This is a genomic window from Paenibacillus sp. Paensp111, assembly GCF_059492195.1.
Genome location: NZ_CP168527.1, coordinates 395686 through 453356 on the forward strand (window position 1 = coordinate 395686; position 57671 = coordinate 453356).

General features: G+C 52.7%; 41 protein-coding genes (2 of these 41 only partly in view). 27 read left to right on the top strand and 14 right to left on the bottom strand.

Going from position 1 to position 57671, the window contains the following annotated elements; all coding sequences use genetic code 11:
- The 3 genes from ACEN86_RS02000 to ACEN86_RS02010 form a co-directional block, all read right to left on the bottom strand.
- Window positions 1-1212, bottom strand: the 5' portion of a protein-coding gene (locus ACEN86_RS02000; protein ID WP_495632713.1) for a hypothetical protein. It extends 231 nt beyond the left edge of the window; only the first 1212 of its 1443 coding nucleotides appear in the window; it begins with the start codon at window positions 1210-1212; its stop codon lies off the left edge, out of view.
- Window positions 1213-1479: 267 nt separating this feature from the next.
- Window positions 1480-2289 (bottom strand): TPM domain-containing protein, encoded by an 810-nt coding sequence (locus tag ACEN86_RS02005; RefSeq protein WP_495632714.1) that lies wholly within the window; start codon window positions 2287-2289, stop codon window positions 1480-1482.
- Entirely contained in the window at window positions 2286-2933 is a 648-nt protein-coding gene (locus tag ACEN86_RS02010; protein WP_495632715.1) for a LemA family protein, read from the bottom strand. Before ACEN86_RS02010 ends, ACEN86_RS02005 begins: the two co-directional genes overlap by 4 nt.
- A gap of 211 nt (window positions 2934-3144) precedes the next feature.
- On the opposite strand from ACEN86_RS02010, the gene ACEN86_RS02015 reads away from it, so the two are divergent.
- Together ACEN86_RS02015 and ACEN86_RS02020 are read left to right on the top strand one after the other, a co-directional pair.
- Window positions 3145-4176: a phosphotransferase family protein gene (locus ACEN86_RS02015; RefSeq protein ID WP_495632716.1), complete on the top strand. Its 1032-nt coding sequence runs from the start codon at window positions 3145-3147 to the stop codon at window positions 4174-4176.
- Entirely contained in the window at window positions 4173-5174 is a 1002-nt protein-coding gene (locus ACEN86_RS02020; RefSeq protein WP_495632717.1) for a glycosyltransferase, read from the top strand. Before ACEN86_RS02015 ends, ACEN86_RS02020 begins: the two co-directional genes overlap by 4 nt.
- A 358-nt stretch (window positions 5175-5532) precedes the next feature.
- Here the strand turns inward: ACEN86_RS02020 and ACEN86_RS02025 are convergent, their stop codons facing one another.
- Window positions 5533-5679 carry a hypothetical protein gene (locus ACEN86_RS02025; RefSeq protein WP_495632718.1) on the bottom strand — a complete coding sequence of 49 codons (147 nt, stop codon included), beginning with the start codon at window positions 5677-5679 and terminating at the stop codon, window positions 5533-5535.
- 220 nt (window positions 5680-5899) lie between these two features.
- On the opposite strand from ACEN86_RS02025, the gene ACEN86_RS02030 reads away from it, so the two are divergent.
- The 13 genes from ACEN86_RS02030 (at window position 5900) to ACEN86_RS02090 (ending at window position 25176) form a co-directional block, all read left to right on the top strand.
- Entirely contained in the window at window positions 5900-6694 is a 795-nt protein-coding gene (locus ACEN86_RS02030) for a formate/nitrite transporter family protein (RefSeq protein WP_495632719.1), read from the top strand.
- Window positions 6695-6841: 147 nt separating this feature from the next.
- Window positions 6842-7303 carry a pyridoxamine 5'-phosphate oxidase family protein gene (locus tag ACEN86_RS02035; RefSeq protein WP_495632720.1) on the top strand — a complete coding sequence of 154 codons (462 nt, stop codon included), beginning with the start codon at window positions 6842-6844 and terminating at the stop codon, window positions 7301-7303.
- A gap of 746 nt (window positions 7304-8049) precedes the next feature.
- Window positions 8050-8871: a transporter substrate-binding domain-containing protein gene (locus tag ACEN86_RS02040; RefSeq protein ID WP_495632721.1), complete on the top strand. Its 822-nt coding sequence runs from the start codon at window positions 8050-8052 to the stop codon at window positions 8869-8871.
- Between the two features lie 292 nt (window positions 8872-9163).
- Complete coding sequence (locus ACEN86_RS02045; protein ID WP_495632722.1) at window positions 9164-9946, top strand: amino acid ABC transporter permease; 783 nt, start codon at window positions 9164-9166, stop codon at window positions 9944-9946.
- Complete coding sequence (locus ACEN86_RS02050; RefSeq protein ID WP_495634190.1) at window positions 9919-10629, top strand: amino acid ABC transporter permease; 711 nt, start codon at window positions 9919-9921, stop codon at window positions 10627-10629. Before ACEN86_RS02045 ends, ACEN86_RS02050 begins: the two co-directional genes overlap by 28 nt.
- Entirely contained in the window at window positions 10626-11378 is a 753-nt protein-coding gene (locus tag ACEN86_RS02055; protein WP_495632723.1) for an amino acid ABC transporter ATP-binding protein, read from the top strand. Before ACEN86_RS02050 ends, ACEN86_RS02055 begins: the two co-directional genes overlap by 4 nt.
- 20 nt (window positions 11379-11398) lie before the next feature.
- The gene (locus tag ACEN86_RS02060) at window positions 11399-12442 is read left to right on the top strand and encodes an LLM class flavin-dependent oxidoreductase (protein ID WP_495632724.1); all 1044 of its coding nucleotides are present in this window, start codon (window positions 11399-11401) and stop codon (window positions 12440-12442) included.
- 2 nt (window positions 12443-12444) lie between these two features.
- Window positions 12445-13599 carry an amidohydrolase gene (locus tag ACEN86_RS02065; protein ID WP_495632725.1) on the top strand — a complete coding sequence of 385 codons (1155 nt, stop codon included), beginning with the start codon at window positions 12445-12447 and terminating at the stop codon, window positions 13597-13599.
- A 332-nt stretch (window positions 13600-13931) separates the two neighbouring features.
- Window positions 13932-16112: a putative bifunctional diguanylate cyclase/phosphodiesterase gene (locus ACEN86_RS02070; protein ID WP_495632726.1), complete on the top strand. Its 2181-nt coding sequence runs from the start codon at window positions 13932-13934 to the stop codon at window positions 16110-16112.
- Window positions 16113-16455: 343 nt separating this feature from the next.
- Complete coding sequence (locus ACEN86_RS02075) at window positions 16456-17775, top strand: glycoside hydrolase family 125 protein (protein ID WP_495632727.1); 1320 nt, start codon at window positions 16456-16458, stop codon at window positions 17773-17775.
- Window positions 17772-21002 carry a beta-galactosidase gene (locus ACEN86_RS02080; RefSeq protein ID WP_495632728.1) on the top strand — a complete coding sequence of 1077 codons (3231 nt, stop codon included), beginning with the start codon at window positions 17772-17774 and terminating at the stop codon, window positions 21000-21002. The genes ACEN86_RS02075 and ACEN86_RS02080 overlap by 4 nt, the downstream gene beginning before the upstream one ends.
- Before the next feature lie 629 nt (window positions 21003-21631).
- Window positions 21632-24379: an alpha-mannosidase gene (locus ACEN86_RS02085; protein ID WP_495632729.1), complete on the top strand. Its 2748-nt coding sequence runs from the start codon at window positions 21632-21634 to the stop codon at window positions 24377-24379.
- Between the two features lie 179 nt (window positions 24380-24558).
- A complete protein-coding gene (locus ACEN86_RS02090) occupies window positions 24559-25176 on the top strand; it encodes a hypothetical protein (protein ID WP_495632730.1) in 618 nt (205 codons plus the stop codon).
- Window positions 25177-25180: 4 nt separating this feature from the next.
- Here the strand turns inward: ACEN86_RS02090 and ACEN86_RS02095 are convergent, their stop codons facing one another.
- The 6 genes from ACEN86_RS02095 to ACEN86_RS02120 form a co-directional block, all read right to left on the bottom strand.
- On the bottom strand, window positions 25181-26137 hold the full coding sequence (locus ACEN86_RS02095; RefSeq protein WP_495632731.1) for a copper amine oxidase N-terminal domain-containing protein: 957 nt from the start codon (window positions 26135-26137) through the stop codon (window positions 25181-25183).
- A gap of 66 nt (window positions 26138-26203) precedes the next feature.
- Window positions 26204-26797, bottom strand: coding sequence for a hypothetical protein (locus ACEN86_RS02100; protein ID WP_495632732.1), 594 nt, complete (start codon window positions 26795-26797; stop codon window positions 26204-26206).
- 49 nt (window positions 26798-26846) lie between these two features.
- Entirely contained in the window at window positions 26847-27515 is a 669-nt protein-coding gene (locus tag ACEN86_RS02105) for a hypothetical protein (RefSeq protein WP_495632733.1), read from the bottom strand.
- Window positions 27516-27611: 96 nt separating this feature from the next.
- Window positions 27612-28469 carry a sugar phosphate isomerase/epimerase family protein gene (locus ACEN86_RS02110; RefSeq protein ID WP_495632734.1) on the bottom strand — a complete coding sequence of 286 codons (858 nt, stop codon included), beginning with the start codon at window positions 28467-28469 and terminating at the stop codon, window positions 27612-27614.
- Window positions 28466-29353: a sugar phosphate isomerase/epimerase family protein gene (locus ACEN86_RS02115; RefSeq protein WP_495632735.1), complete on the bottom strand. Its 888-nt coding sequence runs from the start codon at window positions 29351-29353 to the stop codon at window positions 28466-28468. The genes ACEN86_RS02110 and ACEN86_RS02115 overlap by 4 nt, the downstream gene beginning before the upstream one ends.
- A gap of 19 nt (window positions 29354-29372) precedes the next feature.
- Window positions 29373-30434 carry a Gfo/Idh/MocA family protein gene (locus tag ACEN86_RS02120; RefSeq protein WP_495632736.1) on the bottom strand — a complete coding sequence of 354 codons (1062 nt, stop codon included), beginning with the start codon at window positions 30432-30434 and terminating at the stop codon, window positions 29373-29375.
- A 128-nt stretch (window positions 30435-30562) separates the two neighbouring features.
- Between ACEN86_RS02120 and ACEN86_RS02125 the strand changes: the two genes are divergently transcribed.
- The gene (locus tag ACEN86_RS02125) at window positions 30563-31423 is read left to right on the top strand and encodes a helix-turn-helix domain-containing protein (protein WP_495632737.1); all 861 of its coding nucleotides are present in this window, start codon (window positions 30563-30565) and stop codon (window positions 31421-31423) included.
- A 131-nt stretch (window positions 31424-31554) separates the two neighbouring features.
- On the top strand, window positions 31555-32676 hold the full coding sequence (locus tag ACEN86_RS02130; RefSeq protein ID WP_495632738.1) for a hypothetical protein: 1122 nt from the start codon (window positions 31555-31557) through the stop codon (window positions 32674-32676).
- Window positions 32677-32947: 271 nt separating this feature from the next.
- On the opposite strand, the gene ACEN86_RS02135 is transcribed toward ACEN86_RS02130, so the two are convergent.
- Window positions 32948-34330, bottom strand: coding sequence for an esterase-like activity of phytase family protein (locus tag ACEN86_RS02135; protein ID WP_495632739.1), 1383 nt, complete (start codon window positions 34328-34330; stop codon window positions 32948-32950).
- 255 nt (window positions 34331-34585) lie between these two features.
- On the opposite strand from ACEN86_RS02135, the gene ACEN86_RS02140 reads away from it, so the two are divergent.
- On the top strand, window positions 34586-34987 hold the full coding sequence (locus ACEN86_RS02140; protein ID WP_495632740.1) for a VOC family protein: 402 nt from the start codon (window positions 34586-34588) through the stop codon (window positions 34985-34987).
- A gap of 689 nt (window positions 34988-35676) precedes the next feature.
- Entirely contained in the window at window positions 35677-36273 is a 597-nt protein-coding gene (locus ACEN86_RS02145) for a nitroreductase family protein (protein WP_495632741.1), read from the top strand.
- Window positions 36274-36459: 186 nt separating this feature from the next.
- Here the strand turns inward: ACEN86_RS02145 and ACEN86_RS02150 are convergent, their stop codons facing one another.
- From ACEN86_RS02150 to ACEN86_RS02160, 3 genes are all read right to left on the bottom strand, one after another.
- The gene (locus ACEN86_RS02150) at window positions 36460-37335 is read right to left on the bottom strand and encodes a hypothetical protein (protein ID WP_495632742.1); all 876 of its coding nucleotides are present in this window, start codon (window positions 37333-37335) and stop codon (window positions 36460-36462) included.
- 399 nt (window positions 37336-37734) lie between these two features.
- Window positions 37735-39492, bottom strand: a complete 1758-nt coding sequence (locus ACEN86_RS02155; protein WP_495632743.1) for a hypothetical protein — start codon at window positions 39490-39492, stop codon at window positions 37735-37737.
- 11 nt (window positions 39493-39503) lie between these two features.
- Window positions 39504-40457: a hypothetical protein gene (locus tag ACEN86_RS02160; RefSeq protein WP_495632744.1), complete on the bottom strand. Its 954-nt coding sequence runs from the start codon at window positions 40455-40457 to the stop codon at window positions 39504-39506.
- Between the two features lie 436 nt (window positions 40458-40893).
- Here ACEN86_RS02160 and ACEN86_RS02165 point away from each other — a divergent pair, with 436 nt between their 5' ends.
- The 8 genes from ACEN86_RS02165 to ACEN86_RS02200 all read left to right on the top strand — a co-directional run.
- Entirely contained in the window at window positions 40894-42678 is a 1785-nt protein-coding gene (locus ACEN86_RS02165; RefSeq protein ID WP_495632745.1) for a vWA domain-containing protein, read from the top strand.
- Window positions 42679-43785: 1107 nt separating this feature from the next.
- Entirely contained in the window at window positions 43786-47175 is a 3390-nt protein-coding gene (locus ACEN86_RS02170) for a tubulin-like doman-containing protein (RefSeq protein WP_495632746.1), read from the top strand.
- 3 nt (window positions 47176-47178) lie between these two features.
- The gene (locus ACEN86_RS02175; protein ID WP_495632747.1) at window positions 47179-49767 is read left to right on the top strand and encodes a transcription initiation factor TFIID; all 2589 of its coding nucleotides are present in this window, start codon (window positions 47179-47181) and stop codon (window positions 49765-49767) included.
- Between the two features lie 533 nt (window positions 49768-50300).
- Entirely contained in the window at window positions 50301-51578 is a 1278-nt protein-coding gene (locus ACEN86_RS02180) for a vWA domain-containing protein (protein WP_495632748.1), read from the top strand.
- 100 nt (window positions 51579-51678) lie between these two features.
- Window positions 51679-52326 carry a beta-mannanase gene (locus ACEN86_RS02185; protein WP_495632749.1) on the top strand — a complete coding sequence of 216 codons (648 nt, stop codon included), beginning with the start codon at window positions 51679-51681 and terminating at the stop codon, window positions 52324-52326.
- Window positions 52327-52350: 24 nt separating this feature from the next.
- Entirely contained in the window at window positions 52351-53610 is a 1260-nt protein-coding gene (locus ACEN86_RS02190) for a TRAFAC clade GTPase domain-containing protein (protein ID WP_433945179.1), read from the top strand.
- Complete coding sequence (locus ACEN86_RS02195) at window positions 53610-56846, top strand: GAP1-N2 domain-containing protein (RefSeq protein ID WP_495632750.1); 3237 nt, start codon at window positions 53610-53612, stop codon at window positions 56844-56846. Before ACEN86_RS02190 ends, ACEN86_RS02195 begins: the two co-directional genes overlap by 1 nt.
- A gap of 304 nt (window positions 56847-57150) precedes the next feature.
- Window positions 57151-57671, top strand: the 5' portion of a protein-coding gene (locus ACEN86_RS02200; protein ID WP_495632751.1) for an S-layer homology domain-containing protein. 2863 nt of this gene lie beyond the right edge of the window; only the first 521 of its 3384 coding nucleotides appear in the window; it begins with the start codon at window positions 57151-57153; its stop codon lies beyond the right edge, outside the window.

Consider the following 57671-nt stretch of genomic DNA (forward strand, 5'->3'; position numbering starts at 1 on the left):
GGCAAGTGAAATGCCGGAGAAGCCGGAGCCATCGAGACCTGTAATGGCGCCCGTAACGGTGAGGGTGACGGAGCCGACCACACCGTTCAGCGGTACGGATCCGGCCAAGGCAACGCCAAGGTCATTGACAATACCGTGGGACGCCCCCGGCAGGACTTTGCCGAACAGCTCGGTAAATGCCGCATCGCCCAGATAGAAGAAGGCCGCGATAGGAATAACCGGCCCGAATACTTTGAATCCGAATACGAAGCCGTCTATAAGATAAGAGGTTACTTGCTCGAGGCCTTGATTACGATGGGCAAGCATAGTAACTGCAATCAGAATGAACACCGCTGTGCCGCCCACCAGCGCCGTGGCATCTCCGCCCTGCAGCTTGAGCTGGAACATCACCACAACGTCCACGATGAAGAAGAGCGGAATGAGGATGGCCAGAGCTTTTCTAAGCATGGGGGAGAGCTTGATGGATTCTTTATCCGTATCGTGTGCCGCTGGACCGACCTGCTCCTCATTTCCGGCAGTTAGATCTGCGGCGCTGCCTGCCCCGGATACAAGTCCGTCCCTCCAGGTACCGTTCCGCAGATCCCTGCGCATCATCCAGAAAGCCGACGCCGTCGTCACAACTCCCATAACAATAACCAGTGGAACGCTGGCCTCCATGACACTTGATACGGGGAGGCCCGCAGCGTCTGCGGTCAGCTTTGGTGCTCCTTGAATAATATAATCCCCTGACAAGGCAATGCCGTGCCCGAACAAATTCATCGCCATGGCTGCTCCAAGGGCCGGCAATCCTACGCGGAGCGCAGCAGGCAGCAGTACTGCTCCGATCAATGCCACAGCGGGCGAGGGCCAGAAGAAGAACGAGGTCACTAGCATAATGAGGCCGATTCCCCAGTATGCCATGGCCGGGGTCCGCAGGAAGCGGGTCAGGGGAGCTACCATGGTCTCATTTATACCGGTACGAATGAGCACCCGGCTCATCGCAACAATGATGGAGATAATCATGATCGTACCCATAAGCTCTTTGGTCGCATAGATGAAGGAGCCGAATATCCCCGACACCGAACCATGAAGCGTCTCGGTAGCAAGCAGTCCCAGCGCGAAGATCCCAGCCACACAGATCATCGTCGTATCGCGCCGACGGATTAGAAGTACCATAATAAACACGATAAAAGCCAGATACACCCAGTGAATTGCAGTTAACTGAATGCCCATTCAAGCCACGCACCCTTTCTTCACCTCTAATAACAGGTGCTATAAGGTATGCTGGGGCCTGGGCAAGTGTTCACCTGTGGGTCCGGAAAAAGGGGCCGGGCCGCTTCATGATTGGGACTACACTGAGTGCACAGGACCTTATAAACGCGGCAGATTCGGTGTAGGCGTGGAACAGGTTTCGACTACAACACAAAGACACCCCCTCCGGGGTGTCCTTGTTCCATCAAAGTTCAATCTATCTTGGTTAGAGGGGGGGAGATTACGCTACTAGAACCTCCGGCTCGCACCGCCGCCTCCGGAGGAACCGCCTCCGCCGCCGCGGAAGCCGCCCCCGCCACCAGATCCACCGCCACCCCATCCGCCCCCGCCCCCGCGTCCCATCATGGAGAGCAGGGTCAAGGTGATGGCGCCGCGGAAGAAGATGAAATCCACGGCGAGCAGGCCGATGATGACGATGATCCAAATGATGGATATTCCGCCACCGGTATCCTGGTTCGCGGCCGTGCCTGATTCCGGCAGAACGACGGATTCGGGATTCAGCTTGTCCTGAACTCCATATTCTGCCGCGACTTCGTTATATAAGGCTTTGTAGGTTTGCACAATGGCCTGGTCCGGCTTATTCTCCTTCAGATACGGGATAGCGGTCGAGTCAAGGATCCGCCCGGCCTTGCCGTCCGGGATGGCTCCTTCGAGTCCATAGCCGACCTCGATCCGGGCCTGTCGCTCGCCCATGGAGAGCAGGAGCAGCACACCGTTGTTCAGCTCTTTGTTCCCAAGAGCATACTTGCGCAAAGCCTGGTTCCCGTACTGTTCAATATCGGCTCCGCCGAAAGTGGGTACGGTAAGCACGGCGACCTGAGCCTTCGTCGCATCCTCGAGCGTGCGGCCCAGCTTATTCAGCTCCGCCTTCTGCTCAGCAGACAGCAGCCCCTCGAAGTCCTGGACATAGATATCGCCGACCGGCGCAGGGATGTCCAGGGCTGCCGAGACGGGCGCTGCGCTTCCAAGCAGCAGAAGCAGCAGGAGCAGCGAAGTGGTCAGCGCCGTAGGCAAGCGGAAGCGGCCCCGCCCATTCATGCCCGCGTACCCGCCGCAGCCACGCTATATCGGCTGCCGCCAAAGAGGAATGAGGTTGATCCATCCGTATTGAAGTCCACCTGCGGGTTCTGCCGTGATTCCGTTGTCGTCTTGAAGTATTCCTTCGCATCAAAGCCCATAATTCCGGCGATCAGACGGCCGGGGAATCGCTTGATCATCGTATTGTACTGCGCGACAGAGTCGTTGTAGTCTCCTCGTGCCACAGCAATCCGGTTCTCGGTTCCGGCCAGCTCGTCCATCAGCTGGGTGAAGTGAGCATCAGATTTGAGATTCGGATAATTCTCCACTACAACCAGCAGGCGGCTTAAAGCGCCCTGAAGCTGATCGTTCGCAGCGGCCTTCTCCTCCGTCGTACGGGCTCCGCCAAGTGCGGCACGGGCATCCGTAACCTGCTTGATTACATCCTTCTCATGCTGGGCGAATCCTTTGACCGTATTCACCAGGTTCGGGATGAGATCGTATCTGCGCTGGAGGTCTGTCTCAATCCGGCTCCATTTCTGGTCCACGTTCTCTTCGGCAGTTACATATTTATTGTAATTGCTGATCATAAAGATCACGATAATCACAAGTACCGCAGCGACTCCGATCACCGGAATCAGACAGCCTTTTCCTTTTAAATTCATTCTGTAACCTCCTTGATCTAGTTCACCTATTCGTGGGGTAAGTTCTTATGAATTCTTATACCCCATCATCTTCGCCGAGAATCTTGTACGGGGTGAGTGTACAAGCGCAGCAAGCTTTGAGATAATAATGTATTAATGGATAAGCTTAAGTTAACTTATATAACAAAATTCCCGGTATTCACGAAATAGCCGGGTAATATAGAGGGATCTTATGGATAATATTCTGAAAGCGGTCACGCCTGACGGAAGGCTGGATCACACGCAGATCTATGCACGCGAAATTTTATACAAAGGCATGAACGGCAGATTCGTAGAACGGTTCTATTTATCTCCGGATCACAGCTTTATCTTCAAGCCGGTCACTCATGCCGGTCAGGCAGGCCGCGAAGGCTGGGTCTATGAGCATATTCTGCCTTTAATTCCGGGCATTTATCCGAGGATGCTGGCGAGGTCCTGTTCAAGCGACGAGACAAGCTGGGCGATATTCGAAGATCTGGGCAAGCTGCAACATGCTTTTGAAGGGGATACGATTCTCGAAGTGACAAGAGCCATGGCGCGGTGGCACGCCCTTCCTGTGGACCAGCTGCCTGCAGAGACACCGGCTGCCGGACATAAGCCGCGGATTGAGCTTGCGGCGGCCGAGATTGTCCTGCGGGAAGAGGAGGCGGCTTCCCTGTTCGCGGAGCTGCATATTCCGGCCCAATCCGGATCACGGCTGGTTACGGCTATCCGGGATCTGGCGGCCATGGGCAATCACTCTCCTTATGCCGCTTCCCAGGTTCTCTCGCATGGCGACCTGCACTTAGGGAACTACGCCATGGCTGGCGAGAAGCTCTACGTCCTGGATTGGGAGCATGCTCATCTTGGTACGATCCACTGGGATCTGTATCACCTATTAGACATGTCCCATCCTCTGTTCCCCAAGCAGGTTACCTCTTCCCTCCGGGACCAGGTGCTTAGCGTATATGCGGCGGAATCCGCTAATCACGGTAGAGTTCTGGACAGGGTCCTGCTCGGAGAACAGTACGCGCTCTTCGCCGCCGTCTACTCCGTCTGGATGCTGCTGCTGATCCGCCGGGATCTTGATCAGAAGGAGCCCATATGGCCGCGCGAACAATTGCAGACACAGTGGAGAGAGACGGCGGACAGTCTGATGCAGTGCATGGGCATGCTAGGATTCATAGATGGCTTGAGCGATACGGGTATCGGCAAGCATCATATAGAGAAGGCGGTGGGAGAATGAAGAAGGTCGGACTTGTTATGCGCAAAATCCAGTTCACTGAAGCCCAGGGCCCGCGCGTATTTGCGGACCGGCTACAGAGAATTGGCAGAGAACTCGGGGTAGATATTGTCTTCATCTCCCCGGAACGTCATGTCAGCGGGCATGACTGGCTTCCAGGTTATGAACACGAGAAGGGGGATCTGGTCAACTATGATATCGTTCTGGATCAGATCTATGAACAGAAGATTGACCATGTGATCTACACGGTGTCAGGCTTTACTTTTCTGAAAATGTTCCTGAAGAACAGCGTCCTGTTCCCGCACAGCTTCCCGGACCCGGCCTTGACCGGCTATGAAATGATGAAGCCGTTCTACTCTATTGTAGACAAGGCCATCGTCCAGACGGAATTTCTGAAGCGGGAGATGGCGCGCAGCTTCGGAGTTAACGATGTGACGGTGATTCCGATTGGCTTCAGTGAAGCCTTGGCGCAGAAGCACTACGACCCTTCCTTGGTGGTCAATAACCGGATCATGTGGATTGGCCGGGATGAGGAGAACCGGCGGCCGGATCTTGTAGTTGAATACGCACGGCAGAATCCGGATAAGGAAGTATTTATGGTGTTCGGCGGGGAGCGGTACCGGGAGAGTATGAAGAAATATAACCTTCCCTCCAACATCAAGCTTCAGTTCGCCTTGTCCCAGGATGAGGTGTTCTCGCTTATGAATACCTCCAAGGTATATTGGAGCAGCTCCAAATTCGACACGTTCGCGATGCCGCTGACCGAAGCTATGGCCATGGGCAAAATCGTCGTCAAGCCGGAGCATCCCTGCTACGGCCATATCAGCGCCCGCCATGCTTTTGCCGGGAATGAGGAGAACTGGTTCGAGCTCGTTAATATGGCAGCGGCCGCGCCTTATCAGGTGTCTGAGGAGAACCGGAGCTACGCCTTCGAGAAGTTCTCGAGCCGGGTAATGAAGCAGGGGTATCAGGAGTTCTTCGACAAGTGGCTCAGCAGCTGAATTTTGTTCTGCTTGGACCATACAGCCTATAGCTGAGCATTGATCTGTACGTAAGGCTACGTGTGGAATATACATCTACAAGAACAGCCCGGAGCACCTTCCAAAATGAAGATGTTCCGGGCTGTTTGTGCATGCAGCGTTTTCGTTGTGTATTAGACATGCTCTTTATAAAGACAGATTGATTCCGTGCATAACCGACAGCATTAACCTATGAGCTGGTCACAACTACCAGCATGAAAAAAACCGCCCCCGGGCAGAATACCCCGGAAGCGGTGTGCAGGTAAGTGACTATGAACTGCTGAGCTTGCTATATTTGGACGTCATCCCAAGGAGGGGTGACGATCAGGACGTATAGGAGTTATTGTTCACTCTTGGATTCGTACATATATGAAAGCTTGCGGATAATTTCCTTCTGCCATTTCTGATCCCCGAGGCTAACTGCCAGGTTAAGAAGATCCAAATACTCGTCAATCCGCTGGGTGTTCTGTGCTGCCGCTGTTCTCATGGACTTTACCCCTTTGTATGAAAATAGTTCAGTAGCTAATAATGAGAATCATTATCACAAAGTTCTTATACTTATATTATGCATGATCATCGCAAAAATGCAATATGAAAAAGCGTCTTTTTTCGAGAAAATGTGACGGTTTCAAAATCAAAAACATGTGTTATAGTACGGGAGACAGATGAATTGGAATAAGTATCCTTAAGTATGGAGGGAGATCATTTTGGAAACGGAATCCTTATTAAAAGTGGAAGAGCTGGCGCTCAAAAAGTACAAGATTTTCAAGCAAAGCTGGATCCGCTATATCGCTAGGGCGATGCTGGCAAGTATGTTCATCGGATTCGGCGTTATTGTTGCGTTCAAGACAGGCAACTTCTTCTACATGGAGAAGTCCCCGCTGACTTACCCGATGGCGGCCATTACGTTCCCCGCGGCGATTATCCTGATCGCTTATGGAGGCGGGGACTTGTTCACGGGCAACACGTTCTATTATACCTATGGAGCGCTGCGCAAAAAGCTGCGCTGGACCCAGGTGCTCAAGCTTTGGGGATCCAGCTACCTGGGCAATATATTCGGAGCCTGTGCTTTTGCCCTGCTGATCCATCTTACAGGCCTCTTCGACAGCTCTTCGGTGAACGGATTTCTTCTGAGCGTGGTTGAGCATAAAATGCAGGCGCCAACGATGGAGCTGTTCTTCCGGGCCATTCTGTGTAACTGGCTGGTGTGCCTGGCGTTCTTCATTCCGATGTCGCTCAACAGTGATGGAGCCAAGATGTTCGCGATGGTGCTGTTTGTATTCTGCTTCTTTATCTCAGGCTATGAGCATAGCATTGCCAATATGTGTACGTTCGCGATCGCGCTGGTGTTGAATCACCCGGGAACTATTTCCTTTGCGGGAGTGATTAACAACCTGATTCCGGTGACGCTCGGTAATCTGGTCGGCGGGGTGCTGCTGATGGGCTTTATGTATTACTTTGTGAACAAGCCGTTCATCGAAGATGGCAACGGAACACATTAATATCAAGAAGACATGCCTAAGGAAACTTGAGCATGTCTTCTTTTTCGGATACTTGCTCACATTCATCGCCCATTACGGACTGTGTTTGAATTAGGATTTTTAACAGTTTGTGAATTAATAAATAACCGTAGATTGAGGGGAAGGACAATGACGAACCACGGGCTTGCACCGGAATTGTACGAGCTGCTGAATGGACAGGACTTAAACAGCAAGCAGCAGGAGGCCATGGTGCTGATGACGGTTAGTGAAGACGGCTGGCCGCATACTGCTATGATCAGCGTGGGTGAGATTGCTGCAATATCGCAGGATTCGCTCAGACTTGGTTTATGGCCGGGAACGGTCACAACCGGCAATATCCTGCGAACCGGCAAGGCTACATTGGCTGCCTTCTACGCAGGCAAGGCCTTCTACACCCGGCTGCAGCTCCGTCCGCTGGCGGAGCTAACCGGGGCGAAGCATCCCCGCCAGCGATTTGAGGCGCAGGTTGTCTCCTGCAAGGCGGATACTGCCAAATACGCCGATATTGCAAGCGGCGTTCAGATTGTCCTCCATGATCCGGAAGCGGTGGTTACCCGCTGGGAGGAGACGGTGGAGGAGCTGCTGAGATAGCCGGTAAAGTAGCCGCGGAGTTACACGCACAGGGACGGACACAGCAGAGACAGGTCTCTGGGGAAAGCTCGGCACGAGATGTGATGTGCATCTGCCAGAGTTGATGATACATAACATGCTGGGTATACCCAGTGATGTATAACTTGCCAGTCATATACCAGGCATGAACAAATTCATAGGCACAAGGTAATCACAAGGGCTGGCTCAGGCATTGAGCCAGCCTTTTCTGCTTGCTTCCCCCTGAACAAGCCCGTCCGGATATGCTCTGGGAGGGGCTCGTTTGGGGTGAATAGGGCTTATTGGAATTCGGGCTAACTAATTGCCGAAGTCTGCTACTGCCTTTGGGAGATTATTGTATTCATCTAGATAAGTTGAATTTAAGAATTACCAAAGGGCAAGAGTGTGGAATGATTCTGGAGAAGCGAAGCGTTCGCCTACAAGCTTTCTGAAAGAAAGCTACATCGGAAGCATATGCTTTGTGACTGAATTTCTACCTTATAAATTTAATCAGGAAATCTGGGAACAACAGCGATCGGAGGAACATTTCATACGGCTGCCTCACAGGTAAGTCAAGTTATCATCTTTAATAGGCCGGTTTTGTTTCTTCTATTTCCTTATAGAAAAACCCTATAATCCGAAGCATTGACGATCTTTCCCGGGGAGTGTAAAGTAATCCTCAACATAAATCACACTAACTTAATAGGAATTGTGTGAATAAATAAAACAATATATTTGGAGGGTGAACCATGAAGAAGAAACTAGCTTTATTGACGGCGGTAGGATTATTGATTGCTGTGATTGCAGGCTGCGGGAATGCCAAGGAGGACACGACGAGCGGAACAGCTAAAGCTGCGAACGGCACTGCCGTGAAGAAGATTATTGTGGGAACCGGAACGCAGTTCCCTAACGTGTGCTTCATTGACGAGAACGGGAAACTGACCGGATACGATGTGGAGCTGGTCAAAGAGCTGGATAAGCGTCTTCCGGATTATGAATTTGAGTTCCAGACCATGGATTTCTCCAGTCTGCTGCTAAGTCTTGATACGAAGAAGATTGATTTTGTTGCCCATCAAATGGAGAAGAATCCAGAGCGTGAGGCGAAATACTTGTTCAATAAGGAGCCTTACAGCATTTTCCTCAATAAAGTCGTTGTTCCTAAGACCAATACAGATATCAATTCGATTGATGATCTGAAAGGGAAGAAAGTGATTACGTCAGCAACAAGCAATGAAGCCTATATCTTGCAGGAGTATAACAAGAAGAACAAGGATGCCATCAACATCGTCTACTCCAACTCACCTTCCAATGACAGAACGAATCAGATTCTGACTGGCCGGGTGGACGCCACGATCAGCACGGATTTCGCGCTTAAGTTTATGCCGAACGGTGACAAGCTGAAGACCGTGGGTGATGCATTAACTCAATCAGATGTACTCTTCGTGCTTCGCAAGGATGAGCAGGATCTGGCGGATAAGCTGGATGAGGCGATCAAAGAAGTGAAGGCAGACGGAACGTTGGCCAAACTGAGTGTTAAATGGCTGGGACAAGATTTTACGAAGGATAAATAACTACATGAAATGAACTGGACTATTTAATGGGAAAGGCAGGAGCATCGGAGGGGAAGTTTGGAACTGAAGGAGCGTGAGCGACCGCCTACAAGCTTTCTGAAAGAAAGCTACATCGGAAGCATATGCTTGATCTCCGGATTTCAACCGCTAAGGCGGTTTAATTCAGAAATCTGGAGATCACAGCGGCCGGAGGTCCAAACCTTCACTGGAGTTGCTGCTTGTCCTGGCTCATTGCAATCTTCAGTTCATTTCATACAGGAGCGAAAGCGATTAGAAAGGGGCGGTCGTACACTTGGAGACCACGTTCGATATATCTTATGTCTTTGATTTTCTTCCCAAGCTTGCGGCGTACATTCAGATTACCTTGTTCATTGTGGTCTGTTCTGTAGTTCTGGGGCTTGCCGTAGGTCTCCTATGGGCCCTGCCCCGCATGTACAACGTACCGGTGCTGAAGAATGTATCAGCAATATTAGTTTCCTTTTTCCGCGGAACGCCGGTACTTATTCTGTTGTTCCTGATTTACTACGGCGTGCCAGAAGTGCTCAAGCTGGTATCCATTGATGTGACGAGGACCTCCGTTCTCGTCTTCGTCATTCTGACGTATACGCTGAATAGCGGTGCTTATATGTGTGAGATCATCCGGGCAGCCATAGCCGCGGTAGATCGCGGACAGGTAGAGGCCGCCTACTCGGTAGGCATGACGAAATACCAGGCCTTCACCCGGATCATGCTGCCCCAGGCGCTGGCCGTATCCATGCCGAACTTCGCGAACAAGGTGCTTGCGAATCTGAAGGAGACCTCGCTTGCTTATACGCTCGGAACGATGGATATCAGCGGCAAAGCGCAGACGCTCGGCAGCTCGACCATGCATTTCTTTGAGACTTATATAGCGTTATCGCTGATCTATTTCGTCATTTCCATGATTCTGGAGCAGCTGTTCCTCCTTGCAGAGCGCAGGCTCCATAGACATGAGAGACATTACAAGGTCCGAACAGGCTCCAAGCGGAGCCTGCGTTCCAGACAGACCCGGAAGGAGGATGAGGGCTTATTCAGCTCGACCCGCAGTTTATCCTGACCGCTTTTCTGGACTTGTTCCAGGCCCTGCCCATGACCCTGCTGATTACAGCGGTGTCCCTGATCGGAGGCTTCATTATCGCCGTTCCTGCAGCCCTTGTCCGGATCAACCGGGTGCCGGTGCTGAGCCAGATCGCTTCGGTCTATGTCACGGTTATCCGGGGAACCCCGATGCTGATGCACCTGTTCCTGATCTATTACGGCCTGCCGATCCTGATTGACAGTGTGTCCACCAAGCTAAATCTCGGCTTCTCCTCCGTGTCCATTCCCATTGTATATTTCGTCTTCATTGCCTTCTCGCTGACTGCGGGGGCTTACATGACGGAAGTGATCCGGGCGGGCATTCAGGCGGTAGACCGGGGCCAGATCGAAGCGGCCTATTCAGTGGGCATGACGCCTGTACAGACGTTCACACGCATTGTTCTGCCGCAGGCGCTTGCGGTGAGTCTGCTCAACCTCTCCAGTGAGGTGATCGGTATGCTGCACGGAACAACGCTGGCTTTTACCGTATCGATTACGGAGATTAATGGCAGAGCCAATATTGTGGCTTCGACGAACTGGAAGTTTTTTGAGGCGTATATTGCAGCTGCCCTGATGTTCTGGGGCTTAACGGTATTGATCGAACGGGTTACGGCCCGCCTGGAGAAGAAGATAAATACGTTCAACCGAGGTGGTGTCGCATGATTGAAATCCGAAATATTACGAAGACGTTTGGCAGGCAGGAAGTGCTTAAAGGAATCGACCTAACCGTGGAAAAAGGGGAAGTCGTGGTCATTCTGGGACCGAGCGGCTCCGGAAAGACCACACTGCTGCGCTGCCTGAATTTCCTGGAGAAGCCCGATAGCGGCACCGTAACCATCTCTGGCGATCAGGTGAACTGCAGGCGTCCTGCCAAGCAGGAGATTCATAATTTGCGCAAAAAGACGGCGATGGTGTTCCAGCATTACAACCTGTTCAAGCATAAGACGGTTCTGGAGAACGTGATGGAGGGACTTGTCATCGTACGCAAGCTGGACAGAGTAGAAGCCAAAGTGAAGAGTATTGAGGTGCTGGAGAAAGTCGGGCTTGGAGACAAGCTGGATATGTATCCGAGCCAGCTCTCAGGAGGACAGCAGCAGCGGGTAGGCATCGCCAGGGCACTTGCCCTTGAACCTGAAGTTATTCTGTTCGACGAGTCAACCTCTGCGCTGGACCCGGAGCTGGTTGGGGAAGTGCTGTCGGTGATTCGCAAAATCGCGGCCGAGGGCATCACCATGATCGTGGTCACTCATGAAATGGGGTTCGCAAGGGACGTGTCGAATCATGTGGTCTTCATGGATGGCGGCGTCATTGTGGAAGAGGGCAAGCCTAACGAAATCTTCCGGTCGCCGAAGGAGGAGCGCACCAAACAGTTCCTGAAGCGGATCACGCCGGAACTCACTTATGATATTTAGGACAAAGGGGGAGATTCCTCATGGGAATCCAATTAAGCATTCTGGATCAAAGCCCTGTCTTCGGAGATGAGACTCCGGAGGAGGCATTCCAGCATACAGTGGAACTGGCTCAGACCGCTGAGCGGCTGGGGTATTCGAGGTTCTGGGTGTCTGAGCATCATGATGGAGATCGGGTTGCGGGGTCATCACCGGAGGTGTTGATCGCTTATCTGCTGGCCAAGACGAACCGGATTCGAATCGGTTCCGGCGGGGTGATGCTGCAGCATTACAGTCCGTATAAAGTCGCGGAGAATTTTAATGTGCTGTCCTCTCTGGCACCAGGCAGAGTGGACCTTGGTATCGGGCGGGCTCCTGGCGGACTGCCAAGGTCAACCAGGGCGCTGCAGCAGGGAGCTGCGGATGGAGCGGACTTAACTGGCAAGCTCAAGGAGCTCAGCCAGTACGTGCATAATCGCCTTGCCGAGGATCACCCGCTTGCCGGCCTGCGGGCCACGCCTCTGCCGGGACAGCCGGCAGATCTCTACCTGCTTGGCGCAAGTACGTCCAGTGCGGAGCTTGCCGCCGAGCTGGGACTGCCTTATGTGTTCGCCCTGTTCATCAACAGCGATCCTGTGGTGGCCGAGGACGCTTTTGCCGCCTATCATCAGTCCTTCAACTATGCGAACGGGACCAAGCCGCAGCCTATTCTCGCCCTCTCGGTCCTTGTGGCGGAGACGGATGCCGAGGCAGATGAACTGGCCAGCCAGCAGCAGAAGCTGTACCGGGTGTACCTGGACAGCGGCAAGAAGGTGACCGTAGGAAGCCTGGAGCAGGCGGAGGAATTCGGCAGGCAGTCGAATGAGAATTACAGAATAGAAGAGCAGCAGGCCGAGATCACCAAGGGCTCGAAAGAGACTGTCCGCCGGAAACTATTAGAGGTAGGAGAACGGTACGGTGTGGTAGAATACATCGTAATTACGGCATTGCAGGATTTCGGCAAGCGGGTTCGTTCCTACGAGCTGCTGAAAGAAGCTTTCACCGAGGCTGCGGTCGTACATACGGAGGGTTCTTTCAAGGAGGAGTAAGCATGTCACTAACAGATCAGCTTGTCGCGATACGTCGTGAGCTTCATCAATACCCTGAGGTCGCTCATGAGGAGTTCAGGACTACAGAGTCGATACGCGGATGGCTGACAGAAGCGGGTATCCGTATTCTGGACTATGGCCTGAAGACCGGGGTGGTTGCCGAGGTGGGCGAAGCTGAAGTGGGTCCAGTCATTGCGCTGCGCGCGGATATCGACGCTCTTCCAATCGAGGAGGAGACCGGGCTTGAGTTCGCCTCCAGGATTCCGGGCCGGATGCATGCCTGCGGACATGATTTCCATACGGCATCTGTACTCGGTGCTGCATACCTGCTCAAGCAGCAGGAGGCTGAGCTTGCCGGGCGGGTTCGCTTCATCTTCCAGCCTGCGGAGGAGAAGGCCGAAGGGGCTGAAATTGTGCTGCAGAGCGGTGCGCTTGATGGGGTCAGCGCGATCTTCGGCATGCATAACAAGCCGGATCTCCCGGTAGGCACAGTTGGGATACGCCCAGGGCCGCTGATGGCGGGTGCGGACGGATTCATTATCGAAGTGGAAGGGCTTGGAACCCATGCCGCGGTTCCGGAGAACGGGAACGATCCGATTCTGGCCGCTTCCCATATCGTTACAGCACTCCAGTCCATCGTCAGCCGTAATGTAAGCTCACTGCAAAGCGCAGTAGTCAGCGTAACCCGCTTCCACAGCGGCACGGCCTGGAACGTCGTTCCGGACAAAGCCGTGCTGGACGGCACGATTCGTACGTTCGAACAGGATGTGCGGGCTCGTGTTCTGGCCCGATTTGAGGAAGTGGTTCACGGTGTGGCGGCCGCCTTTGGCGCCAAGGCTGAGCTGACTTGGGTAAAAGGACCGCCAGCAGTTCACAATGATCCAGCGCTTGAGGAGCTTACCGTGCAAGCTGCGAAGAACGCAGGGCTTCAGGTTGTTCTGACCGATCCGTCCCCGGCCGGGGAGGACTTCGCTTATTACCAGAAGCAGATTCCGGGCTTCTTCGTATTTATGGGGACTTCCGGCAGCCGCGAGTGGCACCATCCGGCCTTTGACCTGAATGAAGAGGCGCTGCCGCTGAGTGCGAAGCTTTTTGCAGAATGGGCCAGACTGGCCGTCAGCCGTTACAGCCATACTGCTGCCGCAGAGAAGGGCTAAGCGCTCTGCACTTCATGCACCCTGATCATCCCGAGCAGATTCAAATGGAAATACACAAGCGAGCCGAGAGGCTTGCTTTTTTTGCTGTCTTGGGGCCAAAGGAGACATCGGGAAGCTTTTAAATCCGGTTCTGTGGCCATGCGCTAAAAATTAGTAATTCTTAACCGATATTAAATATAGACTGTGCTTGTGAAGTGGCGGATCATCCTCTTCTGTACCTTCGTTCAGTAGAGGTAGACATTCGGCCGTGTCGTCTTCCTGCAGTCAGACCTTCTTGTGACAGTTAGGTTCGTAGGAAACAGACTTAGAAACGCCATGGAAGAAGGAACATAATGGACAGGATCAATCTTATTATATTATTTAATATTGCATTTGCGCTGGTTGTGGCCATAGGTTTACTAATGCTGAGATCTCATCTTAAGCGGCTTCGCAGAAGTGAAGAACGGTTCCAGATATCTACGAAGGGTTCGGGTGCCGTGATCTGGGATACGGTCTTTCCAGGCGGGGTCTATTATGTCTCCGAGAGATGGTATGAGATTATGGGATACTCCTTCGGGGAAGTGGACGGAAGAAGGGAAATTTGGGAGCAGCTGGTTCACCCGGAGGATATAGGTGAGGTCAGGCGTGCCAGACATGAGCACCTGGAAGGCAGGACCCCGGTCTATAATACGGAGTATCGGATGCGGAAGAAGGATGGGGGGTACAGATGGTTCTCCGTACGCGGACAAGCGACAAGGAGTGCCAATGGACGCCAGGTCCGATTCGCAGGCTCGATGATTGACGTTACGGAGAAGAAGCTGTATGAACTGCGTCTCCAGCAAAGCTATGACGAGCTCAAAACGAGTGAGGAGAATTACCGCCTTCTCGTTGATGCCGTGAATGACGGGATCTGGGAGATGGACTATGAGCAAAAGGTGCTGCATCTATCTCCGAGGCTGATGGACATGCTTGGATGCGCCGATCAACCGGATTTCAATATGCACCGCCTGTTCCAGAGGATTCATCCGGAGGACCGAAGGAAGCTGAAGCTGGCAGCGTTAAGACATATCAAGCAGAAGACAGAATATTTTCAGGCTGAATACCGGCTAAGGCAGGACAGCGGCAGATACAACTGGTATATGGGACGGGGAAAGGCCCTGTTCAATGAACGCGGTGAGGTGTACCGGCTTGCCGGATCCAACACAGATATCCACAAAATGAAACAGGTGCAGGAGGAGCTGCACTACCTGGCATACTACGACTCCCTCAGCGGATTGCCGAACCGGCTGTATATGCTGGAGGAGCTGGACCGGTTCATCAGGAACCCGGAAGGCCCGGCGGCCATATTCTTCATTGATATGGACAATTTCAAGTTCATCAATGATACTTTGGGACACAAGTCTGGTGACATGCTGATTCGTCTGGTAAGTCAGAAGCTGGCTACGCTGCTCCCGCTCGAGGGCATGCTGTACCGCCTGGCCGGAGATGAGTTCGTCTACTTCATCAAGAATATAGAGAGCAGGGAAGCTGTACTATCTATTGCAGATAACCTGATTCACAAGTTCAGGCAGCCGATCCGGATTAATTCGAGCAATATTTACGCTACGATAAGTATCGGGATTGCCTGTTATCCTGAAGATGGCGAAGATACGGAAGAGCTGCTTAAGAATGCTGACGTGGCAATGTATAGATCGAAGAAGGCAGGAAAAGGCGTCTTCACCATCTATAACAAGACGATGCATTCGGAGCTGGCTGAGCGAATGAATATAGATAAGCATCTCAGGAACGCACTGGATCAGGAAGAGTTCCTGCTGCAATACCAGGCGCAGATGAATGTGCAGACCGGCCGGGTTATTGGCTTCGAGGCCCTGCTGCGCTGGCACAATCCGGAGCTTGGAAGGGTCTCCCCCATGCTCTTCATCCCGGTAGCGGAAGACAGCCGTACCATTATTGCCATTGGAAAGTGGGCTATGGTCCAGGCCTGCACCTTCATGCGCCGTCTCCATGAGAAGGGGTATCCGGAGTGCAGAATTTCCGTGAATATTTCCGTAATCCAGATGGTCCAGGAGGATTTCGTCACGATCGTACTGGATGCTCTGGAGGACACGGGACTTGCCCCTCAGTATCTGGAGCTGGAGATTACCGAATCCATCTTCATGGAATCCTATGAGCCGATTATTCATAAGCTGGAGATCCTTCGTTCACTTGGCGTCCGTATTGCCCTGGATGACTTTGGGACCGGATATTCCTCGCTAAGCTATCTGAAGCAGCTGCCGATCTCGACACTCAAGATTGATAAAGGGTTCATAGACAATCTGCCGGAGGAGAACAAGAATCGTTCCCTAACTGAGGCGATGATTGAGATTGGACATAAAATGGGTCTGGAAGTCGTAGCAGAAGGCGTGGAGAATTACGAGCAGCTGGCTTACCTGAAGGATCACGGATGTGATCTCATTCAAGGATACTACCTCAGCAAGCCCGTTGATGAAGACGAAGTAGAGACCCTGCTCTTGCAGTATGAGCAGCAGCAATGAATCAGGAAGCTGGCAGCGATGGAGACTGCTGGCCGGTTGTAGCAGTAATTAAAGTAAACGTTACAGTAGTAATTATTTTAGTGATTACTCAAGCTTTGAACAAACGGTTAGTACAGCCGTAATACCCGTAAGCCCATACCTTGAGGCCGAGTGCCTTGGGGTATGGGCTTTTTTGGCGTCAGCCCTCTGGAGTACTTCAAGCTTCTTTCTTTGATTTGTCCATGTCATATTAAGTTTTTTATCTATTTGAAAATGCTTACATCCTTTAGAGTATAGGTACATCTATAACGATAGCTGCATCTATCTCACCCAATAATCCAGTCCTATAAGGAGTGACAAGAATATGGAACAATTCAGATTACCCAAGATCCAGATGCTGAAGTTTCCGCTTCCGAACGTAATTCAGGAGGTACTTCAAGAGGCGGAGGAGCAGTTAAAGCACCGGCCCAAGCTGCTGCAGCTGTTCAAGAACTGCTTCCCCAATACCCTTGAGACTACGACCAAGCTTATGGATGACGGGACAACCTTTGTCATTACCGGGGATATTCCTGCGTGCTGGCTGCGGGATTCGGTAGAGCAGGTCATTCACTATATTCCTTTTGTCAAAAATGACCCTGATCTTCAGCGGATTATCGGCGGATTGATCAGACGTCATATTAAATACATCCAGATTGATCCTTACGCGAATGCTTTCAATGAACTGGCAAATGATTGGCATTGGAGCAAGGCGGACATCACGGACATGTCCCCTTGGGTCTGGGAGCGGAAGTTCGAGCTGGATTCTCTCTGCTTCCCGGTTCGCCTCGCCTATAAATACTGGAAGGAGACGGAGCTTACCGATATTTTTGACCTTGAGTTCAGGCAAGCGATGCAGACTATCTATGATCTGTTCAAGACGGAACAGCGGCATTTCGAGCTGTCTCCCTACCGGTTCACCCGCAGCAATGGAATTCCGGAGGACTCGATCCGCAATCAGGGGATGGGGATGCCGGTTAACTATACCGGGATGGTCTGGTCCGGGTTCCGCTCCAGCGATGATGCCTGTGATTTCCACTACAATATTCCGGCAAATATGTTCGCTGTAGTTACCCTGCGCCAAATGCAGGAATTCGCAGAATGGATATACCGGGATTTGTCTTTCCTGGAAGAGCTGAAGCAGCTTGAGGCGGATATTGACCACGGGATCAAGCTGTATGGGATCTACAGGCACCCTAAATTCGGGCCGATCTATGCCTACGAGACCGACGGCTTCGGGAATTACTGCCTGATGGATGATGCCGGTACGCCGGGGCTGATGTCCATCCCTTATCTGGGCTACGTTCCGGCTGATGACGAAATCTATCAGAACACAAGAAGGTTCGCGCTCAGCAAGGAGAATCCATTCTACTTCGAAGGCAAGGCAGCCAAGGGCATCGGAAGCCCGCATACGCCAAAAGAATATATCTGGCACATGGCCCTGTCCATGCAGGGGCTGACTGCGGCAAGCCGGGAAGAGAAGCTTGAGATGATCGCCCTGCTGGAAGCTACGGATGCGGATACCGGCTTCATGCATGAAGGGTTCCATGCGGATGACCCGGCTATCTATACCCGGAAATGGTTCGCCTGGTCGAACAGCCTGTTCTCCCAGCTGGTGTACACGGCCATGAAGGAAGGGATTCTATGAGCGCATCCGTCCTTGTCTTCTATGACCCGGATTTCCCGGGTGCTTGTCAGCCGGGGTCATTAGACGAGAGTGGGGGTGCTAGCCCCTCAGGATTAAAGAGTCCAGGCGATCTTGATGGGCTTGCCGGTGTAGGGCAGGTAGTTCGTGCAGATCAATTGGAGGGTGCGCTTCAGTCATTCGAAGGGGGGTGCCTGGTTAATCTGCATGCGCCTTATTTTCCGAAATCGGCATGGCCGGCAATAATTAATTATCTCCGAAAAGGCGGTGGACTCATCAGCGCAGGGGGAGCTCCCTTTAAGCACCCGGTCCGGCAGGAAGCCGGAGAATGGATCGTTGAACCGGAACAGACCGCGTATCATCAGGAGCTGTATATCCATGAGGCGCTTAAGGTGAGTGGCGCCCGAATTCATTCCCTGACCGCTCTGGATACAGTCCCGCTGCTGGCTGGGCAGGAGACTTTATTCGCCCCGGGTGCGGATACCTGGAATCTGGTGCCCCATACGACCAAGTCAAGCGATCTGCCGCATCAAATGGGTTCTTCAGGACCTATGAGCACGCGAATCTATCCGCTTATAAAAGGGCTTACGATGGACGGCAGAGAGTCAGCTGCCCCTGTAGTCTTGTGGGAGAATACCCTGGGAGAATTCGCCGGGTCGCGCTGGCTGTTCGCGGGAGTGCCGCTGACGGCGGACTTTTGGCGGGGAGGCAAGGAATCGGCTCTCGCTAAGTGGGCTGCTTTCTGTGGCAAGGGCGTTACGGACATGTGGATCAAGCCGACTTATGCCTCCTATGAACCGGGGGAGCGTGCAGGGCTCACCCTGCAGATTCAGGCTATCCGCAACAAGGCGGAGATACACCGGAAGGATCAGCGGCTTCATCCGAGTTCAGGAGCTGACAGATTGGGTGACTCCGAGCGTAGGATGTGGAAATTCGACCTGACCGCTGAGCATGAGCACGAGCCCGGCATAAGATGGACCCATCAGCTGGAGCTAGCGGCAGAAGATGAGCTGCATATCGTAAGGCTACCGGTTCCGCTGGAAATCCGCAGCGGCCTATACCGCGTCGAATGCCGTGCCGAGGCTGCGGATGGAGAAGTTCGAATTCTGCGTCAGGGCTTCTGGGGGCATGACGCAGAGCTGCTGGCAGCTGGCGAGCCTGTTACAAGCGGCAGAGACTATTTCGTCAAAGACGGCAGACCGATGCCAGTCGTGGGCATGACCTATATGACGAGCGATGTGGCCCGGAAATTCCTGTTCCTGCCGAATCCCGGGCTGTGGGACAGGGATATGGCCCAGATGCGAAAGGCCGGGATCAACTGGATTCGTACAGGGATCTGGACGGCCTACCGGAATATTATGCAGGTTGACGGGCATGTCTCGGAGGATGTGCTTCGTGCCATAGATGCCTTCATCATGACCGCCAAAAAGCATGATCTTCAGGTGACGTTCACCTTCTTTTCGTTCACTCCGGAGACATGGGAGGGGGTCAATCCTTACCTTGATCCGCAAAGTGTTGAAGCTCAGAAGCGGTTCATTCGCTCCATTGTATCGCGCCACAAGCATACGGCAAATGTGGATTGGGACCTGATCAATGAGCCGTCGATGTTCGATCCGGCACGTATTTTCTCGGATGGACCCAGCTCTTGTCATGATCGCTTCGAGCAGACGGCCTTCATCAACTGGCTTGAGGAGCGGCATGGCAGCATTGCCGTACTTCAGGAGAGATGGAACATGACCCCGGAGCAGCTGCCGGATTTCGCATCTGCCCGGATTCCGGAGGCTTCGGAGATCAATTTCAATGTGCAGGATATGCACAAGGCGAAGAAGGGAACCCGCTGGCTGGATTACTGCTTGTTCTCCATGGCTATGCACAACCGCTGGGCGCAGGAGCTGTACCGTACGATTAAGGCCATATGCCCGGGTCACATGGTGACGGTCGGACAGGATGAGGGGCTTGGTGCGCAGCGTCCATCCCCGTTCTTCTATGAAGAGGCCGTGGATTATACCACGGTTCACTCCTGGTGGTTCAATGATTACCTGCTGTGGGATGGCATCTTCGCCAAGACGCCGAATAAGCCGAATCTGATTCAGGAGACCGGAGTGATGTACGTGGAGACTCCGGATGGCCGGGCGAAGAGATCGGAGCAGGAGCTGCGCAGTCTGCTGGAGCGCAAATATGCCTATGCCTTCTCTACCGCTGGAGCGGGTGCCGTGCACTGGATATGGAACACGAACTTCTATATGGATAACGCGAATGAATCGCATATTGGAGCGCTTCGCGCAGATGGAACCGAGAAGCCCGAGGCGGATATCTCCTATGACTTTGGTCAGTTCATTGAAGGCGTCCGTGACGTATTCGGGGAAAGGCAGCTTGAAGAGATTGCCGCCATATTCCCTTACTCGAATGACTTCTCCAACCGGCAGCTGGCCTTCGAGGCGACCACCCGGTTAACCCGTATTCTCGCTTATGATCTGAAGCTGCCCTTCCGGGCAGCCTCGGAATATCATCTGGATGATCTTCTGCACAACCCGGCCAAGCTGATCTTGCTGCCGAGTGCCCATAACTTTGACGATGCGGCCATGGATCAGCTGATCGATATCGTCAGCGAGACGGGGGCGGTGCTGCTGGTCACGGGCCCGCTCGGACTTGACGCCTACTGGCGGCCCTCGGATCGCCTGGCGAGTGTCCTTGGCCCGCACGAGCTGCGCAACGTGCGGCGGGAAGAAGCGCTTGTCCTGCAGGGTCAAGCGCTGCCGGTCTCGTTCGGCCACCGGCGGATCGCCGAGGTGGCCAAGGAGGTGCCCGTTCACGGGTCAGCCGAAGGCTCCGGCGGAGCTTCGGTCGTGAACGTGCCCCTGGGCCGAGGCCGGCTCATCTGGAGCCCGCTGCCGGCCGAACTTAGCGAGCGCAGCAGCACTACCGCTGCGCTGTACCGCTACGCTGCCGAGGCCGCTGGAGTCCGCGGCGACCTCGAGTGGCTGCGCGGCGGCGAGCTTCCCGGCGTCTACGGCCGGAAGCTCAGCTTCGCCGAGGGCTCGCTGTTCGTGTTCGTGTCCGAGTACGCGCTGGACACGAACATCGAGGTCAGGGACCCGAGCAGCGGCTGCACCTACTCGTTCCTGCTGGAACAGGAACGCTCGGTCCTCTTCGCCGCGGATAAGAGCGGCGCCCTGCTTGGCACCTACCGACCGCATGAGGTCGAGGTCACCGTCACGCGCCAAGCTTAAGCGTATCCCGCAGGGAGAGCGCCTCCCAGCAGGCGGTAGAAGGCAAACCGCCCACAGCAGAGAGCCCCCGCCGCCCAGAAGGAGGTGGCGAGCGAGTAGAGTAACTAAAGTCACGCACCAGAGGTAAGCGCATCCCACAGGGATAGCGCCTCCAAGCAGGCAGTCGAAGGCAAACCGCCCACAGCAGAGAGCCCCTGCCGCCCAGAACGAGGCGGCTAGTAGAGTAACTAAAGCCACGCACCAGAGGTAAGCGTATCCCGCAGGGAGAGCGCCTCCCACCAGGCAGCAGCAGTAACCCCCGCCGAAGTCCAGCTCAACCGCGGCCGGATGAGGCCGGGGGAGCCTCCTTGCCCGTGCGAGCTCTGTGCTCCCAGCCCAAAGCGGGTCTCCGAAGGAGACGGCAAGCGACTCATAGCACACCGTACCTCAGTCCGGGCAGGAGCGCACCAGGTAGAGCGTGTCCCCCAAGGGGGGACGACAAGCGGCTCCACGCTCCCACACCCAGCTCGGGTGCACCCCATTCCAGCTCTCTCCGCCAAAACCCAGGGTGTCCAGAGGGCAGAGCCCTTGGGGCCCTCCCTTGGCTAAGGGAGGGTTTGGGAGGGATCGAAAAAAGGAGGAAACAACCCATGCCAAAAAGATCAGCCCATATCATCTCCCATACCCACTGGGACCGGGAGTGGTATCTGCCCTATGAGAAGCACCATGTCCGCCTTGTTCAGCTGATGGATACGCTGTTGGATAAGCTGGATGGAGATAGCGAGTTCAAGAGCTTTTACCTGGATGGTCAGACTATTATTTTGGAAGATTATCTGCAGGTTCGCCCGGAGAATTTGGAACGCCTGCAAAAGCATATTACTGCCGGGCGTTTGATCATTGGGCCTTGGTATATTTTGCAGGATGCGTTCCTTACGAGCGGCGAAGCCAATGTTCGCAATATGCAGCTCGGTCATCAGGATGCGTATAGATACGGAGAGCCGGCCAAGATCGGATACTTCCCGGACACCTTTGGACTGGTCGGTCAGACCCCGCAGTTGATGCGGCAGGCGGGCATTGCGAACGCTTTTTTCGGACGGGGAGTGAAGCCAACCGGCTTCAATAACACCGTGTCAGACGGAGGATATGAGTCTTCCTTCTCTGAACTGATCTGGGAAGGGCCGGATGGCTCCAAGGTTCTCGGCATTCTGTTCGCTAACTGGTACTCGAACGGGAATGAAGTTCCAGTAGACGAGGCCGAAGCTCAGGTTTTCTGGGAGCGGAAGCTGGCGGACGCCGAGAAGTATGCATCTACCGGCAAGCTGCTGTTCATGAATGGCTGTGATCATCAGCCGGTGCAGCTGGATCTCCCCGAGGCGATCCGAACGGCCAGGGAGCTTTATCCGGATACGGAATTCATCCACTCTAATTTCCCTGATTACCTAAAGGCTCTTGAAGGAGCGCTGGACCAGACCAGCCTGTCAACGGTACAAGGTGAGCTGAGAAGCCAGCGCACGGACGGCTGGGGCACGCTCGTCAACACGGCATCCGCCCGGATTTATTTGAAGCAGATGAACCAGAAGGGGCAGACCCTGCTCGAAAAAGCAGCCGAACCCCTGGCCTCCTTAGCCCATGGGCTGGGCAGGGATTACCCACATCATCTGTTCACCTATGCATGGAAGACGCTGATGCAGAACCATCCCCACGACAGCATCTGCGGATGTAGTGTGGATGAAGTGCACCGCGAGATGGTGACCCGCTTCGACAAGAGCCGGCACGTGGCGGAGACGATCATAGAGGACAGCAAGAAGGTGATCGCAGACGCGGTCGATACCTCGGCCTTCTCCGCCTACGGGGAAGCTCCGCTTCCGCTGATCGTGATGAATACCAGCGGCTGGAGCCGCACAGGTGTAATTAGTGTAGAGTTGGATGCAGAACGCTTGTATCTGCGGGAAGGCTATACGTTAGAGGAGACCGCAGCGCGGATGAAGGCTGTCGACTTGTCCGGCCGCGTGCTGGTAGATACAGAGGGCGGGGCTGTGGCCTGCACGGTTCAGGATTTGGGCCTGCTGTTCGGATATGATCTCCCGGACGATCAGTTCCGTCAGCCGTATATGTGCCGCAGGGTCAGATTAACGTTCGAGGCGCAGCACGTACCTGCGCTGGGTCTGCGATCTTACGCATGGGTGCGCCAGCAGGGCAGGACGGCCGCTGCGAAGCCAGCAGATATGCTGCCTATTTCCCTAATCCAAGGGGATCGCATATTGGAGAATGATTTGCTTAAGGTTGAAATTGCCGAGGACGGTTCTTTTTCACTACAGGACAAGACAAGCGGTAAGGCCTATAAGGATCTGGGAGTGTACGAAAACACCGGAGATATCGGGAACGAATATATGTACAAACAGCCTGAGGGAGAGCAGGCGCTGACGACTAAGGGACTCCGAGCGGACATCTCCATTCTGGAGGATACCCCCTACCGTGCTAAGGTGGAAATTAAGCATGAGTGGGAGATCCCAGCGTCCGCGGATGCCAAGCTGGATGAGGAGCAGCGTGCGTTGGTCTATTATCCGGAGCGTCAAGCGCGGCGAAGCCGCGATACCGTAACGCTCAGACTTTGTACCGTACTGAGTTTGGAACGTGGAGGCAGAGGGCTGCACATCGAGACGACGATCGTTAATACGGCGAGGGATCACCGAGTTCGGGCTCTTTTTCCAACCGATCTGAATACGGCAGTTCACCAAGCAGACTCCATGTTTGAAATTGCACAGCGGGATAACGAACCGGCTCCAGAGTGGGAGAATCCGAGCAACACCCAGCATCAGCAGTGCTTCGTGGATATTAGTGACGGAAAGGCAGGACTTACCGTGGCGAACCTCGGCCTGAATGAATATGAGGTGCTTCGCGATGGGCGAAATACGATAGCAATCACGCTGCTGCGCGCCGTTGGCGAGCTTGGCGACTGGGGGCTGTTCCCTACGCCGGAGGCTCAGTGCCTGGGCGAGCACACCATGCAGATGGAGCTCATTCCCCACAGCGGAGACGGAATCGAATCCGGGGCTTATGCCGAGGCATATCAGTTCCAGATCCCATGGACCGTATGCCAGACCGGGGTTCATCCGGGATCGTTATCCCCGGTGTACAAGCCTTTTAAGTGGGAGAGCCCGCAGCTGGCCTTTTCCTCGCTAAAAATGAACCCAGACACCAAAGACCTGCTGCTTCGGTGGTTCAACATGAGCAGAGGTGAGGCGGAGCTTACCCTGGAATCTAAGCTTCCTTGCGAGTACATCTACAAGACCACCATTCTGGAAGAGGCGAATCCGCCGATTACCAGCAATTCGGCTGACGGCCTCACTCTACTGGCTGGGCCTTGCGAGATTCTTACCCTCGGAATTCATAGATAGAGCACCATGTACATTCACTAACTAGTCTGTAAAAAGAAAAGAGACTGCCTCCAGTCATTTAATATGACAGGGCAGTCTTTTTGCCAATCCTATCTCCGCAGGATCCAAAAATGGAGATATACTATAGCAGATACTACATAACTTAACTCCACTCCAAAATGACAAGGGAGGAATACTTAATGCAACAGTCCCATGAAGCAGCTATGGAATACTTGAAGGCAGCGGTTGTCTCTGAAAGAAAGGTACAGTTCAGAGAAGCAATAAATGCTTTGGATTATCGTTGTATAAAAGCCGGGGATGCTCATGTTCTAAAGGATATTTACTTTAAGCTAAAAGACATGGCACTACGAAACCAAATACTCGGCTGTTTGATGCATTTATCGAATCCTGAGCTGGGGCTTAAGCCATTTTTCCAGGATGCCTATAAAAAAGAACGGTACCTCGACATGAAGCTGAAAGCCATCCGGGGTCTGGCGAACTATGCAGATGAGCCTGAAATTGAGCAGACTATGAAGCACTTCATGAAGCTGTTGATGAAAAGACCGGAACATACACCTTACAACTATCAGGAATATGAATTTCTACGTTCTGCCTGCGGACTTCCATATTTGATCAAGAAGTACGGATATGTATGCTTTGAGCAGGCTCTTAGGCAGGAAGAGCAGCAGTATAATGAAATGCCCGACGCATTCAAGGGACATCATACCTATGACGAAGATGGTAATTTCATAGTTCTGAGAAGTGCAGATGAAGTTCAGAAAATGCTGAATAAGTTCTTTTTATCAAATATGATCTGATGGATTAGTTTTTTACATATGAAATTGTGTGCATGTAATAAGGGTCATCCTCTTCGTCGGAGTTCAGATTCGTCAAGTTGATTGAAACTGAGAATGAGGCGGACTTATACGTGGCCTCGAGGTTGAGGTCGCCATTAGTAAGCGAGGTTGCCAGCAAATCATAGTCGTACTTCGAGAACTCCTCAGCATGTTGCGTTTGAACATCCTCTTCAGAATACCAGACAACGTCATTGGCCACGGAGCCTTTATTGTATACCTTATCGAGGTAGACTTTATCCTGCTTATAAGCAGCCAAAGCTGAATCGATATCAGAGGAGTAGTTATCGAACATGAATATAACATCGTTCAACTTCCCGTTCTTGAAGCCGTAGCTGATGCTGCCTCTCGTACCGTTCGGGAGTGTGGCATCATAATAGGTCAGATTGTCATTGCCGTCCGCGTCTTTGCTTGCTTCTGACAGCTTATTCTTCTCAAGCTTTTTCACTTGATCGGGTGTCAATCCGAAGTTCAGCTGGAAAAAGTGATCTACCACAGCGGCTTTACCTATTTGAACCACATTGTTCACTTTGTCGTAAATCGTGGGCATCTTAATCGTTTCGGTCATAAATTTCATCGGTACATAGACCGTGCTGCCCATCAATTTTGGAGAAAGGGTCAAGACCTTTTTCTGCCCGTTGACGATTGCGCTTTTACCGCCGACTGTGAACTTGATCGTACTACTTGCTTTCTTGAGAATATGCATCTTTGCCTTAGCATCGTAAGAGGCCGTGTATCCCAATGCTCCGAACACTGCTTTGTAAGGCACGTAAATGCCTGTTTTATCCACGACAGGTGTACTGTCTGCCATTATACGCTGACCGTTGATAAACAAAGCGGGCTTTGCATTTCCAGTGGCTGCCGCCGGAAGTGCAAAGGTAACCAATAGAACTAGGGCTAGCATGTAGGATACAACTTTCTTCATTAACTGAACGACCTCCCAAAGTGAAAAACAAATCTTTTAAAAAGATGATAACGTGCAGGTACTACCTCACTGATCAAGAGGAATATTATCTCTATCATCCACAATAACACTTACATACTCGCCAAACTTCTGTTTGATATCAGCAGCTTGCTTGTCTGACAATTGACCCCTGACTATGACTCTTTCGTTAGGCACATCTAAACCTACGGAATATGAAGAGTTCTTGTCTGAAATAGTATCAACAAATGCAGCCACCTCGGGATATAGACTCCGTAGAATCTCCGGGTCAACCTTTGCTTTTCGAATTACCAGCTTATTTCCAAGCCTCTCTTTGAGAACCTTTAAGACGGATCTAATTTCTTTGGCATTCTCTTGATAAGTAATAAAAACAACCTTCGGGCTGTTAACATTGGCATTATCATAGTAATAATCGGCTTGCTTTTGAAAAAGGTTGGGTTTATTAGCATATTCATGCTTAATTGCTGCCTCTATTATGGGAATGACCTCGATTTGGAAATCAATTATCTTCTGAGCCTGAGCCCCGCTAACAACAGGAACTGTCTCTTTAACTACTCTGTCTTTTTGTAGTTCAAATCCGATGATGCTGGCCATAATCACGGCAGCACCGAGTGATAGAGTAATCACCGTAGATTTTTGCATAGATTAACTCCTCCTAAATAGCCCCTCCCCCTTAACTATACCCCGTTTTTTAACGCAAGGCTTTGTCCAGACTCTTATTGAAATACTCACCCACTGCAATTTTGGTCCGGGAATTAGCCTCGTTAGCCTTGTCCTTGTACGCCAAAAACTCTTTCAAATCACTAGGATCGTTACTCTTGCTGTAGCTGATTAACTTTTGAGCGGCTAGCTTGGAATTCTCAGCGCGTTCTGCTGCGTATGTAAAAATTTCATCCGGTCTGTCTATGATGTATGCCAGGTGGAGTTCATCGAAACTATGAACGACTTTGTTCACCGAGTCTACCGACTCCAGAAGCTTTGTTGTATCAACAGGCTCCTTAAGAAGGATTTTGCCCAGAATGTTCAACGATTCCTCATCAAACTCATTATAGCTGCTCGTGAAGTCTCTCTGAAATCGATCTAATATGCTGAGGTTATTTAGATACTTGGATCTATTATCCTTGATCGTAAGGGTATGATTGGTCAATTGAACCGAGAAGTTGGCTTGCCGGAAGAGATAGATAGGAACATAGATCCGATCATTCTTGGTAAAAGGGGCTTCGTTCTGGGCGGGGACCAGCTCGTTGTTTCCGTTCCAGAGGATTTTAATTTGCCTATCCTTGTTAGATTGGGCCGCTGAAACCGTAGATATAGTCAGTAAAAGCAAGGTTATCATGATGAAAATGCTCTTTTTTCTCATCTTTTCCTCCTAATTGAAAGAAGTGTAAATACAGAATTCATCATATACACGACTGGTAAAATATTCAATAGGAGGAAAAATGAGAAATTCCCGTATTTAAACCTCGTTCCAGATCCGCGCCACATTTTCAAAAGCAATCCGGGTTCCTAAGCGGCAATCCTCCATGCCTTCGTATTCGATCGAGATGTAGCCGTCGTAACCGGAGCTCTTCACGATTCGCAGAATCTCATACAGATCCAGATCTCCCTGACCGGCAATCGCCCCGCGCAAGTAAGCTCCTCCGGCACTTCGGAACCAGCCTTCACCCGGGTTCCGGGAGCCAGGACGAATGTAGAAGTCCTTCACGTGAACCATAGAGGCGTAAGGAATGTTGCTGCGAACTGCCGTAACCGGATTCTCGTCTACACATACGAAATTGCCCACATCCAGCGTAGTCTTGAAGTTAGGCCGATCTACGGCGTGAATAAGCGCTTGTATACGATCACTGGCCTGCACATAATAGCCGTGGTTCTCGGCACTAGTGGTAATCCCATATGACTTCGCATAATCCGCAATCCGCTGGCAGGCTCGGGAGATCCGCTCCAGATCTTCATTAAACCGTAAGATCGACGTGTCCGTCCTTGACGCCACATCGTGGCGCATTAACTTGGCCCCCAGCCGGTGAACCCGGTCCACTTCGGAGATGACCCGCTGAATTTCGGCCTCGTACTCTTCTTCAGTTGAAGTGAGGAAGTTGGCGCCGATGGCGTAATTGGAAATGTCCAGCTGCAAAGCCGAAGCCTTCTCACGGATCTGATCTTCCAGTTCAGGATTCTCGCTAAAGTCATACCCAATCGGAACGATCTCGATATGCTCCGCGCCAATGCTGCGGCTCCACTCCATGACCTCGAGGATGTCCATCTCCCCCGCGGCCAGCGCCTGATACAGGCTGTACGAACTAATTCCCAGTTTCATGGCTGTTGCTCCTTATATGATTTGATAAAAGCTACCGCCTGGCGGATATCTTCCTCCGGATTCGCCCCAACTTCCCGTTCAATCGTCAGGTATCCGGTATACCCGATTCTCTGAAGTGCCGCGAAATAAGCGGGAAAATCCACTTGGCCCTGGCCAAGCGGAACCTCCTCGAAGGCCGCGCCGGAGGCCGCCATTTCGGCGATTTTCTCATGATCCATCTTTCCGTAGCCCAGATAGCCGTACACATCTCTTGGGTCGACCGGACGCAGACGCTTCCCGTCCTTCACATGGGTGTGCACGAGGTAGTCCCGCAGCAGCTCCACGCCCGCCACCGGATCGTCACCGGTCACCATAACCATGTTCGCCGGGTCGAAGTTCACGGACACCCCATTCGTGCTGAGCGTATCCAGGAAGCTCTTGAGATGGGCGGCACGTTCAGGCCCGGTCTCGATCGCAAAATAAGCGTTCATGCTCCTAGCATACACGCCAAGCTCCTCGCAAGCCCGCTGCATCGAGTCATAGATACGGCTCCCCGTATCATCCGGGACGATGCCGATGTGTGTCGTCACTACATTGGTTCCCAGCTCAGCGGCAAGATCCAGAATCCGCTTGGACTTCTCGATCTTCGCCGGATTCGCCTCGGCATCCTGGAAGCCGTGACCAGCCAGGTCCCCGCACAGGGCAGAGACCTCAAGTCCAAGCCCCTCAATATAGCTGCGCAGCTCTCTGCGCTGTGCCCCGCTTAAGCGGGCAGGGTCCATCTCGCCGGATACGGCATAGATCTGGACGCCGTCTGCGCCCGCTGCCTTGGCTTTTACCAAGCCTTCTCTAACCCCTACGCCGAAGCTGTCGACAATAACGCCGATTTTATTGGTAAGCTGCATCTATTACTGAGCCTCCTCGTTATTCGAATTGGATCTCCCGGCCTTCTTCCGCCGATTGATAGATCGCGTTCAGGATTTTGATCATCTCTACTCCGTCTTCCACAGGGCTGTTCGTCTCTATGAGGCCAAGGCAGGCATCTACAAAATGGTTGATCTCGTTGTTGAAGGCTTCCTGGAAATTAAAGCCGGGGTCGCTGATCTGCGGCTCAATATTGATGATCGTGTTATGCTTCTCCGTCACAATGGACAGCTCGGGTTCAATCTCCGCTCCGCCCTTATCCCCGTAAATATTCACCTGGGCTGAATTCATCTTGGCATGCAGCGAGAAGCTGACATCGACCATCAGAGAAGCGCCGTTCTCGAACCTCACCAGAGCGTTCGCCATATCCTCTACGGTGTTCAAGGAAGCATCGTAGTCGGCCGCCTGATAGAAGCTGAAGTTCTCAATGTGGGAGCGGTTGCCCAGCTTGCTGTACGTATTTCCGCTGACAGATTTCACTTTGGGTCTGCCCATAAGGTACCAGCACAGATCAATGACGTGGACGCCGATGTCGATCAGCGGCCCGCCGCCGGAGCGCTCCTTGTCGGCGAACCATCCGCCCGGGTTGCCGAGCCGCCGGATGATGCTGGCTTTGGCATAGTAAATTTCACCGAGGTCCCCAGTATCTATAAACTTCTTCAGCACCCCGATGTTGGAAGCGTGGCGGCGGACATAGCCGACCTGGAGCAATCTTCCGGTACGCTGAACCGCTTCTTCGATTTTGAGCGCTTCATCTACAGTCTTGCACAGCGGCTTCTCACAGAGCACGTCCTTGCCGGCTTCCAGAGCGGCGATGCTGATCTCTGCATGGGTGTTGTTCCAGGTGCAGATGCTGACGGCATCAACCTCCGCGTTCGCAAGCAGGTCGTGGTAATCCGTATATACATGAGGAATGCCGTATTTCTTGGCTGTCTCCTGGGCTCTCTGTTCATTCAGATCGCTGATCGCCCACAGCTTAACTTTCGGGTTGGCCTGATATGCGGACAGGTGACATTCGGAAATGGAGCCGTTACCGATAAGACCGATTTTGAGTTCGCTCATATGTGCGCTTCCATCCTTTCATGATCCGTGAGGGGTTGGTACAATGAAGTTATATCAAGCACGGATATGTTATATATGTTCATTGACTTCAATGTAGCACAGTCGATATATGAGGGAGAATGTGCAGGATGACAAAATATCTGGATTATATGATCAGTTCCGATCCGATACGGATCTTCAATCCGGCCGTAGAAGCAAGCAAAAGAAAGCTGAAGTCGATTGCCGTCATTAACGCCGGACATCTGCCAGGTAGAACGCTCCAGCGAAGGGAGGCGAGGTTCAATTATTGGGCTTTTGCCATCATTACGAAGGGCAGCGGCTATTATCAAGTGGACGGCGGCGAGCCTCAGCGGGTTGAGGCAGGAAGCTGGTTCTGTCTATACCCGGGGGCCGTGTTTAACTATGGTCCTGAGAAGGAGGGGTTCTGGGATGAGTATTATTTTACGGTGGAGGGCAGCCGGGTTGCGGAATGGCTTGAGAGCTGGCTTCCCGATCCATCCCTGGTGAAGAAAGCGGTCTTCGACGAGAAGTTCATTCACAAGATGGAGATGACGTTCATGCTCATTGACAGCGGAGTTCCGAGTAATCTCGACCGCGCTGCGCTGATGATCGAGGCGTTCATGTATGAGCTCGTCACCCAGCCGGACCGGATTCAGGAGAGCGGCCGGGGAGGGCTGGTGCTCAAGGTGATTGAGGACCTGACAGGGTCTCTGAACACTGTGCATGAGCCAGCGGAACTGGCGGCCCGGCACCACATTTCCGTCTCGACCCTGCGCAGAATTATCCATGAATACACAGGCTTTCCCCTTAATGAATACATCCACCAGCTCAAGATCGGGGAGGCGAAGAACATCCTGCTCAATACGGACCTCTCCGTCAAGGAGATAGGCGAAGCGCTCGGTTACAAGGATACGTTCTATTTCTCCCGAGTATTCAAAAGAATTACCAGCATCTCGCCAAGAAGCTACCGCAGCCGGGGCGGGCAGTGAGAAGGGCATAAATTTTAAGTTTGGAACTGTTAATTAATTTTATACAAATTAGGCGTTCAATCAGACTTGCTGCCGCGCATAGCCTAGAATGTAAGCATTTTCTTCTGACATTCAAAGGAGCGTGTTAATTCATGGCGGATCGGGAAAAGCATTATTTTGCGCGCGGCAATACGGCTGCTGGATTATATACGTTGTTCGACTCGGTACTGGCCGGGCTTGATACGGTATTTGTGCTGGGAGGACGTGCGGGGGCAGGAAGTGCAAGGGTGCTGCAGGAGCTGGCGTCTGCCTGGAGCAGCCGGGGCTGGTGCGTGCATTATATCCATCAGCCACTGGACAGCCGGCTGCTGGAAGGCGTGATTCTGGAGGATGCACGAATCGGAGTCGTGGACGGGAATGCCTGGGGTGCCGACCCGGTGCTTGAGGGTACGGAGATCCGGTATGTGGATCTGGAGGAGGCTATGGATAAGGAAGTCCTGAACGCTTCCGCAGACGAGATTGAGGAGCTGGATCAGCAGATCCATGCCATCTATAAGCTGGCCTATACCACTTTCCACAAGACCCTGCTGATTCACGATGAATGGGAGAAGTTCTATATCGATAATCTGGACCGGGGGGCAGCGGATCAGATCGCGGCTCAGCTCACCGAGGAATATCTTATTCCAAGTGCACCGAGTGAAGGCGATACGCATCAGGTGAAGGTGGTTCACCGCTTCCTGGGTGCAGCGACCTGGCAGGGGGCCATTGATTATGTCCCGAACCTGACGAAGGATCTGAACACCCGTATTTTTGTAAAAGGACGCCCGGGTTCCGGTAAATCCACCCTGTTCAAAAAGCTTGCCGCAGAGGCCCAAAGCTGCGGCATCCGGACCGAGATCTATCACTGCGGATTCGATCCGAACAGCCTGGATATGCTGATCTTCCCGGATCTCAGTCTGGCTATCTTCGACAGTACCGCTCCGCATGAGCATTTCCCTGCCCGCAAGGGGGACTCGGTTCTCGATGTCTACAAGCTGGCGATTGCAGAGGGCACGGATGAGAAGTACGCGGACGAAATTGCCGGGATCAAGGACCGGTATACAAGTTCGATGAAAGAGGCCATTGCTCTCCTGGAGGGGGCCAAGGACACCCGGGATCTGATTACCGCGATCTATAACGACGCACTGGATATTCATGCACTGCATGAATTGTCTACAGAGCTGCTGCGGGAAGTGGATCAGCTGCTGGACCCATCGGTGCTGGGGTCGAAGTGAATGTAGTAGTAGTTCAGTAAGGAGAACTGAATTAGTAGCCTTCTCTGAATAAGACAGACCATCATCATTAATTCAGCTGAAAATTAGAAAACAGCAAGTCTCCAAGGTAATGGAGGCTTGCTGTTTGACGTTTCTAATCCGTTGAGGTTTAGCCCGGATCACGCTGAACGCCCAACGGAGCGAACGGAACGATTACGGACAAGCGTCAGCGGAGCGTTGTACAGAACCTTCGCTTAGACGGTACTTGCGGGAAAATGGGATGTGCCCGGCCTTATTTCAAGACATAAGGCAGTTCAAAGGTCCACAGGTCCGTCCCATTCTCCTTGGAGTCCGGCCGGTCTACACCAAAGTCATTGTCGTTGACGATCACTAGGGTATGACCATTCACCAGAGAGATGCCTTCGACTTTCTCGTTCGGATACTTCAGCTCTACGAGATCCAGAATCGTTCTCTTGCCAGGAGGGACAATGCCCGCCTTATCGAATTCCTCCGTGCTGAGCTGCTCCAGTGTCTTCCCGGCTTTGGCGGTATCGTCATACTTGCCGAGGATATTGGTCGCCTTGGACAAGTCGATCTGGTAGATTCGCTTGAGCTGGGCTTTGTCGCCTGCGTTCTTGTCACGCTCGTCAATCAGCAGCGTGTTCTCATTAATGACATTCAGGTCGGAGATAACAATGTCCGACTGCTTCAAATCCTTGAACTGCTTAGCGTCTTCTGCCATGTAAGCATACTCGGCAACTGGCTGCAGCGTGGACAGATCGAGCTTGAGGATTCGAAGCGCGCGTGAATTGTCGACATTCTTGTCCGGATTCCGAAGTGGACTCTGCATGGCCATGAACAGCCATTTCCCATCCGGAGTAATGCCTACGGCTTCCGCTCCCCGGTTCTGGCGGCGGGTGAGGTAAGCGGCTGGAAGAGCATCCTTCAGCGGAAGCTCAGGCGTATTTAGCTCGGAGGAGATGCCTTTGGGAGCGAGACGCTGCAGCAGGGTGCCGTCCCGCTTGACCTGCACAAGATAAGGGCCGTACTCATCGGAGATCCAGAAGGTATCATCCTTCGGGTTATAGGCGAGGCCTTCCACATCCAGTCCATACGGATCGTAAGCAATGACATTGGCTGCGGCTTTGTCGTAAGGAACTTCATCCCGTGACTTGAGGTTCGGCAGCCCGGTAATGAGGTTCGAGCCGGTCACCGGATCTTTGCCGTTAATCTTCAGCGGGATGGTGCCCAGAACCTTAATCTGGCCTTGAACCAGCTGGATTTTGTAAATGGTAGGCGTATAGTTCGGCAGCGGGAAAGTGCGGCGTGTAGTGCCGTTCACATCAATCTCCCCATTAGGGCCGCGGTCTGCCGTCGTGTAGAAAATATCGTCCGGATCCCCCGGAATATGGGCAAGGGAGGAGCCGATCCCGAACTTGATTCCTGGAGCCAGATCCGGCTGGCTGAGCGTGTATTTGCCGGTAAGCTTGGGCTTAATGGTCAAGGTAACGCTCGTGTGAGCGGCATTCCAGTCTTCATATGTACTGATGGTGGTGTTCTGCCCATTAAGCATATATGAGAGTTCCGCAGCTTGGGCTGTGGAGGACAGAACTGGGGCGCTTCCAACGCAGAGAGCGGCGATTGCTGTGATAAGCCATTTTTTTGATGACGACATAAGTTAAGAAACCCCTTCCAGAAATAAAATTATCGGCATCAGCCGATGGATTAGATCTATTCTAGTGTTGTTATATTCGCGGAATGTATGTAATTCGTCTGACAGGTGTAAAAACGTAAAAAGAGCATAAAGAGAAGGGGCTCTTCACGCCCATCACATTAGTTAGAAGTAAGCTTATTCAATATGATTCGCCGAGGATGCCGGAAGTAAAGTATAGTAGGAGTAGCTGAAAATATATCCCAGGAGGCTGAAGCTATGTCACAGGAGATCTGGATTAACGTGCCGGTTGAAGATGTCGAGAGGTCAACTGCTTTTTTCAATGAGATTGGATTCCAGGCGGCGAGTGTGGGTAACGAGAGAGCGAGGCTTGTCATAGGCGGGACAACGATTATGCTGTTCCCTGTTGCGACGTTTGAGAAGTTCACAGGTTCAAGTGCCGCGGATACTTCCCATAGTGCAGAGGTGATCTTTTCCATTGGGGCTGAGAGTAGAGAAGAAGTAGATGGCTTTATTCAAAAAGTAGAGTTAGCCGGAGGGAACATCTTTGGCAAGCCGAGTGAAATTGACGGCTGGATGTACGGCGCAGGATTTGCCGACCTGGACGGTCACCGCTGGAACCTGCTGTACATGGATGAGAGCAAAATGCCAAAACGCTAATACGAAAACACCGGTCACCTGCTTAAGGTTACCGGTGTTTTTTTACACAACCTTAATTAGGAATTAACACATGTTTTGAACTATCCTGCCCATCAAGCATTATCCGTTCGTACCTTAATATAAATGGATCGTTATTACTTCCACTTATTTAAAGGGATTAATCGAATTAATCTAATCACAAAGAATATGAAGACTATAAATAAGATGAATATTCTATCAAAATTGGGAAGAACCCTCTCGTATGCGACTTTGTTTTGCTCATTAAAAAAAGTGAATTTCTCATAAAAAAGATGATATTGAATATAGTGTCCTCTGCCAGAACTATCTAATAAAGCGAAATCCTTTAGTTGAAATGTAATCCAGCAAGAAAGGAGGTATAGGAGTAAAAGAATAAATATAGTTATAAATTGTTTCATGCTAACCTGCCTTGGCTTGTCGTATTTTGCGCAAGTTGAATACTGTTTGATTCCTCATCGTCCCTAAATCCATAAGCCAGCTCATGCACCCTGATATCGACGCGTTACGGAACCAGGTGAAGAGGGAATCAGGGGATCGGGAACGGCATGGTTATGATGCATGAATCACATTCGTTTTTCTGCTACAATAGGGTTCGAGTGATTAATATCACACCACGGACTGAGACATAACGAGATAAAGATGATTACATACAGAAATGGGAGGATTTAAGCATGAACGTATCTGAGGCAATTCGAAATAGAAGAAGTATTGGAAAGGTGAAACCGACTGACATCCCGGCCGAGTCCATTGAGCGAATCCTGGAAGCGGGAACGTGGGCTCCGAATCATCGCCTGACAGAACCTTGGAAATTCTTCGTGCTTAGAGGTGAGGGCCGCGGACTGCTCGGAAATGCGCTAACAGAGATTGCGCTGGAAAAGTTCGAAGACACAGGTTCACCAGAATGCCTGAAGGCCTTGGAATCAGCCAAGAACCAGCCGCTTCGAGCGCCTGTCATCATTACCGTGGCTGTAGCGCCAGTGGATAAAGCAGGAGTCATTGAGCTTGAAGAGTATGGCGCCGTCTTCGCCGCCATCCAGAACATGCTGCTGGAGATTCACAGCTTGGGTCTGGGAGCTGTATGGAGAACCGGAGCCCCGTGCTTCAGCCCGATCATGAATGAGCACTTCGGTCTTCGTCCGCAGGATAAGGTGCTCGGGTTCATCTACCTTGGAGAGCCGGAGGTAACCGACCTTCAAGGCAAACGGACTCCATTCCAGGAGAAGACCGTGTGGGTCGATACTCCGGAGAAGCTTGAGGTTCAGGAGTAGACAAGAGTAATATTCAGAAGATCACTCGGGTAATGAGAAGGGGGTGTCCCATAAGCCATGTAATGGCAACGGGACACCCCCTTAAATCGTTAATATGCACGTACGCGCCGCCTTGTAACTGGCCTATTCGGCATGAATTGCTGAATGCCTGATATATTCAGAATGGATTAACGATCTGGCGTTTCATTACCATGACGTAAGTTCTGTTCTTTTCCAAGAGTCCTTGGCGACACAAATATAAATATAATTGTCATCCCATACGATATCTCCAACATTGCCTGGGGCATGTGCGGATTCTGGTGTGCTCGAATTCCGGATACGAATGCGGTCACCGTTGACATCCAGCTTGCTCTCCGGCGTTGTAGTTCCTATTCCGACATTTCCCTTCTGTCTGCTAATCGTCACCGCACTATCCATCGCCTTGCCCTGGTCATCGTAGCGAGTAATATGGAAGTCCGCTCCTGCATTGCCGCCCTGTTCCCCGCTGCTTGCCCGAAGTGACCAGAGCGGTGTCGTTACGTTGTTCGTATCATTTTTGGCGAATTGGATAACTTTATCTTCTTTTGAGGCTATCCGAAGGATCCCGTCCATCACGTTGAAATTGGAGGAATGAGTTCGAATATCCGCCACGTCGGTATCATAAGGGATCTCGAACCGGGTGAACAACTCATCCTTATGCTCGCCTGTGGGCGACATCGTTGTTTCAATCGAAATGTGCTTGTGGTCGTGCTGCTCAGGATTATTCGCCTTATCGTGTGAGATGATGGCCGTCTTGTCAACACCCTTCTCATCGGCCCAGGCAATCGCGGGCTTGGCTTGAGCGGCGGTCCACTGCAACCGGATCAAATCCGACAAGTGCCCTTCAGCAGCGATCCATTGTTTACTCGTGGACAGGTGAATCCGTTCATTCTCGGGCAAAGCTAGTCCGCCCCCTGGCAAGGAGGATTCCGTGAAAGAGGAACTTGCTGAGGAGCTCTGTGCCGCGCCAAAGAGTTGACAGCCTCCAAGGATGCTAAGACTGGCTGCAAGGAGGGTCAGGGAAATCCATTTTAACAACTTCATTTCATAATTCTCCTTTTTCAAACATTTTTAGACTTTACAATAGAAATGATTCTATTATTCCACATAAAAGGCAATAGGGAATTGGGATCAAGTATGTATTTATCCAAATTATGTAAGCGTTAGCAGCGGGGGTTTTTTTAGGGAAAAAGCCTTATAAGAAATCATTAAATTGATAGCTGGCGGGCAGCTACTCGCTCATAATCAATGGAAGCCGGGTGCATGGATTGTAAAAGACAAACAGCAAGTCTCGGGGGTAACCCGGAGACTTGCTGTTTGTCTTGGTTTCTATTGTTGGAATAGGGATTACAGGCTGTCTCCATTTCAAAGAAAGACCGCTTGGGGGACAGCTCCGTTAGGCTTCGTTCCGGCCCGTTACCTTGCCTTCAAGCGGCAGAAATCCTACTCCTCTACCGCCGTCACTTCAAACACCGGCAGCGATAGAGACTGCTGACCTATATAAACATCCTCATTCTGGCTTGCGAGTGTACCTGACACCGTCACTTGGCCAGCAGACAGCAGACTGTCCGACTTAAGCAGAACATAGCTGTCGCCCAGCTGGGCCAGCGGCCCGCTGTCCGTGATGCTTACGATGCTGCAGGTGAACCGGACCTTCTCGCCTTGATGCTGGAGCAGCTCATCCACTGCAATATCCGCATATTCGGATTCCGTCTTGGTCTCCTGATATTCATAGCTGCTGCCCGTCCATACATATCGGGCATTTTGGCCAGCTCCTGCCCCTTCCGGGTTCTGGACGAGAAGACTTCCGTCCTTATCCACCTGATAGCCATCCGCTTCCAACTCAAACAGCTTGTTCAGGCTTCCAGCCTCTACCGCGTAAGCCGCATAGGTCGCTTTGCGGGTCTGGGAATCCCCTTCTACCAGCACAACCGGCCTGCTGCTTGTACTGAGCTTCCTCTCCATGGAGAGGCGAAGAATCTTGCGGCCCTGCGGGAAATCACCGGTAGATACAAGCTTGATCTGACCCGCGGCATCCATCGCCGCATAGTAGATCCGGCCGGTATCATCCGATCCGGCTGCGTACAGCTGCGCCCCGTAACTGCTGCTTCCGCCAATCACATTGGCGTAATTCTTGCTGCTGTCTGCGGCCTGAAGCAGGCGGATTGGATCGGCCTTGGTCCAGGCCAGCTTGGCAGCGGCAACCTCCTTGGACGTATCCCGGTACCCCGCAACCGCTTCATACAGGGCAATGGCCTGCTGAAATTCCCCGCGGGCGACCATTAGCTTTGCTTTCTTCAGCAATCTGCTGTACTGCGTAGAAATATAGCCGGTTAGCGGCGACTTCACCTTGGCAGACTGTACAAAGTTCACAAAGTCGCGGCCGTGGGAGGCGAAGGCCGTGTAATTCTCAGTCTTGAGGTCCGAACGGAGCACTTGGTCGGCAAGGGACTCAGCTGTCTTTTTGACCCAGGGAGCCTCTAAGCCTGCATCCTTATAGATATTCCTCATGGTCAGAGCCTCGTTCAGCATACTGGTGAAATTACCCCCGGCAGACAGCTGGGTCAGCTTACGGGTATCGTACTTCTTGAACGCTGCTGACAGGCTGGCCAGACGCTTGGCCTCGCTCCCATAGTAAGGCACGGGAATTTGCAGGAGCTTGCTCCGGAAGGACTCGTCCTGATAGGTACGCTTCTCCAGATTATCGTTCATCTGGGTGATGAAGTGTTGTTCGAACTGCTTGAATTTATCCAAAAAATGATCCGTGACCTTGTATCCGGACGAGATTTGCTTGTAATAACTGCTATATTGCCCGCCTGTCTTCATATACTTATTACGTAAGGTAGACAGGTCGCTGTAGCACTGAAGGAGCTTAGTAAAATCCGCATCCGAGTCAGGACTAGCGGACTGGGCCGCTTCATCCAGTCCGGCGAGCCGGCTTTTGATCTCGGTAATCGGTGCAAGATGGCCTAAGCGGGCGTTGATCTCATCCTCTTTGTACTCAATCCAGCGGTTATTCCTGGCTTTCTGGTACCACTCTTCCGCCTGAATAAGGTCTTTCTTCGTGTAAGCGCGCTCTGCTTCAGTGATCCAGGCCAGCTTCTGCTGGATGTAATAACCTTTCACAACAAGTAGAACAAGCAGGGCCGAGCAGAGCACGATGAACAGATTACGCAGGGTTAACTTATTTTTGATCGTCATTAGATATAGCCTCATCGCTGTTGTCCAGTTGATTGGGCGGATTGTTGAAAATCAGGGTCCCATTGATATTTCGCATTATAAATTTCAGCCACTTCCGAGGCGAGATAGCCAAGCTGCAGATGCGGATCACCCGTAACGATCCGGAACAGGCGCAGGAAGCGGTCTTTTGGCAAATCCCGCGCATATCTGCGTATGAATTCCGGGTAGAGCACCACGTATCTTTTCATCCGGACGATAGCGCCCACGGTGGCCGCCAGAATATCCCGTCCGTTCGCCATACTGAGGAACTCCGGCTCGTGGTCGAGGACGTACAGCAGGGTGCGCTCCTTAATCAGCTCGGGCTTAATCTTCGCAATCTCGCCGATATATTCAGCCAGTCCCTCATCGAAGTCGAACAGCAGCAAAGACTCGAGCTGCAGATCCATATCTCTGCGGAGCACAAAAGTACGGAGCAGCGAAATCTGCTGCAGCCGGTTGCGGTCACTGTTCACGAGGGTTCCTATTTCGCGCAGCATCTCATAGGCTAGCCGTTCATCCTGCTGTCTCATGCTGATCGCGGCTTCGATGTTCAGGCGCAGGCCGTCAATCAGCCGCTGCTGCTCCTTCTCGAACCACTTATGCAGCCTGCGCGGGGCTTCACTCTGCGTCATCTGTCTCTGTACGAGCCAGAGCAGCAAGGTAAGCACGATTCCAGATCCGAGGCAGATCGCAATCTCCTGAAAGGTTGTGCTGAATAGAACCCCCGCCAGCGTCAGGAAGAGCGCGATTAGCCGCTCGGTCTGCATGGAGCGTTTGGTCAGCCGAAGGGCCATGGTGTCAACCGGTATGAAGGAGGATCGGCCGCAGCTGAGGCATTCTTTTTCCCATAGGACCGTGAAATTGAGGCAGTTCTTGCACACCCTGAGCCGCTGGTAGGCATAACGTGTTCGCCTGAGGGGGCGGATCTGAACGGGGACCTTCTTCATGAGCGTTCCCGCCTGTCGTTGATGATGGACAGCACCTGCCGGTCAATTTCCTCTCTGGGAAAAGGGTGCCTGCGATGAGAATAATAGAGAATCGTGCGGATGAGCACAAAAAGAAACAAAATTCCAATACATCCGTATGCAATCATGACAAGGATCCTTTCTATCCTGGATGTGATCTGTTTTCCGTCATTATAAAAGGGTTCTGGCGCTACTTCAAATAAGTAGAGTCACGCCCTTGCCGCTGTGACATCCAGGTTTGAACTTTGGGGTGGTAAATTATATCATAAAGTCATAGATTTGGTAGAATTAGTAAGGAACATGTCTCATTATAGTAGACATTTGTCTTTTTAACGCTATCTTAATATCTTCTTAATAAAATCTTAAGACCTGTTCCATAGAGTAGAATTATTCCGATTTCAAGTGAAGGGGTATCCTTATGCTTCCAAGACAAAAATTAACGTTAACGCTGCTGCTCGCGCTCTCCCTGCTGATTCCTCTGACAGGCAATCTTCAGGTCGCTGAAGCCGCCCAGCAGTCTTCACAAATCGATGCGGTTCTGGTCGTGGACGACAGCAATTCCATGAACAAGAGTGACCGGAACAAAATCAGCAATGAAGCGATGAAAATGTTCATTGATATGCTCTCTGCCAAGGGAGATAAAGTAGGGGTGGTCGCCTATACGGACCGCATTCAGCGGGAGAAGGCACTGCTCGAAATTCAGTCCGCTTCGGACAAAGACGACTTGAAGCAGTTCATTGACGGGCTTGACCGGGGCTCCTACACGGACATTGCGGTTGGTGTCAAGGAAGCCGTTAAGGTGCTGCAAAATGGCGCCGATCCGTCCCACGAACCGATGATCGTTCTGCTGGCCGACGGAAATAACGATTTCAACAAGGCTTCCGGCAGAACCCAGCAGCAGTCCGATCAGGAGCTGAATCAGGCTCTGGCTGAGGCGAAGAAAGACGGAGTTCCCGTCTATACCATTGGTCTTAACGCGGACGGTAAGCTGAACAAGGCGGCTCTAGGGGAGATTGCCCAGAAGACCGGAGGGAAGTCTTTTGTAACCGATACGGCCGATGATCTGCCCCAGATTCTGAGTGAAATCTTCGCTAGCCACTTGAAGCTGAAGATCGTTCCCATCCAGTCGATTACGGCCAATGGGAGCTATCAGGATGTAACGGTCAATGTACCGAACGCGAGCGTGCTGGAAGCCAACATTTCGATTATGTCTAGTAAGCCTGTTGAGGCGAAGCTGTATGATCCGTCGGGGAAGGAAGTAGCCATTCCATCAAGTGATGTGCTGGTGTCGAAGTCGAAGACCTACTCCCTGATCAAGCTGCTGAAGCCGGATCAAGGGAACTGGAAGCTGAAGGTCAAAGGGGTAGCCAAGGACAAGATCGATATCAACCTGGTGTTCAACTACGATATGGAGCTGGCCATGGATCAAATCCCGGCCAAGACCTACAGCAAGGGCGACAAGATTGACATCAACTCCTACCTGATCAGCAACGGGAAGAAAATTCAGAATACAAGTCTTTATCAAGATATGAACGCCGTGCTGGTTGCGAAGGACCTCGACACCGGCAAGACGACAGAGACGAAGCTCGGGAATACCGGGAATCACTTCAGCGGTACCTTCGAGATCCCGGACAAACATGCTTACGAGATCAAAGTCAGGGCGGAGGAGAAGAGCTTCTACCGCGAGACGCCTCCCGTGAAGGTCAGTGCGAAGCCGGGCGGGGCAAGCGCAGGGGCGGGGGCCGCAGCGAGTGCGAATGACCCGGACAAGAAACCTTTTCCAACCTTAGCCGTTATTCTGGGTGTAATCGGTCTTGCCGTGGTCTTGGCTGCACTCTACTTCCTGCTTCGGATGTGGAAGAAAGCGAACCAAGGCTTTGTCGGTCAGATCGTCATCGAGATTCGGGACGAGAACACGGGCGAGAAGACGTATCCGCAGTATAAGAAGCTGGCAGCCTTCAAAGGCAAGTTCAATCTTCACCAGCTGCTGCAGCTGGCGCCCGAGCTCCGGGAGACGGAGAAGATCATCTTCACTCCCGGCGCGAACGACCGGATCGTGCTGAAGAACACCAGCCCGAGCACCATCGAGAAGTCGGGCCGTGCGATCGACGCCACCAAAGGCCTTGAACTCAAAGGCGGCGACCGCCTGACCATCCCGCTGATCGGGGTGGATAAGACAATCTTCCTCGAATACTTGGTGTGAAATTAGAACTGTTGAAGGGGCTGCAGTGGAGTCACGCGCTGCGCGGCCGGATCATTCTTCCGATCGCTGTTGTCCTCTGATTTCCTGATTGGATTCTAGTGGTTGAAATCAGAGGACAAAGGCGAGCGCTGGCGCTTCTACAGAACGATTCCGGCCTCTCCGCTGGGTGCGTGATGGCAGCTCCTTCAAAGGCTCAATTTAACAAATTTGTTGTTGGGCAGGGGGCGGTGCTGTAGGGAACGAGCCCTACAGCACGTAGTAGAAGGGCTTGCACTGGAGCCCGCTACGGCCGGATCATTCTTCCGATCGTTGTTGTCTCCCGATTTCTTGATTTTATTACCCGCAGGGGTAGAAATCGGGAGACAAAGACGAACGCTGGCGCTTCTACAGAACGATTCCGGCCTCTCCGCTGGGTGCGTGGTGGCAGCTCCTTCAAAGGCCCCGTTTAACAAATTTGTTGTTGGGCAGGGGGCGGTGCTGTAGGGAACGAGCCCTACAGCACGTAGTAGAAGGGCGAAGGGCGACCATACATTAAAGACTTTGTATGTCATGGTGATGCTTAGCTGCAGCAATTACTTCCTTACGTACCTGCAGCGAAGACCCGATTTATGATTAAGGGTCTGAGAGGAATGCAGGGGGCTCTACAATTTTTGGGTCACTGTAAAGATTGATGGGAGAAAGCAGACGATCAGCTCCCTTTCAGGTTCGTTTGGTAGTCTTAGGGACGGCTAAGCCCAGTGTGAAAGGAGAGTTGAGTTATCAGTTGAGATCTCATAACTCGATTTTAAATAAGTCTGTCGTTATATAAATTCGATTGTTCTAATTTAGTTGCTTTGCAATGTATTCTGCTCCAGCATTCACATAAATGGCACAAGCCCAGCGGAGCGGATGGAATCGTTCTGGAGAAGCGTGAGCGGTCGCCTTTGTCAGCGGATTTCCACTTAGAAAGTGGACAATCAAAGAAATCCGCTGACAACAGCGATCGTAAGAATGATCCATCCGCGCAGCGGTCTTTACCGCACTATTAATTTATCGCTACTTAACGAACTCAAATTCGGAGCAAGCGGAAGAAAGCTGATCTGCTCCGACCACTTAGGGGGTCAACATATGAAACCGGTAGTAAGAGAACATATTCAGCAGCTCGACGTATCACTGGGCGGAGGGATCGTCAGCGAGAAGATCCGCGTCGATACCATCGACAACCCGATCCTCATCATCGGCCTGGGCGGAACGGGGATCGATGCCCTGCTGCGTCTGAAATATCAGATTAACCGCAGATTCAAGCTGCCGGAGGATCCGATCTCGAAGAAGAGACAGGAGAAGCCGAACAACGTCGAATTCCTTGCTTTTGAGACGAACGAGCAGGACCGCGGCAAGCGTTACAAAGGCATCGGCCTCGATCCGATCAACGAGTTCGTGCTGCTGTCGAATGCCGAGATCGGCGGACTGCTGCAGAACCGCAGCATCCTTGAGCCTTACATTACAGACTGGCTGTCGCCGGAGCTGAGCATCACCGACGGCATGAATGGTGCCGCAGGGGTGCGCCAGGCGGGGAGACTGCTGCTTTTTACGAAGATTAATCAGGTGGTTCAGGCCATTGATAAGAAGATCAAGACGCTGTCCGTCGGCACCAACAAGAAGCTGATGGTGTTCCTGCTCACGGGATTGTCCGGGGGTACAGGCAGCGGAACGTTCCTGGACATTGCCTATATTGTCCGCGGCATTATCGAGAGGGATCACGGCTCGGCGGGGATTGACCGCGTCAATACGCTGGGTTACCTGTTCACGCCGGATATTAATCTGGCAAGCAAGTCCTTAAGTGAGCATACCCGTGAATATATTAAAAAGAACGGCTATGCCGCGCTCAAAGAGCTCGACTACTGGATGAACGTGGACAGCCGCGGCGAGCGGTTCCGTCAGCAGTACGGGAATATTCTGACCGTGAATTCCCCGCTGCCGCCGTTCAATCTGTGCCATCTGATCTCGGCCACGAATACCGAAGGCAAGCTGCTGGAGAACGCGTATGATTACTGCATGAACGTCACGGCAGAGAACATCACGAACTTTATGGCCAGTGAGGAGAAGCAGTCCGGCGAGGAATTCGCCATCCATGATTACATCAGCAACATCCGCACGAATATTGCGCAGATGAACAAGCTGTATCCGGCCAACTATGAATACAACATCATCGGGGCCTCTTCCGCAGTCCTGCCGATTGAGGAGATGACCACTTACCTGGCTTTCCGTCTCTTCGGCAAAATGGAAAAAATGTTCGAGAAGGCGCCAACGCAGGATGACGTAGAGAAGTTCGCCCGCAAGCTTGGCATCGACCTGGACACCATGATCAAGACGTTCGAGTCCCGCGTACCTGAGCCGCTTCCGGGCTACCAGAACAGTGAGCGCCTGAGCTATAACAACGTGGTTAAGCAGCAGGTCGTCAATATGGACACCGAGCTGGAGCAGAATTTCCTTACCCGGGCCCGCGAGGAATACATTAAGGCGAAGAAGCAGCTGCCGGGTGAAATTGCAGGGCAATTCACGGATCAGATTCGCAGATTGTTCCTGCATCCGGAACAGGGTCCGTTCTATGTCTCCCGTCTCATCTATACCGAGAAAGGCTTCAGCCTGCTCAAAATGCTGCTGTCTTACATCGAGACGCTCCGCGAGAACCTGACGCGGATTCCACGCGACATTGAAGCGGCCAGAGACCAGTCGGACGAGAAGCTGGGCGATGCCAAGAGCGCCTTCGTGTCCAAGGACAAGAAGAAGAACGCCTATATTGAAGCGAAGATTAATGAATATTGGCTGCATGCCGATGTGGAACGCACGGAGCAGATGATTGAATTTTACGAGGACCTGTACGATCTGCTGAACAAGGAGAATACCCGGATTTACAATGTGTTCACGGAAATTTTGAACGCGCTGAATTCGATTTTTTCCAAGAACGGAGACATTCTTCTTAACGGGGAAGAGCAGGAGGATCACAAAGGGAACAAGACGTACTACTGGAATATCGTCAGTGTGCCGGACATCTCTCAAGTGGTGGGCAGCCTCATGGAATCGAAGGATGTTGATGATCTGATCCGTGATTTCTCGCAGGAGCTGCTGGATCACTCCAATCAGTGGATCAAGGAGCAGGAGATTGACATTGTCAGCTCGATCAGCGAGTTCCTGACGGATAAATTCGGGGACCTGATCACGAAGTCGATGGAAGATTTCTTGCTGATGAAATACGGCCAGGATGAATCGATTGAGAAGTTCGTGGAGCGCAATATCGCCAGCAAGCTGGATGATGAGGCGGTTCCGGTCTTCCATTTGAGCAACAGCGCGGGCAATCTGTACTTCCCGTCCTGGGGCTTCGTGTCGGTGCCGGTTCAGGCGCCAAGCATCCTCAAGGGGATTAAGAATTACCAGAACAATGCGGTGGGCAAGTCCCATTTCACGGTAAAAGAAAGCGAAGTCAAGAACCGCATCTTCTGGCTGAATACGAAGAACGGGGTACCGCTCTTCGTCTACACGCCGCTGAAGGTCTATGAAGAGAGCTATGAACGTACGATTCTGGACAAGGAAGGCATCGGCCGTCACCTGGTGCAGACCGACAAGACGAACTGGACTTACCTGCCATCTCCGATTCCGGAGAAGTCATGGGGTGATGTGTATGCCAATCCGCGGGTTCAGGCTTACAACGCCCGGGTACGTCGCGAATTTGATGAGGCGCTTGATCTGAAGATCATTGCGGAGAAAGGGATAGACCAGAACACAAGCAACCGGTATGAGGTTGTTCTGACGAGACCGTTCAGCTTGTCTGATGTGCTGCGCGCATACGATATGCAGGTGTCTTCCAACAAGCCGAACCTGGGTGAGGTGAAGCGGGCGCTGGGCGAGTTGAAGCGGCTGCTGTCCCAGGGGCTGGAGCGCGAGGGAAGCAGGGATATTTTTGGCAGCATTAATGAGGACATGGCCAAGGAGAACCTGATCCGTTCACCGGAGCTGATCACCCGCGTCCGTGAGGAGCTTGCCAAGTACAAGGCGATTCAGGAGCAGGCAGCTGCTCTCGAAGCCCTGCTCGGACAGCATCAAGACGAAGAGAAATGGCTGGATCAATTCATTGAAGCTCTGTACACTAGCACGATTACGAAAAAGGGCGCTTTGTACGTATATGATCGTGACGAGGAGGAAGAAGCCTGGGAGCCGTTCGCGAATCTGATGAAAAGCCGGAATTTTGCCGAGTTCGAAGTGTATGGCAGCTTCCGGGCCCTGGACGAGAAGAACCGCAGTACCCTGCTGCGCAAGGCGTCCCGCAGAGACGCAGAGCTGACGGCTTCGGAAGACATTACTCCTCTTCTGTCCAAGCTGGATGAGCTGTATGAGACTTTCCTGGATGCCAGGGACCGGCTGGAGTATGAACGGGTGGAGCTTGCGAACGGAGAGGAAGCTTACCAGTTCTACAAGCAAATGACCACCAAGCTCAGCGATATTCGCAGAAGGTTGAAATAGCCTATGAGACAATTACTGGAACAGTATGCGGCAGATTACGCGGCGGCTGAGGAAGGTCTGACCGGCAAGCAGGATGACCAGAGCAGCATTCATTATCCTGCGGTCTATCTGTTCATTGGTGATAAGGTCGCGGAAGCCATTGAACCGATCATTCGCATTCACGATAAGAAATGGGATAACAGTGCAGGAGTCATGTATTTCCATCTGACTTCACAGGAGGGAGCGGCGGCAGGGGTTACGGCCGCCTTTTCCCCTTCTTATGGGGAAGGAAGGGGAAAAGGCGGAGAACGAGATGGAGTAAGAGAGCGAGATGGAGTAAGGGAACTAGAAGGAATAAGAGAACTAGGTGGATTAAGAGAAGTAGATGGTGTAAGAGGACTAGATGGTGTAAGAGGACTAGATGGTATAAGGGAACGAGAAGGAGCACGGAAGTGGGAAGGGGAACATCCACGGGTTGTACGTTACCGCGTACCCCGCATCAAGTCCGGGGAGCCAGAGATGAAGATGAAGGCCCTTCGGCCGGATACGTACCGGGCCTTTTATCAGGAGCCAGGCTCCGTGCTGGAGTTAAACCGGGCGCTGCGCCGGGTTAGCCAGCGGATCGCCGACTACGGGCGGTTGTACTCTTCATTCGATCGTATTCATCTGTCTGTCATCACGCAGGCGGGGGATCCCCTGAACGTGTTCGTACCAGAGGTTACGGTGCTGGCGAATACGATCTTCGGCCAGTCTTTCAAGTCGGTACAGACCGACCTGTTCACCCTGATCAGCGAACGGGAAGATGCGGAGGCGTTCGGGTACAGCGGAGCTGCGGGGATCGCTTTTCTGCGGGAGCTGGACATGATGCAGCAGTCTGATTATACCTTCTCGGCACCGCTGCTGATGACCGAGGATGGCCTCTCCATCCCGGTTACACATCCGGCTTCTCCGCTATTTGACCTGGTCTACGTGCTGTCCGACAAGAACGAGCGCGGGGTCAGCTCGCCCGGCGGGCTGCGGGATAATGACGAGATTATCTCCCAGATCAGCCTGCTGAAGAACCGCCAGAAGAAGGATCCGCTGTATGACTCGGTCTCGGGTGCAGCCTACAATAATACGAGCTTCAAAAATAACATCATGACCGAATCCGGCCGTCAAGGCTACGTCTCCGCCGGTTTCTCCAAGGTGAAGCGCCCGAATGAGTCCATTGCGCTGACTGTGCTTTACCACTTCTACCGGCAGCTCATCCTGCGGATGAACGGCCCGCTGGAGTGGAAGAACAGCGACAAGCTGAGCTTCTTCGGCCTGGACCCGGATTCGCTCGCCGAGCAGGCGCAGCGGATCGTGCCGGACGAGACGCGGTTGGCCGATATGAACGGCATGATGACCCACGGGGTCAGCTACTCTTCCTTGAAGTCGATGACGCTGCGGGAGGCGGAAGCGGCGCTGCTCGGGGATGGCGGCGAGCTGTATTTCCAGGGCAACTATGTTCGCGAAGCGGATAGAGCGCTCGCCGCGCTCCGGCTGGATGAGGAACTGGAAACCGTGGTCCGCAGGAGCCGTGCTCTTCATCCGCAGGTGGGACTCTTCCACCTGGCGGAGTGGACAGATGAAGCAGGCGGCTCAGGCAGCCTGCGCGAAGCTTACCGCTCACGGATCCGTGAGCTGGCGGGGCAAGTGGAATCCGCGAAGGCGGAGCTGGTCCAGACCTATCAGGGTCTGGTGCAGGATCAGCCCTTTCAGCGGCTGCCGATGATGGATAAGCACAATGTGCGCAGCTTCATCCGGTATTTTATCGACCATGTCTATGCGCTTAGGCTGTATATCCTCCGGCTTGAAATGGAGCTCAAGCTGGCCCGTCAATACGAGGCGGTTCTCGATCTTCTTCACGACCGCTTCAGGAAGATAACCCGGCAGCTTGAAGAGCTCGAAGACACACTGCGCAGCAGCGCGCTTCGGAGCATCCGGATGGCTGACGACTACATCGGCCAGAACATCATGGAGTATTATGAACGGGTCACCGCAGAAGTCTTGAGTGAGCTGGAGGCGCGGCGGGGAGCGGACATTCTGTTTCAGGACCGATATATGGGAAGCCCTGCCGATATGCTGAATGGCGGCATTCACGGTCTGACGGAGCGGATGATCGCGGTATGCCGCAGAGATATCCTCACCAGTGAGCCGTTCTCGCAGACGTTCGAGGAGGAGCTGCTGCGGCGGGCCAATGTAACGATTGAGTACAACAACAAGCAGGTGCTCTCCAAGGATGAGCTGTTCAAGAAGCTGTATCGTACCCTTGAAGAGCATGCCGTGATTCATGTGCGGCTGTTCGATTACACGCATGAGCACCGATATGAGGAGAAATATTTCTTCGGGGATGCGGGCAGTGAATTCATGCGGTACGCACTGGGCGCGGATGAGACCTCCCGGATCTACAAGCTCGGCATGGTACATGAGAACCGGAGCAGCGGGGTCGAGAAGCTGTGCCTGATGGGCGGATTTCACCTGGAGGATCTGATGTTCTATAGGAATGGGAGAGTCTACTACGAGACTTATATCCAGAACGGATATGAGTTCCACGCCACCAGTCCGGAGCGGCTACCGGAGCTGCGGTAACGGTAATCCAGGGATGAAAAAACATCGGAGACAACGCTGATTATTTATCAAGGGATGAAAAAACATCGGAGACAACGCTGATTATTTATCCAAGGATGAACAAGCAGCGAAGAGACAACGTTGATTATTCATCCAAGCATGAACAATAATTTGAAAGTAGCCACTATGTTTCCACAAGGAATGAAAAAACAGCGGGAGTGGATTGCTAGACTTACATTCAGGGATGGAAAATAGGCGGAGGGCAGTCGCTATATAATTTAGGCTTTAAGAATTGCTTCTGGCAAGAGTGTGAAATGATTCTGGAGAAGCGAAGCGCTCGCCTACAAGCTTTCTGAAAGAAAGCAACATCGGAAGCATCATCTTTGTGCCCGGATTTCTACCTTATATAAATTTAAATAAGAAATCCGGGCACAACAGCGATCGGAGGAACATTTCATACGGCTGCCTGATATACATCAATTATTCTAATTCACCTTTGCAACCGCTAAGTTCTTTGCGAACCGGATGACATATAGAAAGGATGCATGCCTACAATGCAGCGTAAATTCAATCTGCTCTTAACGTTGTTCAGTCTGATCGGAGGGGTAATCGGCTTCGCCATTGGGGAGTGGCTGCTCGCTGAACTGGGCGGAAAGTGGCCGAATCTGCTGATCATAGGACTGTATTTTGGGATCCTCGCCCTGTCGGTGGGACTCTCCTGCCTGATTGCGGAGATGATCCTGCCGCGCCTGAACGGAACCTCATGGCGTCAGCGCTATGTGGATGCATCATGGAAGCTGCTTGTGCCTGCCACACTGGTGATGCTGTTCGTGGTATCCCTTGCGCTGGAGTTCGTCTATGAACTGAACGGGGGAGGCGTAAAGCAGGTTAAGGACATCGCCATGGTGATCGACAGCTCCGGGAGCATGAAGCAGAACGATCCGAAGAATGACCGTTATGAGGCGGCCAAGAAGCTCGTAGACAAGATGGATGGGGACAAAAGAGTCGCTGTCATTACGTTCAACGATGGTGCCAATATCATACAGCCTTTCGTCCGCCTGAGCGATCAGGCTGCGAGAACCGGGGTTAAGTCTGCCATCGATTCCATCCCTGCAACGGACGGGGGAACCAACATCGGGCTGGCCTTGACGGAGACGATGAAGCATATCACAGACCAGAGCGAGGGCGGTCAAGGCACGATGGTTATTTTGCTGTCTGACGGGGTAAGCAGCGTGGATCTGGACAGCACCTTGGCCGAATATAAGAGCCGTCATATTGCAGTGAATACGGTAGGGCTGAATCTGGTCGATTCCAGCGGCTCCAATCTGCTCCAGACGATTGCTTCGCAGACAGGTGGAAGCTACAGCGATGTGTCCAATGCGGGGAATCTATCCTTCGTATTCCAGCAGATTTACGATACCCTTGGCGATCGCACGTTGGTCACCGAGCGCACGGGTCCTGCTGCAGACAGTATCTACTACGCAATTGTGCGAATTGCAGCCCTGCTGATTATTGGCGTTGCGCTGGGAATTGCCCTCGGCCTCATGTTCGACAACCGGTATTTGGCGCGCAGCTTTGGGATTGGCGGCGCAGTCTCCGGGCTGCTGGCCGGGCTTATCCTTGAGCTGGGCCTCAGCGGCCACGAGCATACGGATGTACTCTGCCGTCTGACGGCTGATGTGGTGCTTGCCGCTGTCATCACGCTGTTCGCCTGGATCGTGCCGATCAAGGAACATTACCGCTCTTCCGGCGGAAGACCGTATGCCGGACGGACCCGGGGCGCTGAAACCTTTGCCGGGCGGCCGAATGATAATCGCAGCAAGGGCTTTTAATCAGCTTGAGCAAGAACATGGTAAGGCATAATTATCTTTCTTGAGTTCATTCCATACGGACAAATAAGACATCTAACACGAGCTACAGGAGGCGAAAAGCATGCGGTTGATCGATGGGGATGATTCATCCGCCCCGGTAATCAGCGAAGTGACCCACCGGGTGGATGAGGACAGATGCACCCTGCGCTGGCGCTGGCCTGAAGGCATTCAGTCTGTCTATATTCATAAAGCACCTGTGGGGCCTGATGCTGGCCTCTCCGAAGAGCCCCCGCCGCTCAGCGCACTAAGGCTGTACACTCGCGACGAGTATAAGGCGAGCAATGGATACCATGACCGGATCCAGGAGATCGGTCAGCTGGAGTATACGGTATTCGCCGGCTGGACCGAGCAGGGCGAGGTCGTCCTGGTCCGCCAGCGTGACGGCAGGAATCGCACGACAGCCAGTATAGGCAAGGCGAGAATCTATTATTCGGTCCGCGAGAAGAGTGGGCTGTTCAGCAAATACAAGACGGTACAGATTACGGTGACCTCCGAGGTCCCGATTGCGAAGGATGTGCTCTGTTATGTGAAGAAGCAGGGCGGCTATCCGGCAAGCAAGGAGGATGGAACGGTTTACCCGTTCGTCACTCCATTTGCGGCAGGCAGAAATGTACTGCCTGTCATCGAAATCGGCAAGCAGGATCATATCCGGCTGTTCTTCACGGACGGACCCCGATACGGCCATACGTATGAACTGATTCCGGAATAACAGCATGGGAGGAGGAAGGAAGTTATGAGTTTTTTCAATATGTTCAAAAAGAAACCCCAGCCGGCTCCGCGCCCGCTCTACTACGATATCGTCTGCCCTTACTGCTTCAGCAAATTTTCGCCGGAGGAAGTGGTGTTCCGGGCAGCTCATCACCGGGAGGACGATGAAGATTATGCCCTCGGCGAGGATTACGAGCTGAACAAGTACCGGGAGCGCTTCGGACTGGATACCGTCTATGATATCGAGGCGATCCTGCATCCGCGGGATATCCACGAGGAGCACCACATGTATTCGGATAACGTGCTGATTGGCCTCAGTGACCGGTACGGCGTGGTCACACGCCGCAGGCTCTGCCCGAGGTGCCACAATGAACTGCCGGTGACGGCGGGGAAGGTGCCGAGCAATATTATCTCGATTATCGGGGCATCGCAGGCAGGGAAGTCGGTGTATATGACTTCGCTGATTCATACGCTCCAGCATGAGACTGCCGACCACTTTGGCGCGGCCTGTATGCCGCTGAATGCCGAGATCAGCCGCAAGTTCCGCTCCTCCTATGAGGAGCCGCTGTTCGAGCGGGGAGATCTGCTTGCTTCCACGCAGAAGGAGAAGATGCAGGAGCCGTTTATTTTCCAGTTCGTGTTCAAGGATGAGTCCAAGCCACCGCTGACGCTGGTGTTCTTCGATGTAGCAGGCGAGGGCATGGTGGATCAGGACTATCTCGGCCTGCACGGCCAGCATATCAAGAATTCCGCCGGCATTCTGTTCATGGTCGATCCCCTGCAGATCCGCTCGATCCGCGAGAAGATCCGCATCAAGCATGGCGACAAGCCGGGCGAATGGGTGTCGCAGTATGACGAACCGCGCGATGTGGTGCTGACTTTATTCGGGGATTTCATCGCCTACGAGGATAAAGGGAAGACCGATATTCCAACCGCGGTCGTGCTGACGAAGAGTGATATGCTGCATGCCTTGGCGGATGAGGAAGGCGAGTACATCAAGAAGAACAGCAACATCTTCAACAATGCCGTCCACCGCCGGACGCTGAACTTGACGGAGTTCGAGAACATTGATGGCGAGGTCCGCCATTTGATCGAGAAGGTGGATCGTCCATTCAAAGGGACGATGGATGTGTACTTCAAGGACACCGCCTATTTCGCGGTATCGGCGCTCGGAAGCAACCCCGTCGATCAGAAGCTGCAGGGCGTCGTCAGCCCGATCCGGGTCGATGAGCCGTTCATCTGGCTGCTGTACAAGCTGAATTACATCGAGGGGAGTGAAGCGTAGTGAAACCCTTCGCTCCGATTCAGCAGCAGATCTATACACGCGAACGGCGCGGCATCTTCCGTCAGACCGAAGGGTTCGATACGGTAGCGAGATCCGAGGGGCTTGAGGCCTCTTTTATCAAAAAAGTGCTGCATCCGTTCTGCGTCTACGATGCACCCGCCGAGCTGACCGCACGCGGGGAGAAAGACAACTCCGCTTATCCCGGCGCCATTCATCTGTTCCATTCGGAGAATGGAGATACGGTGCTGGGGCGCAGCATTTATCAAGCAGCTGATTTTACGGGCCTGCGCAGCGCTTTCTTCACTCATAACTATGTCATTCCTGCTTCCCGGTCAGAGGAACTGGTCCGGAACTACCGCTCCTATCTCCATGCCGGGTTCCTGGACAGTTATGATATGGAGCAGGGCGGGCAGCTTCCTGCACTGGATCAGATTCCTGTGGACCAGGCTTCACTGGACAGCGGAGAGGTGGACCCTGTGCAGCTGCTGGAGGAACTGCATATCCCGGAGAGGATGTTCAAGCAGCTGCTGTCCGCTGTCATGTCTTCGGCAGTCAGTGGACGCAAGGTCTATGTGGCACTGGATGTCCCGGCTTCCTATGTATCGGAAGCGGCTGTTCCCCTGCTTGAGCTTGTGTATGCGGCCCTGCCGTTCAGCTATCGCAGGAAGCTCGGCTTCCTTACCTATGCCAAAGAGCCGCAGAGCCGAAAAGGCATTCATCTCTCTTGCGTCGAACGCGGCAGTCTGCGTCATGGGGACCGCAGCATCGAGAAGGACTATACCTTCGATCTCGCCTCCGGAAGGGTGACAAATGTGGAGCTGGACTGGGCGAAGCAGCCTTATCTGGATCTGATCTGGTCTCGGATTGCACGGCTGGATCAGCTGGAGGACTTCCACCGGTTCGCGGATATTATGCTGAAGGATATGGGCCCTGAGAAGGCGATGTCGATCTCCAGCTATCATGAGCTTAGTGTGCTGTACCAGATTGAGGGAGGCAATGAAGCCCTCTACGAGGATCACAAAGTAGCTGCCCTCAGCGGAATGCTGGAGTACCTTCGTCCAGCCGGGGCGCTTCCGGACAAGGAGCGGCTGAACGATCTGTTCCTGGCCAGCTTCGATCGGGAATTCGATCATGTGAAGTCTGGCAAGGCCCCTGAGCTTGCGGTGGCAGAATGCATCAAGGATTATTACCGGATCGATCCGAAAAATAATGAACGGAAGATCGTGGAGTATTTCATACGTGCGGCAGTGAATGCGGTTAAGAGCAAGAGTGCATTTGCGGAACTCTATGCTCTAATCGAGAATCATCCTTCCCTGCGGAAAGCCTACTTCGATCAGGTGCTGAAGGATGATCAGCTCGCTTCGCTGCTCTTCGACCCTTACATGCAGGGAAGGCTCCAAGCTGCCGAAGGAGCCCGTGAAGTTGTGAGCCTTGTACAGGAATGGGATCGGCTGTATCCGGGGATATGGGACAAGAGTTCGCTGCGGGAGCTCGCCCGGTCGGAACTGACAGGAAAGCTTAGGGCGCAGCAAGATCTCGTGGCGTCCGTAAATGAGGTGCTACTTATGCTCGGCGCGCACCGGGAGCCGCTCCAGGAGAAGGGCCAATTCGGCTACGGAGGATTTGGAAAATCGACGGAAGCCCAAGGCCAACTCGGCCTTGGTGCAGCAGGGATCTATGCCGTCCTCGCCGAGGCGGCCCGGCGTGTGCTGCTGATCGAGCTGGATCTCGATAAGCTTACGAAGCAGGAGCTCCTCAGCCTGAACGGGCTGGCGGAGACAGGCGGGGACTTTGGCTCGCAGCGGCTCGACGGGCGGCTGAGATCCAAGTTGGCTAAGCTGCAATCCTTATTTGCCTGGTTCAGTGAGGCTGAACCCGATGTGCATGTGTTTGACGGATTAAAGCCTGCCGAGATGGATGAGGTGCAGCAGGCTGGCCGCAGATGGCTGAGGGATGAAGTGAACGCTGAGCGGTTCGACCGGCTTACCCTGGCGTACTATCGGGGAGGAGCTGCCGACTCCCTGGAGTATGCTCCGCTGGTAGATGCCTTGCGGAGTTATGCAGGGAGCCCCGGTACGGTGTACCGGTTCTTCCACTGGTCGGCAGGGCAGCCATTGTACCTGCGGGGAAGCAAGCTGGCTCCGGCCTATGAAGCCGCCATCCTGGCGTATTTCCGGAGACATGATCGGGATGCGTTCAAGAAGCGAACCAACTGGAAGGAATACTTCGACAAGGCTGGCCGGGCGCTGAAGCCGGTATATGAGAAGGCCCGTCAGGAGCTGGCTTCTCCGCTGGCGAGAATGTTCGGCAGAGGCAGGAAGCCGATCCTGTTCAGTGTATTGATCCTGCTGCTGCTCGCTGCAGGAACCATGGGCATACTCCAGCTGTCAGGGGCCTTCAGCAAGAAGGAACCTGCGGCTGCAGTGCCGCCAGCAGCGGTGCCTCCGGCCTCGGACAAGCCGAGCTCCGCGGGGCATGCTCCCGCGGCCCAGGTACCCGAACGGGCCGTCTACGCCGAGCAGGTGAAGGACGAGAACGGCAAGGAAGTTACAAGGCTGGTGTTTCTATTCAAGACGAGCGCGGAGTGTGAGGCTTTTCGTGCCAAGTCAGTTACTGTAACTACGCCAGAGGCGAAGAGTCAGGAATTGAAGCTTTTCAATCTGACTCACGAATGCAGCAGCGGCAGCTCAGCAGCAAATGGCGAAGCTGGTGCTAAGACGACAGATAGTGCGAATCCGGCAGCTCTGGAGCCCGAAAGCAGCAAGGCAGCGGGAGCTGGCGCTTCAGCTAATGGCAAAGACAGCGGCACAACAGAGGGAACAGCTGATGGAATAAGCGATATTGTGAGCGGAACAGAAGTGGGTGGAGACGCTGGGACAGCTGGCCGGACAAGCGGGGGAACCGCGAGCGGAACTAACCATGGGACAGCCGATGAAGCTGCCGAAGGAACTACCAATGGAATATCCGATAATACTATCGATGGAACTTCCACTAATAAGGCCGATGCCATCAGTGAAGCCGAGTCTGGCGGAACGGCGAAAGGGCAATCGAAGACAGATGTACTAAATACAGATAACCAATCAGAAGATGTCCCTGCCATAAATCCGGCTGCTTATTTCAATAAGCTGACAGCGACGCTGGCCAAGGCATACAGCATTCCTCCAGGCAGCAGAATTAGTGCAGCTGATCTGGACTTCATATACTTTACCCAGCCAGCAGCTGCCGGTGAGAAGTAAGTGTCGGCTGTATAGATTGACGGATTACTTTTGCAGAACGAAATAAAGAAATAAAGGAACATTGGACCCAGGATCTCTGACGAGATGTACCCGAGTCTAATGTTCCTTTTTTACTTTTGCATAAATATTCATTTCTCTCGTGGAATTTCTGAATTCTTAATGAATGGGGTTCTAGCGGGTAACTCCCTTTACATAATTTATATTCATCGTTCACATCCAGATAACATATGGGCTCTAGTATGGGGTGAGAACTTCGTAGTTTTATGTAAGATTTTGTATAAAAAGAGATGGAGGAGGCGGAGTTTTGTTTAGAGAGCTGAAGTTACGCAAGGTATCTGTATTATTATTGGTCAGTATGCTGCTGTTGGGTATGCTGCAGCCAGGGGGAATCCCGAGTGTCCAAGCTGCCAGCGAGGCAGCAGCCGTAACAAGTCCAGAGTTTAACCAGGACGGAACAGTTACCGTGCGCACCTATTCACCTAAGTCCGAGATGTATATTAATGGTAATTTTACGAACTGGGGGACTTTCAAGCCGATGACCCCAAACGGCACGGTTCAGGTGAACGGTGTGGATCAAAATATTTTCTCTTATCAACTGAGCACTGAGGACTTCATAAAGACAGGCGGAGTCGTTCAGTACAAGTACATCCCGCAGGCTTCCTGGACAGGAGGAGACTATGTGGATTTCCTGAATGCCAGTCCGAAGGTTAGCGGCAACTCTGCGGCCTATTTTCTGAAAGTAGCTCTTAACCAAAAGCAGCTGCAAGCGGGGCAAAGCACACCAGTTGAGGCATTTCGCTACTTGTCTGACGGCTCTAAAGCCGA

Bases quoted from the DNA above. Each gene is read 5' to 3' on its own strand.
- ACEN86_RS02005 (WP_495632714.1), bottom strand. From the start codon at position 2,289: ATGAATGGGCGGGGCCGCTTCCGCTTGCCTACGGCGCTGACCACTTCG.
- ACEN86_RS02010 (WP_495632715.1), bottom strand. From the start codon at position 2,933: ATGAATTTAAAAGGAAAAGGCTGTCTGATTCCGGTGATCGGAGTCGCT.
- ACEN86_RS02015 (WP_495632716.1), top strand. From the start codon at position 3,145: ATGGATAATATTCTGAAAGCGGTCACGCCTGACGGAAGGCTGGATCAC.
- ACEN86_RS02020 (WP_495632717.1), top strand. From the start codon at position 4,173: ATGAAGAAGGTCGGACTTGTTATGCGCAAAATCCAGTTCACTGAAGCC.
- ACEN86_RS02025 (WP_495632718.1), bottom strand. From the start codon at position 5,679: ATGAGAACAGCGGCAGCACAGAACACCCAGCGGATTGACGAGTATTTG.
- ACEN86_RS02035 (WP_495632720.1), top strand. From the start codon at position 6,842: ATGACGAACCACGGGCTTGCACCGGAATTGTACGAGCTGCTGAATGGA.
- ACEN86_RS02040 (WP_495632721.1), top strand. From the start codon at position 8,050: ATGAAGAAGAAACTAGCTTTATTGACGGCGGTAGGATTATTGATTGCT.
- ACEN86_RS02055 (WP_495632723.1), top strand. From the start codon at position 10,626: ATGATTGAAATCCGAAATATTACGAAGACGTTTGGCAGGCAGGAAGTG.
- ACEN86_RS02060 (WP_495632724.1), top strand. From the start codon at position 11,399: ATGGGAATCCAATTAAGCATTCTGGATCAAAGCCCTGTCTTCGGAGAT.
- ACEN86_RS02065 (WP_495632725.1), top strand. From the start codon at position 12,445: ATGTCACTAACAGATCAGCTTGTCGCGATACGTCGTGAGCTTCATCAA.
- ACEN86_RS02070 (WP_495632726.1), top strand. From the start codon at position 13,932: ATGGACAGGATCAATCTTATTATATTATTTAATATTGCATTTGCGCTG.
- ACEN86_RS02075 (WP_495632727.1), top strand. From the start codon at position 16,456: ATGGAACAATTCAGATTACCCAAGATCCAGATGCTGAAGTTTCCGCTT.
- ACEN86_RS02080 (WP_495632728.1), top strand. From the start codon at position 17,772: ATGAGCGCATCCGTCCTTGTCTTCTATGACCCGGATTTCCCGGGTGCT.
- ACEN86_RS02085 (WP_495632729.1), top strand. From the start codon at position 21,632: ATGCCAAAAAGATCAGCCCATATCATCTCCCATACCCACTGGGACCGG.
- ACEN86_RS02090 (WP_495632730.1), top strand. From the start codon at position 24,559: ATGCAACAGTCCCATGAAGCAGCTATGGAATACTTGAAGGCAGCGGTT.
- ACEN86_RS02095 (WP_495632731.1), bottom strand. From the start codon at position 26,137: ATGAAGAAAGTTGTATCCTACATGCTAGCCCTAGTTCTATTGGTTACC.
- ACEN86_RS02100 (WP_495632732.1), bottom strand. From the start codon at position 26,797: ATGCAAAAATCTACGGTGATTACTCTATCACTCGGTGCTGCCGTGATT.
- ACEN86_RS02105 (WP_495632733.1), bottom strand. From the start codon at position 27,515: ATGAGAAAAAAGAGCATTTTCATCATGATAACCTTGCTTTTACTGACT.
- ACEN86_RS02110 (WP_495632734.1), bottom strand. From the start codon at position 28,469: ATGAAACTGGGAATTAGTTCGTACAGCCTGTATCAGGCGCTGGCCGCG.
- ACEN86_RS02115 (WP_495632735.1), bottom strand. From the start codon at position 29,353: ATGCAGCTTACCAATAAAATCGGCGTTATTGTCGACAGCTTCGGCGTA.
- ACEN86_RS02120 (WP_495632736.1), bottom strand. From the start codon at position 30,434: ATGAGCGAACTCAAAATCGGTCTTATCGGTAACGGCTCCATTTCCGAA.
- ACEN86_RS02125 (WP_495632737.1), top strand. From the start codon at position 30,563: ATGACAAAATATCTGGATTATATGATCAGTTCCGATCCGATACGGATC.
- ACEN86_RS02130 (WP_495632738.1), top strand. From the start codon at position 31,555: ATGGCGGATCGGGAAAAGCATTATTTTGCGCGCGGCAATACGGCTGCT.
- ACEN86_RS02135 (WP_495632739.1), bottom strand. From the start codon at position 34,330: ATGTCGTCATCAAAAAAATGGCTTATCACAGCAATCGCCGCTCTCTGC.
- ACEN86_RS02140 (WP_495632740.1), top strand. From the start codon at position 34,586: ATGTCACAGGAGATCTGGATTAACGTGCCGGTTGAAGATGTCGAGAGG.
- ACEN86_RS02145 (WP_495632741.1), top strand. From the start codon at position 35,677: ATGAACGTATCTGAGGCAATTCGAAATAGAAGAAGTATTGGAAAGGTG.
- ACEN86_RS02150 (WP_495632742.1), bottom strand. From the start codon at position 37,335: ATGAAGTTGTTAAAATGGATTTCCCTGACCCTCCTTGCAGCCAGTCTT.
- ACEN86_RS02155 (WP_495632743.1), bottom strand. From the start codon at position 39,492: ATGACGATCAAAAATAAGTTAACCCTGCGTAATCTGTTCATCGTGCTC.
- ACEN86_RS02160 (WP_495632744.1), bottom strand. From the start codon at position 40,457: ATGAAGAAGGTCCCCGTTCAGATCCGCCCCCTCAGGCGAACACGTTAT.
- ACEN86_RS02165 (WP_495632745.1), top strand. From the start codon at position 40,894: ATGCTTCCAAGACAAAAATTAACGTTAACGCTGCTGCTCGCGCTCTCC.
- ACEN86_RS02170 (WP_495632746.1), top strand. From the start codon at position 43,786: ATGAAACCGGTAGTAAGAGAACATATTCAGCAGCTCGACGTATCACTG.
- ACEN86_RS02175 (WP_495632747.1), top strand. From the start codon at position 47,179: ATGAGACAATTACTGGAACAGTATGCGGCAGATTACGCGGCGGCTGAG.
- ACEN86_RS02180 (WP_495632748.1), top strand. From the start codon at position 50,301: ATGCAGCGTAAATTCAATCTGCTCTTAACGTTGTTCAGTCTGATCGGA.
- ACEN86_RS02185 (WP_495632749.1), top strand. From the start codon at position 51,679: ATGCGGTTGATCGATGGGGATGATTCATCCGCCCCGGTAATCAGCGAA.
- ACEN86_RS02190 (WP_433945179.1), top strand. From the start codon at position 52,351: ATGAGTTTTTTCAATATGTTCAAAAAGAAACCCCAGCCGGCTCCGCGC.